The following is a 57,671-nucleotide window of genomic DNA, read 5'->3' as shown; positions in this document are numbered from 1 at the left end:
GCGGATACGTACTCGGAGGAGGCTGGGGGCTGTCCTGCCGTTATCTTGGACTTGGTTGTGATAATCTGGAGGAGATTGAAATAGTAGATTACGAAGGAACAGTGCTGAAAGCAAATTGCTTTATAAACCCTGATCTTTTTTGGGCATGTCGTGGTGCAGGAGGAGGAAATTATGGAGTAGTTGTATCTATGTGTTTTCGGCTTCCCAGACCAGTAAATAAAGTTACTCTGATTGAAATTGATTATCGAAAGGTCAGTTCAGAAGAACAGGAAAAATTCCTTCAAACCTGGCAGGAATGGCTTAATACAGCCGATGAAAGGATGACATTGATTTCACGGATCTATAATTCAGTTCATGATGAACTGGCTATGCTGGTCAGAGGAATCTTCTATGGTGAGCCAGATGAGGCAAAGGAAATGCTGGCAGATTTTCTGGAGCTTAAAGAAGCAGTATATAATTTTGAATATCTGACTTTTCTGGAGGCAGTAACAATTATTGGAGGTGTATATCCTCCTTTTGAAAAGTTTCAGGCGGTCAGTCGTTTTGCAGTAAGAAATCTTTCCTCTAGTGAGATATCAGAGCTCACCGGATTGATCAAAGAGCGTCCTCAGGGCTCTGTTTTTACAGGACTATCCTTGTATGCCCTGGGTGGAAGAGTGGCAGAGACAGGCACTAATGATACGGCATTTTATTATCGGAGGGCAAAGTATATTCTATGGCTGGAGACGATTTGGGAAGAGAATCGATATGCCAGGGAAAACAGGGAGTGGATCGATGATCAATTTCCATATCTTGAATCGGCAACTACAGGGTCTTATATCAACTTCCCTTATGGAAGACTCCCTGATTATCGAATGGAATACTATGGAGAGCACGCAGACTCACTGATTAAAATAAAACTAAAATATGATCCTAAAAATATCTTTTCGTTTCCTCAGGGGCTGATAGAAACCAAAAATCATTTCTCTCCAATTGCTTCTGATTTATCCGAGAAAGATGAGAAAGAGCTGCCAGAGCAATCAGATGACGCAATTTACAGAGGTTTTCGTTATATTTCCTAAGATTTTTATTGTAATAAAAATAAATTAAATAGAGACAGGTACCTGATGAAAAATCTGGTGCCCGTCTCTGTTTTTAAAGAGGACCATTTCTCTCACTTTAGAAGTGGAAGTGTTACAGCTGGTAGTCATCAGATAAATGTTGTAATTAGAAACGGGTGATGTTAAAATATGGTTAATTGTATACTTAGGACAAATGGAGAAAATGGGGGATAAAATGAAATCATCAGAGGATAGGATAACTGAACTGGAACAAAGGGTAGCTCATTTAGAAGATATCATAAAAAAATCAGAAATTGAAAAATTAGAAACAGTAAAACTGCAAACAGAAAAAAATATATTAACACAAAATGAAGCAATCAGGAAGAAATCTGTTGAATTAATGAAAAATCAACAGAAAGAAGAGAAGAAACGAACCAGTAAGGATAAGGAAGCATTGGTTGGAAAATATCTTATAGGTGCATTGGCAGCAATGCTTATTTTTGTAGGTGCAATTTCTTTTATCGGATTAGTATGGAACCGAATGACACCGGAACTAAAATTGTCGATAATAGCATTGGCCGGCATCGCACTGACTGCTCTGGGTTTTTGGCTCATAAGGACAAAGAAGAACCCGATAACATCGATTATTCTTGGAACAGGAGCCGGTCTGTCGTTCATTGCCATATTATCGGCTAATATGGCATTTCATCTGATCGGTAATAATATGTCCATACTTCTGGCTGGTATATGGGCAGTGTTCTTCATACTGTCTTCCCGGTATACTAATCTGTTCTTTACAACGATAATAGCATATATAGGTAGTTACATTGCATTGATGTTAGGACTGGTACTTATGCAGGGAGATATGGAATTATTGGTAATGATAATATTTACATCGAGTATTTCCGCAGTAATGCTATACAAAACATTTAAAAGCAATAAAAGGGAATTCATGACCAGTATAATTCTATCAATAGTAAGCTATGCAACCATATTAATCCGATGCTGTATGGACGGAGCATTTGGATCAGAACAACTATTGAACAGCTATACCTTGCAGACCGCCGTAATTATTATCATATATATGCTCTTAAATCTATTTTATAAGACGATTAATAATACAGATATCATTCCCGTCTATCTTGTGGGCAGTGTAATCACAACCATATTGACAGTTTTATATATAAGTAACTTAAGTGGCAATTATCTGAATATGAAAGGGGTCACTTGCTACCTGCTATTTTTTATGGCTAATCTGATACAGTTCATATTAAATAATGTATTTTATAAAGGAATAGAAAAGTGGTTGACGAGATACTATACAGTCATATTGGTCATCACTTCTCTGGCAATCAATATAGAATTATATAAAGTACCGACAGGTATCATTCTGATAGGATTATTACTGATTGTGAGCGAGAAAGTCTTTAAGGGGGAAAACCAATCCTTCTTAATAGGGCTGATCATTTTAGCGGATTCCCTTTTCCTGATCAGTGGTGATTCAGATAATTTAATATGCTCCGTTTATGGAATAATTCAGTTGGGAGTGCTGGTATATGTATTATGGAAAAGCAGCAGTTTAAAAAAATATGCCCAGATCAACGCCTTAAAAACGATGGGTATCATAGTAATCATTCTTAATGGCTTTGGAATACCTTCCAATATCATAAACTATATGAATGTACCATACATAAGTAGATATGCGGACGATGCTGCCGGCTATTTTGTTGCTGTCAGTGCTATCATTGCTTTATTAAAAATCGGTTATTTCAAAAATTGGAAGAGTGAACAGTTTAAATTCTTTGGTATAAACAATACGTTGGAAGAGGATAAAGAAATGGAGAGGTTACTTTATTTATTCTCGACGGTATTATATTTTTATGGACTGCAGAGAATAGGATCCGGGGACGGGGTAGTTCTGCAACTGATATTTACATTGGCCACAATTGCAATTGCCCTGATACAAAGCGGAATGATTCTTTCTGGTGGGGGCAGAAAAAAGCCATTCACAGGGATATGGATTGTCATGAAATATTTAATGTTAACCTGGACAATACTCTGGTCATTTTCAGATTTAGGCATAGTATCAGTAGCATATAGCATAGTCGGACTGATAGTGGCAATCGGAAGCATATCTGCAGGATTCAAGCTGAGAAATAAGAGCATTAGGCAGTATGGGTTAGTGTTAACTATCATAATGGTGGCAAAGTTCATATTAGTGGATCTGAATCAGGAAAATTCAATTACCAGAGTTCTTGCATTGATAGCAGGAGGAGGTCTCTGCTTTTTGATCAGCTTTATTTATAATAAATTAAGTCAGAATTATTCGTGATAATTTAAGAAAGGATGGTATTAATGGCAATACCCTCAATTATTGCTCCTGCCAGCATGAAAACGATCCCTGTCATTAATACCATCTTTTCTCCTTTTGTCAGACGAATATCCCTGACTTTACGTGTTACAGTTTTTTTACCGTTCGTCAGTATTACAGCAATGTGTGCAATGGAACAGGTAATGAGTAATTGTCCCATCATCTCCCAAAGACCTGCTTTATGGGCAATATCAAAGGTGCGGATAATCCTGTCAAGAAGAGGAACTGCTGGACCTGCCATGGAAAATGACCATGTTCCTAACACAATTCCGTTCTGAAAAATCAGCATAAAGAAGGCAAGATACCCTACAGAAAGATAGTTTGTTTCTGATTCCTTTTTTTGACCAAAAAGACTTCCTAAAACGATAACCAAAACAGAAAGCATATTATAAAAAAATATCTGAAATATGAGAATAAGAGTATTGTTAGAAGTGTTCCAGCTCTGCAAGGGATTTTTATTTTTTAGAAATCCCTCGGGAAGTATGAAATAACTAATCACTGTAGTTCCAAAAAATAAAATCAGAAAAAACATCAAAGAAAAAAGAATCCGTTCTTGTAGACTGTTACTGCTCAATTTTTTCCTTATATAGCTCAAAATTTCTTCGCCTCCTTACGATTCTTGGAGTGATTTATTACAGTTGCCTTTCTTTTCATTCTTCTTCCTCCTCATAGATAAAGATTTCTTCCGGTCAAAAAATTACCTCATCATTAAACTTATGGAAAGTAAGTTTTCTATAAGTAAAATAGCATAAAAATTTTATTATATCAAGCAGACTTTCCATATTGCGGCTAATTATGAAAATTGGGAGCTGCCAGCTTTAGATGTCATATATTGTTTTTTACGCATATGTATATTATAATGTTGCCTAAGAATCATATGAGTGGTCAATTTGATGGCCAAATTATGCTTATATGGGATTCTCGGATGAAATGGAAGAGTTTCAGCTTTATGTGTAATATTGAGGATTTTGGAGGATCAAAGAATGATGAATTGGGTGATTGAAAAATTAGGACTTAAATCTGACTCACAGATGGATGAAGAGTATCTGGAATGCATTCGTGAGCTCGTAGAAAATAAAAAGGTACTTTCCATGAGAAATTATGTGCAGCATAAAAAAGTTGATTGTCTGGAACATTGCATACATGTATCTTATTACAGCTACTTGCTTAGCAGAAAGTTGGGATTGGATTGGCGGGCTGCTGCCAGAGGTGGATTATTGCATGATTTTTTTCTCTATGACTGGCATGATAAAGAAAGAGAAAACAGAAAGGGATGGCATGGCCTTACCCATCCTCAGATTGCCCTGGATAATGCAAAACTCTATTTTAATATGAATGACATAGAGAAAGATATTATTAGCAAACATATGTGGCCCCTCACTTTAAGATTTCCAAGGTATAAAGAATCCTATGTTGTTGTTCTTGCAGATAAGTACTGTGCTTTTATTGAAATCTGTGATCTGGGAAGGCGGAGCAATATAGAAAGGCTGCAGAGATTATTATTGAACCAGGCTTTTTAACATAAGATAAAAATGAAGTGATTTCCAATGTAGAAATTCTTTTTTTGCAGATACTAAAAATGTAATCTTAATATATTAAAAATATATTTGATTATATAAATAATATTTACAGGAAAGGAGCTTACTATGTCTGGAAATTATTTAGCAATTGTAAATGTACCAGTTCAGGAATGGGGCGAATTGTATAGCGAAGAAGAAGCAATGAATATAGGTACCATTTTCCATGATTTAAACAAACCATTTTTTGCAGCAGAATCTGTGTTGACTAGTATAAATCCCATTGCTTCCAGTGAGGGAAATGCAGGCAAGACGAAGGAACAGTCTGACAGGGAACAGCTGATGACAAAGATCACTCAAATCAGCTTCTTTCTGGATGATCTGACACTTTATTTAGACACCCATGAAAAAGATATACAGGCAATTCAGTTGTATCGTGAAAAGATAAAAGAATGTGATCAACTTAAAAAGCAATTTGCACAGGAATTTTATCCATTGACAAGACCTTGCATTCCTTTCTGCATAAGTGATAGCGAAATCAGTTTCTGCTGGCAGGAAGGACCGATGCCTTGGGAAGGAGCGTGTGTGTAAATGTGGATTTATGAAAAACGGCTCCAGTATCCGGTGAAGATAACAAAGACCTGTCCGAAGACAGCGCAACTTATTATCAGCCAGTATGGAGGTCCGGATGGAGAATTGTCTGCATCCATGCGGTATTTGTCACAACGTTATACTATGCCTGTCAAAGAAGTAGGCGGTCTTCTTACGGATATTGGCACGGAGGAATTGGCGCATATGGAAATAATCTGTGCCATGGTATATCAGCTAACAAAGAATTTGACTATTGAACAGGCAAAAGAAGCCGGGTTTGATGCATATTATATCGATCATACCACTGCTCTTTGGCCTCAGGCTGCATCATCCCTGCCATTTACAGCGATCGAATTCCAGTCTAAAGGAGATGCAATCACTGACTTAACAGAAGATCTGGCAGCGGAACAAAAGGCAAGGACAGTATACGACAACCTGCTTCGAATGATTCCAGATCCTGAAGTTCAAGAACCACTAAAATTCCTTCGATCCAGAGAAGTCGTACACTTTCAGAGATTTGGAGAAGCCTTGGAGAAGACAAAGGATAAGTTGGACAGCAAGAACTTTTATTACTTCAATCCAGAATTTGATAAAGAAATGTTCCACGGTAAATTATAGCTTTTAATTCTCTGTTGGAGTAAAAATCTGGTGGGGAATTAGATCTGTATTGTTAATCACCTTAATATGTGTTACACTGAAGTCAAATATAAAGAAAAGAGGGTTAGGAATGTTCATAGTTAAGATGAGAATTCGCCATTTAGTTTAATGATTAACTAAATAAAAATAAGGATTAGCCTATGAATTAGGTTTATTTTTGATACCTTATTTTGAAATCTTGTAATGAACATTCATATACTTTTAATTGTATCCTATTATGGACATTAAACAACTACCGGGTGTGGTTTTAATGTTCAACTATTAATATATAGATTTAAGGGTTGCAGATGAAGTCAGGTTCATTTGCAACCCTTTTTATGCAATAAAAATTGGGGTTTTAGTCAAGAGACTTCAGACCAAGTCTGTTTATTATAAAGAGAGATAAGGTAAAGCGATATCAAGGAGGAGCATTTATGTATTATATATTCATATAATCCTTTCTGTTTAAATCGCAGGAATTTTTCTGCGAATATGGGAATGAAAACGTGCGATTTCTGACAGGAGGAAATAAAAATGGAATTATTAATAAAAGCAAAAAATATTGGTGTAGAATATACAGGACGGGATGTTTTAAATATTGATGAATTGGAACTATACGATTATGATCGTATTGGACTCGTTGGAGCAAATGGTGCAGGAAAAAGTACTTTACTAAAAGTCCTTTTGGGAAACTTAATTCTGCCTGAATGCAGTATAACTCGTTTTGGGCGATTTACCTATATCCCTCAGTTAGATGAAATTGAGTCGAAAGAGGTATCAGATTTTGCACTTATGGGTAAATTGGGTATTACTAAGCAGGAGTTAAAGAATATGAGTGGCGGGGAAGAAACCAGGGTTAAGATAGCACAGGCTCTTTCGGATCAGGTACATGGTATTTTTGCAGATGAACCTACCAGTCACTTAGACCGGGAAGGAATTGATTTTCTAATCGGACAGTTAAAATATTTTTCAGGTGCATTGTTAATTATCAGCCATGACCGTTATTTTCTGGATAAAGTAGTAGATAAAATATGGGAACTAAAAGATGGTAAGATCAATGAATACTGGGGAAATTATTCTGACTATATGTACCAGAAAGAGGAGGAACGCAAAATGCAGGCTGTGAAATATGACCGTTTTGTATCAGAACGTGATCGACTAGAACAGGCAGCCGCGGAAAAAAGAAAGCAAGCAAGTAAAATAGATCAGAAAGCAAAAAGTGCTGCCAGGAAAAACAGTACGGAAAGGGGGGGACGACTGGCACATCAGAAAACAATAGGAAGTAAGCAAAAGAAATTGTATGGTGCAGCTAAATCTATAGAACATAAGATTACTGCTCTGGGTGACATAAAAGCACCTGAAAGTATTTCGACCATCCGTTTCAGACAGAGCAAGGTATTGGAACTTCATAATCCATATCCAATCAGTGGGGCAGAAATCTGTAAAAGATTTGGTGATAAAATATTGTTAGAAAATGCCTCCTTTCATATTCCTCTTGGAGCAAAGGTAGCGTTGACCGGAGGGAATGGAGCAGGTAAGACAACCTTGATCCAAATGATATTAAACAGGGAAGCCGGTATTACCATTTCTCCCAAGGCTAAAATCGGCTATTTTGCCCAAAGTGGATACAAATATAATTTCAACCAGGAAATTATGGAATTTATGATAGAGGACTGTGATTATAATGTATCAGAAATTCGTTCTGTACTGGCCTCTATGGGCTTTGAACAAAGGGATATCTGCAAAAAATTATCTGTTCTAAGTGGTGGTGAGATTATCAAATTGTTACTGGCTAAAATGCTACTGGGCAAATATAATATTTTATTCATGGATGAACCGAGTAACTTCCTCGACCTCTCCAGTTTAGAAGCTTTGGAAACATTGATGAAAGGGTATGCCGGGACGATTGTGTTCATCACTCATGACAAACGACTTCTTGACAATGTTGCTGATGTGGTCTATGAGATCAAAGACAAGAAATTAAATGTGATCAAAGATAGTTTATCTTAAGTAAATGAAGTTAAAGAGCCGTCAGTCAATATTACATTTTAACTGACGGCTCTGGAAAGGATTGATTGACAATGAAGGGACCAGATAAGAACAGACTCTATCCCAGGGAAGAGATAAAAACTTTATGTTATATCCGCAATTTGCCTAAAAAGCCAAATGTTGAAATAGGTGAGTATACTTACTATAGTGATAATAAAGAATCACCTGAGAACTTTTATAGCCACATTCATCATCATTATGAATTTCTGGGCGATAAATTAATAATAGGAAAATTTTGTGGGATAGCAGAAGGTATTACATTTATAATGAATGGTGCAAACCACAGGATGGATGGAATTACAACGTATCCTTTCAATATCTTTGGCGGGGGCTGGGAAAAGGTGACCCCGACAATAGAACAGTTGCCATTCAAGGGTGATACAGTGATTGGTAATGATGTCTGGATAGGACAAAATGTAACAATCATGCCGGGAGTTAAGATTGGAGATGGGGCGATTATTGCTGCTAATTCAACTGTAGTAAAGAATGTTGAGCCTTATACAATTTATGGCGGTAACCCGGCTCAATTCATAAAAAAACGGTTTGATAAAGAAAAAGTTCAGTTTCTGCAAAATCTTCAATGGTGGAACTGGGATGAGGAAAAGATATTTGATCATCTTGAATTACTGACATCAGAAAATGGTCTGGAACAATTAATAACAAGTTGGTCCTTATCATCATAATATGATACAGAAAAGCTAATTTGTAAAGGTGGTTTAATCTGTAATGACTCATAATAATTTTAATACCAATATGGGAAGTGTTAGTATTGTTGATCATGCAAGTGGTGATGTAAATGGGGACAGAATCGCAGATAATATATATCTTACCGGCATAACATCATCTGATACCCCGGTTGTCCAGAATATAAGACTTATAATACAAAACAGTGAGAATGATATTTATTATAGTATCCCTCTGAAGGAGAATATAGGGTATGATCCTAAATTATTTCTGGGAGATTTTACAGGAGATGGAATTGATGATATATTAATCAGTATTGCAACGGGAGGCAGTGGCGGAACATATTATTACTATATTTATTCATTTGCCCATAACAGCCTGCGTCTGCTATTTGACTCTGATATATATAATGAACAGTATAAATATAATGTTACTTATCAAGATAATTATAAAGTGGAAGTTCTAAGTATTGCCAATAATACAAAATATATTATTGATTTAACCCTCAGGGATGCCGATTATTTGAATGAAGTATATGATAACAATGGGGAACTGTATGATCCCATTGAAGGTTGGGTAAATCCTATAAGTGGTTTATATCCAATAGATTTTGATTCAGATAATGTATATGAATTATTGGCATTTCAAAGAATTGCCGGAAGATATAATGCAGATTCCCTGGGTTATGTTCAAAATACTCTGAAATGGGATAATAATATGTTCGATTTAGACAGGCAGGAAGTAGCTATATTCGGTTCACAAGGGTCGAACAACGAATAAGAGAGAAAAAATTGTTTGTACAGGAGAAATGAAAATGAAACAGAACAAATATGATGATAAGATATTCTTTGAAAAATACAGTAAGATGGATCGCTCAACAAAAGGGCTTGCCGGTGCGGGAGAATGGAAAACTCTTGAATCAATGCTGCCCGAATTTAAAGATAAACGTGTATTGGATCTAGGCTGCGGGTTCGGCTGGCATTGTCAATATGCAATGGAGCACGGTGCGAAAACTGTTACAGGAGTTGATATATCTCAGAAAATGCTTATGACAGCCAGGGAAAAAACAAATCATAAAATTTGTTATATACAAATGCCCATTGAAGATATCTCTTTTGATGAAAATACCTTTGATATAGTAATGAGTTCTCTTGCTTTTCACTATATTGAATCCTTCCAGCTGATTGCAGATAAAGTCTTTCACTGCCTTGCAGATGGCGGGGACTTTATTTTCTCTGTAGAACATCCGGTTTTTACTGCTTATGGCAGTCAGGATTGGTATTATGACGAATATGGAAATATTCTTCATTTTCCAGTGGATAATTATTTTTTTGAAGGAAAAAGGGATGCCAACTTTCTTGGGGAAAAAGTAATCAAATATCACAAAACACTTACAACTTATCTGAATGGTTTGATACAGGGTGGCTTTGAAGTAACCGGTGTAGTAGAACCCCAGCCATCAGAAGATTTGATCCGCACTGTAGAAGGAATGGAACATGAACTTCGCAGACCCATGATGCTGATTATTTCAGCTAAGAAAAAATAGTGATTAATCTCTGTAAATGAGAGTCAATGTTTTTATCTACAATAAAAACACATGTAAGGAATAAGTCAAATAATTAAGAATAAAGAAAGAGCAGGACCAATTTAAATGGATCCTGCTCTTTTTGGTATTGTATATTTCTAGGAATGTATAGATATATGATAGAGGATACAAGAAAATTTTAATAAAATAAGTATGCATCATGTTACAATTTGTCATATATAAGGGAATGAATTAGTGAATTACATGGTTCACTTATTAACAGTGGGAAATTTATATAAGATAAGCAGTCACTGACAAGAAAGGAGGTATAATTAAGTAATAACCTGCCTGGCAAAAGCCAGAAATCAGCTATATCAAAAAGTAAAAATTGGAGGTAAGATGTATGAAAAAGAGGTTTTTTAGTGTGTTTTTAGTTATGGCATTATTCTTTATGGGCCTGACTAAAGTGAATGTGCAGGCAGCAGAAAGTGTAGTTACTTTTTATAAGGACTCTAATAATACGGGGATATCTGTGGCACTGAATGTAGGAAATTACACAGCAGCCCAGTTAAGCGCAGCAGGATTTCCAAATGACATTATGTCTTCACTGACAGTACCTAATGGGTATCTTGTAGAAGTTTATGAACATGATAATTTTGAAGGGAGAAAATGGACATTTACCCAAAGTTCAAGTTTTGTAGGAAATGACTGCAACGATAAGATGTCATCGGTTAAGATTCTGGCAGCAGTATTCTATCGTGACAGGGATTATCGTGGAGACTCAATAGCATTACAACCGGGGGACTATAGATTGGAACAATTAAATGCAGCGGGAATCCCAAATGATTGGGTGTCTTCAATAAGAATCCCCAATGGCTGGACTGTAGAAGTCTATGAGAATAATAATTTTAATGGTACAAAATGGACATTTACTGCAAGCTCGACTTTTGTAGGGAATGATTGCAATGATAAGATGTCATCTGTCAGGATTAAAACCAGTTCTACGCCTGTTGGAGATTGGAGTAATTTTCAGGCTCCGACTGTGGTATTCATAGACAATGCAAAGGGGCACGAAGGTTCAAATATCTTCAGAACTGCAATTCCTAATGTAGAGCAGATGATGAAAGATACTTGCCTGGATATCTGTAAAAAGCTTTATAATAATAATAGTGAAGCGAGAAATAATTTTACAAAGCTTAATTTACTCTTAGAAAACAGTCCTGGTGTTGCATGGAAATATGGTGATGCACCTGAGATTTACATAGGTATCAGTGCACAGTATATTGCAGACTTCTATCATCGTAATGGCAATAATAATGAACTTCTGTTAAAAGAGGTCTCAGGCATATTGGCTCATGAAGGAACTCATGGCTATCAATATGCTCCTAAGAACTGTGGAACTTACCAACCGGGAACTGATTTTTTTGGGTTTATTGAAGGAACCGCAGATTATGTAAGAAATGTTACCAGGGGCTTTACACCTGAAAGGTATCCTAGGAAGGGCGGACACTGGACGGATGGATATAATACGACAGGATTCTTTATTGAATGGATTGTAAATAATAAAAAACCTACTTTTGCAATTGAACTTAATAGAACAGCCTCGGACTATTCAACCTGGAGCTGGGATACAGCCTGCAGAAATATTACAGGTGAAGGCGTTCAGGCATTGTGGAATCAGTATCAGCAATCACTTCAATAAATTAGTTAATAGGAACGAATCGATGAAATACTAACTGACAGAACAGTGGAAGGAGAACATAGAATCCTTCCACTGTTTTTATATTATAGGAATTACTGTTCCATATGAAAAATCAAGATTTTATAGCCCAACGTAATTTTGCGCAGCGGGCACGACTATTGGAATTACATTCGGATGGGGATGGGCGGATAGGTTCGGGAGCTATTTCCCTATAGATTCCTTCCCGGTAAAAATGCTTAAATGATTTTTTAACAAGACGATCTTCTCCTGAATGAAAAGTAAGGATAGCAACGCGCCCGCCCGAAGCTAAGGTGGCTGGAAGCTTCTCTAAAAAATCATACAATACTTCAAATTCATTATTCACATCAATCCGCAGTGCCTGAAAGCATCGCTGACAGGACTTTTTAATGGCATCGTTTCTATCTCCTTGTGGAATGAATTTAAGGGCATCTGTGATAACTTGCTGAAGCTTTGTTGTTGTTACTATATCGTTTCCTTTTTTGAATTCTAAGATAATGGCACGGGAGATTTCAGCAGAATATGGTTCATCTGCATTTTCAAGCAGCATACCCTGTAATTCCTCCTGAGAAATAGTTTTTAAACGCTGTGCTGCGGATATCCCTCTATCCGGATTCAACCGCAAGTCTAATGGTCCTTCGCTCTTATAGGTAAATCCACGTTCAGGATTGTCAATCTGCATGGAAGATACACCTAAATCTGCCAAAATGAAATTAAGTGGCCCTGTTTCTAAAGCGACCTGATCTATTTGGGAAAAATTCATTTGCTTGATTGTTAAAATTTCAGGACCGTATCCTAAGTGCTCTAAACGCTCCCTGGTACGTGGTAATTCAATTGGATCTACATCCAGTGAATACAGGTGTCCTTTTGAGTCTAAACATTTAAGAATCTCTAAAGTGTGCCCGCCATAACCTAATGTTGCATCTAATCCAGTTTGCCCGGGAGTAATCTGGAGGATTTCCAGTATTTCATTTACGCAGATAGAGCGATGCATACCAGCAGGCGTACTGCCTTTTTGAATCACCTTTGCCACGGCATCGGCATATTTTTCTGGCTGCAATTCTTTATATTTTTCATGAAAAGCTTTTGGATGAGTACCTTTATATCGAATACGCCGTTGATGTTTTGGTTCCTGATTATCCATTATGTGACTGTACCTCCATATTTTTTGTATTTTTAATATTGTTACAAATGATATGATATCAAATGCAATTCATAAAAGCAAATTTGTATATTTTGTTGGGTTTTGAGTAAAATGTAAATATCATGATATTTCTATTATTAAAAAAAGCAGATTGTGAAGACCTATTAAGGAGAAATGAAATAATATGAAAGAAAATAAATTTATATGCCCAATTTGCAATAGTAGTGATATGACTTTACGTCATGAAGTAAATTTTGTTTACTCATATAAAATTGATATAGATGAGCCGGGGTTAAAAAATTCAGAAGTATTTCTATCATATGAGTATGATAAACGTGAGAATAAATATAGCCGTGAATATATTGAATGTAATCGATGCGGAACCCAGTATCCCAACACCTTTCTTAACGGAATACTAGGCAATTAAGATATATGATCAGGTATAAGAAATATGTATTCTTACAGGATTATGGTGACAAAAAGTATTGCCATTATAGAAATATAGGCGGCAATACTTTTTTTATGATTCTGGTATCAACTTTTCATAAACTTAACATTTCTCTAAGTGACAATAAGTAATATTTATAGTATAATTTTCTTAACATAATAGTCATAATTAGACACAATGAGACAAAAATTCTGCTTTATGCAGAAATCAGAAAGGGAGGAAAATGTATGATATTTAAAAAAATTAGTACTAAGATGCTAGTAATTTTATTATCTGTTATTATTTTATCAATGATTACCTTATCCTTTGTCAGTTATTGGAGCAGTAGAGCAATTATTCAGAATCAAATCAGCGAAAATATGGATTCTGAATTAAATGCACAGATAAATAGTATCCAATTAAAGCTTCAAAAAATTGATACCATGGCCTCCCAGATTGCCAAAAGTGTGGAAAACACCTATAGTACAACGAAACTTGATCAATATGAAAAAATGTTAGAGAGCATGATATTTGATAGTGACCTGGTACTTGGAAGTGGTATTTGGTTTGAGCCTTACGTATATGATTCAAATGAAAAATATGTGGGGCCGTATGTATATAAAGAAGGGGACAAAGCTGTTACTACGTATGATTACAGTAATGCAGAGTATGATTATTTTTCTTATGACTGGTATAAAAATGCTATGACAGATTCCAGGGAGCCGGTATTTTCTACTCTTTATTATGATGAAACTTTAAAAGCTACCATGTCCTCCTGTACTGCACCAATGTATGACGCAAATGATAAATTTATTGGTGTTATAACGATTGATACTGAAATAACTCTAATACAGGATTTAATCAACAATATTAAAGTAGGTGATAAGGGCAGGGCAACATTGCTTACGAAAGATGGATTTTATATCACTAATGAAGATTCTGCGAAGGTATTAGCAGAAAAGATTACGGATAGTGGGAATAAATCTATAGCAGCCCTTGGCAGTGAAATCCTGAATAATGATAAAGGAGAAGGGCATTTTACGGAAGGAAATCAGGAATATGAAGTTTATTACAGCAGTGTTGAAGATTTAGGATGGAAAGTGTTAATACAGATACCAAAAGAAGAAGTTGACAGACCGGTTAACAACCTGTTTGTCAGACTGATGATAATATCCGGCATTGCTCTCCTCTTGTCAGCAGCAGTTATTATTTTACTGGTTAGAAACCTTACAAAAGGTATAAATAAGGCAAATCAATTTGCCCTGAATTTATCCAATGGAGACTTTACCACAGCAGAAATTAACATCAAATCAAAAGATGAGCTTGGGCAGTTGGGGAATTCCTTAAATAAGATGCTGGAGGAGAATAGAACTGTTATAAAATCCATATCTGCAGATTCTAAGAAAATTATTCAATCAGGGGAAGAACTGACAGAAACTTCAGAACAGCTGACTACCAATTTTGCAAAGATTAAAACTGCAATTAATGGCATTAATGAATCTATGATGAGTTCCAGTGCAACAACAGAAGAATTAAATGCATCGGTAGAGGAAGTGAATTCCTCAATCAATATTCTAAGCCAGGAAACCAATAAGAGTTATGAAATGGCGCTGGGAATTAAGGAAAGGGCAGAAGAGGTTGAAAAAATAAGTGAAATATCCTTTAAAGAGGCTACAAATCTAGCTGCTTCAAATGAAGTACTATTGAGAAAAAGTATGGAAGACGCAAAGATTGTAGAATCCATTGATACTATGGCAGAAGTAATTTCACAGATCGCAGAGCAGGTTAATTTATTATCTTTAAATGCTTCCATTGAAGCAGCCAGAGCAGGAGAACATGGAAAAGGATTTGCAGTTGTTGCAAAAGAAATAGGAAGCCTTGCATTCCAGACCACTTCTGCTATACAGGAGATTAAGCAGACCAATACCAAAGTACTGGAAGCTTTTCAAAATATTACAAATAACTCCAACCAGTTACTATTCTTTATTAAAGACAGGGTGACTCCGGATTATAAGAATTTTGTCCGGGTAGCAAACCAGTACGGACAGGATGCAAAAGATATACAGTCCACGGTAAGTAAAATTGCGGATATGACAAACAGCATTGACAAGATCATAGGAGAGGTTTCAGGGGCAATTCAGGATATTGCAATCTCCTCTCAAAATACGGCGTTAAACAGTGGTGAAATACTTAATAATGTGGATGTAGTTTATGGGCTGGCGAATAATATAGCCCAGTTGATTGACAAGGAAAAAGAAATATCAGATGATTTGGATGGTATGGTAAAGAAATTTAATATTTAGATATTATATCAGAGTGTTGAATGTATCTGTAAATGTATTAAAAGGGTTATTGCATGACAAATGATTGTTGCAATGACCCTTTATTATGTTTTTTTATAAAGCAAAGACAAAAATGGAATTGTTTGTTATAATCATAAGTGAATAAATCAAAGTAGTATCCGGAGTAATAGTTTAGTGAATAAAAAAGTATCTTGAGTGAGAGTATGACATATATATTTGTTTTATCATGGATGAAAAGACTTATATTACATGCTGGGATAATTGTTGTTAGAGGAAATGAATTGTATGGAATGGATAAGGGAAGGCTTGAAGCTTTTAGCAATAAAATATAATGATCAAAATAAACTGGACTTTGAAAAATATAATAGTTTACTTGTGTTAGGCAGAATCAGGATTATCTCTATGGCTACTATTGTTATGGCATTCTATTTTATGTATTTTGATTACATGGCAGTGAGAAATGGAGCAGATAAGGTTTATACAAAGACACTGATTACAGCACATATGATAAGTGTAGCCGCATCCATTCTATTTCTGCTGTTTTATAAAAGGATTATCAGAGAAGATAACAAAAAGAATTATAAAGTAATAACAACTATTCCTAAAATATATGTATTTCTATATGTGTTGGTAGGAGTGATTTCTTCTGTTAACAGCCAGCGGTTTACCGGAAATATCAATTCATATATTATTTTATCCTTAATTGCTGCAATAGGATTTACATTAAAACCATGGTTCATGTTATGTACTCTGGCAGCAAACCATATGATTTTCCTAAGGGGGATAGGGATATTATGTAAAGACATAAACATGCTTAGTACAAAGCAGATAAATTCAACGGCAATGATAGGAGTAGCATTAATACTTTCCATTTCTTTTTATAAATTTCGAATGAATGATTTTATATATAAAAGAAAGCTAAAAGAAAGTGAAGAAAACTTTAAAAAACTGTTTTATGTAAATCCATTTCCTGTCTTTATTACAAGGTTTGAGGATGGTAAGCTTATAAAAGCCAGTGAGAGGGCATACAGCCTGATGGGAATCCGGGAAGAGGAGACAGATGATCTGAGCAGTATTGATTTATATATGAGAGATGAAAACAGAGATTCCCTTACAGAGAAACTGAAAAAGAACGACAGTACCTATAATCATATTGTTGAATATGACATTAATGGTAAAAGTATATGGGCAACAGCAAACCATGAATTAATTGATTATCATGGTGAAAAATGCATATTAACCGGTATCATGGATATTACAGAAATCAGAAAGGCAGAAGAAGAACTTTCCCAATTTGCCTCTACAGATGTACTTACCGGGATAATGAATCGTAGAATAGGCCTGGAAAAAATACAGGAACTAATAAATGAATCAAAATACAGAGATATGGAATTCGTCCTTTGCTTTTTGGATATCAACGATTTGAAATATGTAAACGATACTTATGGACACAGAGAAGGAGATAGTTATATTAAAACCTTTTGCAGCCTGGTAAAGGAAGAAATTCATGAAGATGATGTGTTTTTCCGAATGGGAGGAGACGAATTCATCATAGTGTTTATGGATAAAACAATATCCGAGGCAGAAATTATCTGGAAAAGGCTTATGGCAAGCTTTCACAGGATAAATAAACAGGAATATATGCCTTATATGATAACAGCAAGCCATGGATTATTTTATTACAGGTCAGGTATGGAGTTCGATCTGGAACAGATTATTGATATTGCTGATAAGCAAATGTATAAGGAAAAGCTCTGGTATAAGAATAATTCTCGATAAACTTATGGAGAATAGAGAATTCCAAGGAAAAGGGTATGTTGTGGAATTTTCTATTCTCCTTAAGTCTATTTCTATTCTGAAAATAATGATTCATAATCAGAACGGCTCTTAAGCCGTCCTTGTTCTGTCAGTTTAAGGACTTCATTTTCGATTGTTATATTTCCTTCTTTTAACAGGATCTTTATAATTTTATCTATTAAAGCCTGCTCCCAATGGAAATGGATCGGTAATGTATGAATTCCGGCTTCTTCAATTTCATTTTCGTTGCCCTCGTGATTATATAAATGAAATAAAAGAGTCTTTTTCCCAAAATCTAATTTTTGTCTGTTCCGTCTTCTTAAAGAACTGACCAATCCTCTACGGGGAGCCGTTATAAATACTATTAAAAAGACAAGCCCTGTCATGACTGCCATACTGCCAGATATGGAGACATCAAATATTGCTGCAAGATAATATCCTGAAATACCATTTACTGCCCCTATTAATCCACTAAGGAAAAGCATACGTTTCAAATCATCTGTTAATAAATAGGCAGTAACAGGAGGACCAATCATAAAGGCAACCACTAATACGGAGCCGACTGCTTCAAAAGCCCCCACGGTTGTCAGGGATACGACCATCATCAGACCATAGTGGATGAGAGATGGGGAAAAACCAAGAACAGCAGCCAGCATGGGATCAAAAGTCACTACTTTTAATTCTTTGAAAAAAATGATAATAAAAGCCAGATTAATGATCAAAAGTACCGTTGCACTATAAATTGCCTTGGCACCAATATCATGGCCAAATATCACCATACGGTTAAATGGTGCAAATGCAAGTTCTCCCAACAGGACGGAATCTGTATCCAGATGGACGGACCCGGCATATCTTGTAATCAGGATAATAGCTATGGAAAACAAAAGAGGGAATACGATACCAATAGAGGCATCCTCCGATAGCAGTCTTGTGCGGTTCAGGGTTTCTGTAAGCCATACTGTTATAAGGCCCATTAATGTTGCGCCTGTAATCAGGAATGGAGAGGATAAATCATGAGTCAGGAAAAAGGCAAGGACAATTCCAAGGAGTATAGTATGGGTAATGGAGTCGGACATCATGGACATTTTCCTTAGAACCAGAAAAACTCCGGGTAATGAGCAGGCTATGGCAACGATTACTGCAATTAACTGAATTTCAAATTGTGGGGACATTTGTATCGCCTCCTTCGGTTTTTAGAAACAGTTTTAAATTTTTTCTGTGCATCATTTTTTGTACGATACCTCTTCCCGGTGCAAAAAGTACGCTGACTATAACAATACCGCTGATAAAAACAACAGTTGCCGGTCCGGTCGGTAATTTTTCTGCAAGAGAACTTGCGGCAGTCCCTCCAATACCAGATATTGCCCCGAAGAGAGCAGATAGCATTACCATGATCCAGAGTCGGTTGGTCCATTGTCTTGCTGCAACTGCAGGCGCAATCAGCATGGCACTCATAAGAATGACTCCTACGGTCTGCAAGCCTATAATAATTGTCATAACAATCATAAGAGATAATAAAAGGTTTAATTTATAGGTAGGAAATCCAAGGCTTTTTGCATATTCAGGATCAAAAATATAAAGTTTAAATTCTTTCCAGAACAAAACTACAAATGTAAGAAGTATCACACCGCAGATTAACATAAAATATACATCTTTTTTCAGAAGAGTAGATGCCTGCCCAAAGATAAAACGTTTTAATCCAGCCTGATTGGAATCGGGAATTTTCTGTACATATGTCAAAAGCACCAGCCCGCATCCAAAAAATACAGACATTACAAGTGCCAGAGCGCTGTCAAATTTAATTCGTGTGTGTTTAACAATACTGATGATAAATAAAGTGGCCATCAAACCGGATATGAGAGCACCAAGCAGAAGGATCTGGGTGTCTTTGCTTCCTGTCAGTACAAAAGCCATAACGACACCCGGCAGAGCTGCATGGGATACTCCATCACCTAATAAACTTTGTTTACGCAGTACCGCAAAGCTTCCAAGGACTCCGCTGATCAGTCCCAGAATCATGGAACCTAAGGCTACGGTCTGAAAGGTATAATCTTTAAATATATAGATAAGATTCTCCATAAAAAATCCTCCTTTCTTAAACTGCACTTTTTAATAGATTACCGGTGCTGTGATAAGCTTTCTTTAAATTCTGCTCATGAAAAACTTCTTCTACCGGACCGCTTGCGATTACTTTTATATTAATCAGGGTAACCCAGTCGAAATACTCAGATACAGTCTGTAAGTCATGGTGTACCACCACTACGGTTTTTCCTGATTCCTTTAATTCTTTCAGCAATGCAATAATTGCTTTTTCCGTCTGGACATCAACTCCTTTAAATGGTTCATCCATAAAGTAAATATCTGCTGTCTGCATTAAGGCTCTCGCTAAAAAAACTCTTTGCTGCTGTCCGCCGGATAACTGGCTGATTTGACGGAGAGCATAATCTTCCATACCAACTTTTTTCAAGTTTTCCATAGCATTATCCTTATCTTTTTTACCGGGACGTTTTATGAATCCCAGTTTTCCATAACAGCCCATAAGTACAATATCCAGTACAGTTGCGGGGAAATCCCAGTCCACACTTCCACTTTGAGGAACATAGGCAACTTTATTTTTCAGTTTACGGAGACTGTTATCCGCCTCATGAAAAAAACGGACTGTTCCTGAAACCGGGACTAAAAGTCCAAGCATGGCTTTTATTAAAGTAGTTTTACCTGCTCCATTCGGACCGATGACTGCCATCAGCTTACCCTGGGGAATATTTAGATCAATATCCCACAATACAGGTTTTAGGTCATAAGCGACAGTTAAATCTTCTATTTGAACTGCATAATCTACTCTCTTTAATTCCATAAAAAACACCTCCTTTTTATATATTCAAACGGACTGCTATTTTAAAGCGTCCACAATTGTATCAATATTGGATTTTACGGTCAGGATATAAGTATTAGCGTCAGAGTCTTCACTGCCTAAAGAGTCAGAATAAAGCTGCCCGCCTATAGCTACATCAAATCCATTGGCTTTTACTGCAGCCTGTAGAGCCTCTATAGTTTTTGGAGGCACAGAGGATTCTACGAAAATAGCTTTTATTTTCTTTTCCGTAATGAAACTGGCTAAATTACTGACATCCCCGGTTCCAGCCTCTGCATCAGTACTGATACCCTGTAATCCTCTTACTTCAAAGCCATAAGCTCTGCCAAAATAACTAAAAGCATCATGAGCTGTGATTAAAATCCTTTGTTCTTTTGGAAGTTCTGACACTCTGTTTTTCATATATGCATCTAAATCATCTAATTCTATGAGATATGATTTCAGGTTCTCTGCATAATCCTTCTCATGGCCGGGATCGGCTTCCGATAATTTATCCGCCACGATCTGTGCAGCATCTTTCCAAAGAGAAACATCGAACCAGATATGAGGGTCGTGTACAGAGGTATCCTCTGCCCAGGATAACAGATCTTCTTCCTGAATCCCATCTTCTATACATATAACGGTACTTCCACGGTCTGTGAGGGATTCAAAAATTTCACCCATTTTGCCTTCAAGATGCAGGCCGTTATAAACTACAATGTCAGCTTCCTGCATACGTGTAACATCCCCGGCACTTGCCTGGTAAAGATGGGGATCGATTCCCGGTCCCATAAGACCGTTCACTGCAACATGTTCCTGACCGATAACTTCAGCCAGGTCTGCCAGCATGGTGGTAGTCGCTACAATATTTAAGGTGTCGGAATCCTTTACAGAAACTGCATTCTGGCAGCCCGTTAAAATTAAGGACAGAATCAAACCTAAACCAATTAAATTTATAAATTTTCTAAACATAAAAAACCTCCATTCATTTAATATTAAAATTATAATGTTAAATTTCAGATACAAAAATCTGACAGGCAGCTTTGTAACTGATCTGAATTATTTTTTCTTCCAGAGATAGGGTAAAGGGACCTTCATAAGCCCCAATGGAAATTACTGTAACCTGACTCCCGATTTCAATTCCCTGATCCTGTAAATAGTCCAGGAAGTCTTTTTCTTCAAGAACCTGTCTTATCTGTGAAGTTTCTCCAACTTTCAAGTCGGCAATGGAAATTAGTGAAACTTCTTCCATTTGTCCGTCCGATTTTGGTATTACACTGCCATGAGGGCAGTAAGCAGGGTAATTTAAGAACCGATCAAGGCGGTCTGTAAGCCGGGCAGGGGAAATGTGTTCTAAGAGTTCTGCATCTTCATGTGCTTCGCTCCAGGTGTATCCTAAGTGCCGAATGAAAAAAACTTCCCATAAGCGGTGTCCCCGCAAGAGTGAAAATGCAATCTTTAGTCCCTCCTTAGTAAGTTGGGATCCTTTGTAAGGTGTAATGGTAAGTAGTCCTTCCTTACCTAATTTATTCAGCATTTCAGTTACAGATGCGGGCGTTATCCCCAGAACCTGTGCCATTTGTTTATTACTTACCAGATGATTGGAACCACCCAGTTTATATAGTTCTTTTAAATAATCTTCTTTGTTTGGTGTCATATAATACCTCCTAATTTAGGTAAGCCTAATTTTATTTTATTATATGCCTAAATTATAAAAAGTGCAACTGATTCTTATTAATATTGGATTATTTTTTAATTTTAGAGTGTAATAAGTTAGATGGCACTAAGAAAGTTTCATTAACCTAATATATTAATTGAATAAAAAAATGTTACACAGGGCATTAGAAACTTACAAATCAACACCGATGTTTATGATCGCAGCTCATAATTAAAAATATATTGACCACCCTGGTCACTTGGAGTATAATAGCAAGTGACCAGGGTGGTCATTGTTTTGTTTCCATATAGAGAAGAGGTGAATGGTCATTTATCAGAAATTTTTTAATTTAGAGAAAGAGAAACAGGAACGTATTATTAACGCGGCTCTTAAAGAATTTACAAAGAATGGTTATGAAAAGGCTTCTACAAATGAGATCATTAAGGAAGCTGAAATATCAAAAGGATCATTATTTCAATATTTTAACAACAAGAAGGAATTGTATTTATTTTTACTTGATTATGTAGTTGAGATCATTAATAAAATTTACGATGAGATAAATTTCAATGAAACAGATTATTTTAACAGAACGAAAGAAATAGGATTTATAAAATTTGAAATTATGAAAAGATTTCCCCAGGCATTTGATTTTCTTAAAACAATCGCCAATGAGGATAGCAGGGATGTAAAATCTGAAATCCAAAAAATAAGGAAGCTGGCAATAGAAGAAGGGTTTGGAAAAGGATACCAAAATATTGATTGGACAAAATTCCGTGATGATATGGATATTAACAAAATGAAAGATATTATCAGCTGGACATTTTTAAGTTTCTCCCAGCAGCAAATAAGCAAAATAAATTCTTTTGAGGTCATGGACAGAGAAGTGCTTAAAGAATGGGATGAATATTTTGATATTTTGAAACGGTGTTTTTATAAAAAGGAGGAGAAATAAATGTTTATTGAAGGTTTAAACCTGGAGAAAAGTTATGGTGCCGGCGAAGTGAAAACGGAAGTATTAAAGGGAATTGAACTAAAACTTAATAAAGGTGAGATTGGTGTTATCCTTGGGCCCTCAGGTTCAGGCAAGTCCACATTAATGAATATCATCGGAGGAGTGGACCGGGCGGACGGGGGCAGCGTATCTATTGATGGGATTGAAATAACCCGGCTTAGTGACGATCAATTGACCGAATACCGTCGGGAAAGTGTTGGTTTCATATTTCAATTTTACAATCTTGTTCCCAATTTGACGGTTTCTGAAAATATTGAAGTTTGTTCTAATATCAGCAAGTCGCCCCTTAAAATCGATGAAGTATTAGAAGCGGTAGGGCTTCTTGATAAAAAGAATCGTTTTCCAAGAGAATTAAGCGGAGGCGAGCAGCAAAGAGTATCTATTGCCAGAGCAATCGTTAAGAATCCTAAATTGTTACTTTGCGATGAACCAACGGGTGCACTTGATTTTCAGACTTCCAGAAGCATACTTAAGCTCTTGCAGCAGGTGAATAAAAAATATGGAACAACCATTTTGATGATAACCCATAATGGAGCTATTGGAGCTATGGCAAACAGGGTCTTCAAACTCAGGAGCGGGCAGATTGTGGAAGAAACGATGAATCAAACTATAGTTCCAGCGGAAAGGATTGAGTGGTAATGGCTTTAAATAAAAGAGTTTGGCGGATATTAAAGGAAAATAAACTACGGTACATTGGGATTCTTATACTGATCATCCTTGGAAGTTATACCTTTATTGCAGCTGTGGGAATTTCTCAAAATCTCGATAGGTTGATTACCACCTTTACAGAGGGGAATATACAGGAAGATCTTTCTTTTAAAGGGGATAAGAATATTACCAATATTCCGGAATTAGAGAAAGAGGCAAATGCAATCATCGAAGGATCAAAAAGCTTTGATGCTGTATTAAATGATTCACTTACTTTGAGGCTCCTTGGTAAAACAGAAAAGATCAATATTCCTTCTGTCATAGAGGGGAGAAATCTTTCTCAACGGGGGGAAATATTACTGGATCCTGCCTTTGCCAAAGCGAATGGTTACAAAGTAGGAAGCAGTATCAGTGGGGCAGGTAAAACTTTTCAGATTGTGGGCCTTGTATCTCTGCCCCATTATATATATCCATTAAAAAATGTAAATGATATCATGGTATCTCCCGATAATTTTGGAGTTGGTGTTATAAGCTCTGAAGATTTTCAGGATATAGATAATGCTTCCGTTATTTATTCCGTGAAATTTAATGATAGAACCCAGAGCCTTAATAAACAGGCGGCACAATTTCGTAAGGATTTACATGAAGAAGGGATAACAGAATCGGAGTGGGTTGATATTATGAGCAACAAACGTGCAAGAATGCCCTGGGCTTCCATAACCGGTCTGAAAACTATGAGCATACCGCTGCCAGCCGCAATGTTCCTTCTGTGCTGTTTTATTGTCGGTATTATGATATGGCGCATGATACGTCATGAATCAGTGATTATTGGGACACTTTACGCCCAGGGATATCGCCGGCGTGAGTTAATGGGACAGTATATGGCTATTCCTTTGCTGCTTGCTATTACAGGGGGAGTGACAGGAAGTATGCTGGCGCTGCCGTCCATCCCACCATCGGTTATGGCTATGGTTTCTTATTACAATATCCCTGTCACAGGAATTCAATTAAATATCCTGAATGTCTTTATGGGAATCATGATGCCTATACTATTCTTAGGTTTAAGCAGTTATCTGGTTATACGTTCAGAATTAAAACGTTCACCAGCGGAGCTTATGAAGGGGGATAAGCAAAAAACCAAGGTTAATTTCTTAGAACGTGGACTTAAGCTGGAAAGATTCAGATTCAGTACAAAATTCAAGCTTCGTGAGCAGCTTAGAAGTATCTCACGGCTTATGTTTCTCTTCTTAGGTGTTACCAGCGCATCTGTCCTCATGCTCTTTGGCTTCACGATCATGAGTTCTTTTGATCATGCATTCAATACCACGGACACCTATCAGTTTGAATACGAATACGCTTTCAAAGATCTACAGTATGGTGAGGCGCCAAAAGGGGCAGAGGTTTTCAGCGCTGGAAGGTTCTATCCCGAAAATAATGAGAAAATTGAATTCTATATCAGTGGTGTAGAGCCGGATTCTACGATTCTGACCCTTAAGGATAGCAAAGGAAATCTGCTTCCAAATGACCGGACCAACATTACAAAACCTTTGGCAGACCGGTTAGGCATTAAAGCAGGTGATGACGTAAGTTTCATAAACAAGGAGGATGGGAAGGCATACACTTTTCATATTGACGCGGTTGCTGATTCTTCCATGGAACAATTTATCTTTATGCCGATAGATAAACTGAATGCACAGCTGAAACTTCCAGAGAACAGCTACATGGGATTATGGAGTACAATTAAGCTGGATATTTCCGATGAACTGCTTTCAGGAACAAAGAAGTTAAGTGAGATTCCAAATGCCATGGATGAAATGTTAGGGACGATGGTTTCCATGGTAGTGATGATGACAATTATCTCCTGCGTTGTGGCTCTGATCATTCTTTATCTTGTGACCTCATTAATTATTGAAGAGAATAAGAATACTATCTCACTTTTCAAGATATTTGGCTACAAGCGTAGTGAAATCAGGTCTCTGATACTAAATAGTTCAACTTTTGTCATCGTGGCCGGGTATCTGATCAGCATTCCTTTTGTGGCAGTGTCATTTGGTGCAATGTATGGTTATCTTGGTTCTACGATAAATCTGGTACTGCCGACGGTGATCAGTCCATTTTATGTAGTTCTCTGTTTTGTGGTCATTATGCTGACCTATCAGCTTAGTAAGCTGATGTGCGCAAAGAAAGTGAACGGAGTCACTCCAAGCGAGGCTTTAAAAGTTGGTACGGAATAAATTTAGATAGTTTAATAAAGTAAAGAAGAGGCTTTTGCAAAAATATAAGATTCTCTGTATATAAGAAGAAACTTTATATTTCATAGATAATTTGTGCGATGTATGTGCGAAAAGCGGCAAGATGGAGAATGCCGCTGTCTTTCGCGCGATGGAGCACAAATTTCGAGAAATATAAAGTTCTTCTAAATTCCAGAAAAATATATTTTGCAAAAGCCCCTTTTTTAATTCAAAGATAAAGAGGACAGCCATTTGTAATTATCTGTTTCTTGATAAATCATTAAATGTATGATTTAATGGGGGAATAGATGGATTTAAAGTTGTATCGGGTTATTCAGGAGCAGGATGACTGGGATATATAATGATATTTATTACTTAAGGATGGTTAAGATGATTCAAAAAGCACGAAAGAAAAAATCAATGGAAATTTGTTTAAATGATTTACTCTATGCCGTTTCTTATGCATTGGACTGTGTAGAACATGAATTGATAGGTGCAACAATATATCACGCAAAAAGAGTTGCATATCTGTCCGTTCAGACAGGACGTGTTCTGGGACTGAATGAGCAGGAACTTTTAAACCTGGCGGCTTGTGCGGTTCTTCACGATAATGCTTTGACGGAATATATTCAGTCTGAATATTTAAATGGTACAGATGTTGTATCATATAAAGAGCAAATTACGTTAGGTGCACATTGCAGTATGGGGGAAGATAATATTTCACAAATGCCGTTTTACTCTCAGGTGAAAGATGTAATTCTTTATCACCATGAAAGGGCAGATGGAAATGGTCCGTTCGGCAGAATAACAGAGCAGACACCTTTGCTTGCCAGATTAATCCACCTGGCAGATAATATTGATGTGGAATTTGATTTGAACAGTGTTTCACGTTTAAAATATGAAAAAGTATGTAATTATCTTACAAAGAACATAGGAATTTTATTTGACGAGATAGTCGCAAAAGCATTTATAGGGGCTTTTCCCCTGGAGAAAATGCAGCAACTGCAAGGAGAAAATATTGAGCCTCTTTTACATAATTGCCTGCCGGTCATAAAGATAAAATACACCGATAAAGAATTGATCGGATTGTCAACTATTTTTGCAAAAATTACAGATTATAAATCCAGGCTTACGTCAAAGCATTCTCTTGAGATTGCCAGAAAGGCAAAAAAAATGGGAAGATTTTATGGATATGGCAAAGAAGAACAGGCAAAATTGTATTTTGCCGGTGCTCTTCATGATATTGGAAAACTTATCGTGGATACGGATATTTTAGAAAAGCCGGGTAAACTAACGGAAGAAGAATATCTTCACGTCCAGAATCATGCATATGCTACCTATCAGATACTTCATTCCATTGAAGGGCTGGAAGATATTACTTCCTGGGCTTCAATGCACCATGAAAAGCTGGATGGCAGCGGTTATCCTTTTGGAAAAACAGTAGAAGAACTGGGACACAATGAAAGACTGATGGCATGTCTTGACATATATCAGGCCTTAGTCGAGGCACGGTCTTACAAAAATGGCATGCCCCATAAAAAGGCGATGAAGATTCTTTATAAAATGGCAGCAGATGGAAAATTAGATGAAAGAATAGTCTATGATATTGATGAATGCTTTGGGCAATATACAATAAATTTGACTGCTGGATCTATACAATGACTCTGTTCCGGCCTTTCTTTTTTGCCTGGTATAACTTTTTGTCCACCAATTCCAGGGCTTTATTAACCGTATTGATACCGTTTCTTTTATAGAGTGTAGCTACACCAAAACTGCAAGTTATTTTCAGATACTGGGATTTTATATAAAAACTCTGGGCTTCTATCCCACTACGGATTCGATTGGCAATTCTGACGGCAGCAGCTTTGTTGGTTTTAGGAAGACAGATAAAAATTTCATCTCCTCCGTATCTTGCGATCCATCCACTTTTTTCACCGAGATGGTGGCGGAATATTCCGGCGATTTCTTTTAATACATAATCACCTGCAATATGCCCGTATTTATCATTGATTCTTTTGAAATAATCAATATCTGCATAAATGACAGAGACGGGTTCGTTATTTTGGAAAGTCCGGGCTAAATCCACTGGAAACTGTTTATCAATATATCTGCGGTTATAGAGATTGGTCAGAGAATCTGTCATAGCCAATTTCTGAATATGATTAAGTATAACTTCCTGTTTCGTAAATATGGGAGAGGTTATATTTTCATGTCTTTTTATATATTGTATCAATTCCAGATAGCAGGAATGATTACCAATTGATATTGGTATGGTGATGGTAACATTTATCAAATGGTCATTTTCGCTGATAGACAGCACCACATTATAACAGCCGGAGAAAGAGGCAGGAGTTTCATGGGGTATCCTGGAATCCTCGCTGCTGTATAATATCTCATTAGTATTTCCGTCCAGAATTCGGAGGATGGAATAAAATTTTTGGAGCATCTGTATGGATGCGACAGCCTGATTCAAATTTTCAAAATTCATTTTTATCTGGAACCTTCCGGTTTATTTTATCAGGAGTAACTGTGGGAACGGGGCAATGTTTGTGCAGATAGGCTGCAAAATCAGACATGGGACTGGTTCTTTCAAACTTTAGAGGGATTTTATATTTAGCACAATAGCCATAAATCAGGGAATCCAGCATGGCCCAATGCAAAGCAATAAAAGTCTTATTTCGTTTTCTGTATTCACTGATGATTTCGTAGTTCTGTTGGTTTTTTAAGTATCCGGCAACAATCAGAAAGTCAATGGCTTGATCCGCCAATTCTAATGCCTGCTCCTTGGTTTGTACCAACCCTATGACATGAATTCCCACAGAGTTTAGATAGTTGGATAATTCTTTTGCTTGATCTATCAAGCGGTCTGATATAATCAGTACCCTTATTCGGGCAATATGTAAATCATTACTAATCATCTGTTTTTTCCTTTCTCTGAAATTTATCATTATGCATAAGGCGATAGCTTCTCCTATGTCTTATAAGAATATATTGTAGTATACTTCTAGATTATTTTCAACCCTAATTGTATTCTTTAAGATTGCTATAAAGGAGGCTTGGAGTATTATGCTTAACAGAAAAGAATTGGGTGCTGCCATAAAGAAGGCCCGAATGGAAAATAAAATAACACAGGAAAAACTGGCAGAAATGCTGGATATTTCACCAGTACATATCAAACAGCTTGAGGCAGGTACTAGAATGCCATCCGTTGAGCTCCTTTATAATCTTGCGATTACGTTAAACATCTCGGTGGATGACGTTTTCTTTCAAAGAAAACCCAGCGATGCGGAATTATTGGGTAAAATTGAACGAATCCTAAGTATATGTACACAACATGATTTACGGGTAGTTTATGCTACCGCCAGTGCTTTAAAAGATAAGGATATACAATAGATATAATCATTCAATTTATAAGGAGCTAAAACCTTTTCTAAATTATAAGTAAAGAATATGGCAAGGATTGCAGGAGACATACAAAAGTAATCCTTAAAAATAGAAGGCTGCGTCTATCACTAATATGGATAGACGTAGCCTTCTACTTCTTCGGCTGGTGTGATCTTTGTTACAAAGATTTGGGGATCATCGTATTCAATGTCATTATACTGACATTTTACAATATGGAGAGTACCTTCTACTTTCACCCATGAATCTGTTTTGAGCTCCGAAGCTTTGTCATATTTGCAGAGCAGCCCGGTAGGGGCTAAATCTGCGACACAGCAGGACATCGCCAGACGGGCAGGTACAAATTCATCTTCTTTGAAGCTGTCCACGTCTTTAAAAACAAAACCTGTCATTGTAATTTTGTATCCTTCAAATCTGGGCATGTTTACATATATCTCGGAAAGCCACATGCCAAAGGTATCGTCTGATACTGTGATTGTTTTATTTTCTTCATCCAGACCGGGCAGAATAGCAGAATATTCTTCCTCCGGCACCTCATATTCTTCCTCCAGTGCATCATATTCTTCTTCAGGAATAGAAGTATCTATGGAATTAGAAGGATCGTCTGCAGAGCCAGTATTGCTTGTGACACCAGTCAATGCATTTCCGCCCACATAATTAGAAGAAAGATCAGCAGTGCTTAGAGGACCATGGGGGAGCAATAGAAATAGAACAGGAATCGTAAGTACAAAGCAATGGGCAGAACGTATCTTATGCTGTGGTCGGAACAGTCTAAAAAGCCCTGTACAGGCCCATATGGCCATTACCACTCCGGTGAAGTAAAGATAGGGTTTCATTCTGGGAGTGACATAGTTAAGATATTTCCCACTGCTTACCAAATAATACATTAGCCCTCCAAAAGCCAGGTAGCAGATGAATTCTAAAAAAACCTGAGGATTAAACGTTTTTGCCTGCATATTATATCCCTCCTAAACTGGAAAACAAAAAGACCAAGATAAAGCATATAATAAATGCCCTCAATAATAATTTAACGATAAAACCTTTTGAGAATCCAGAAGAGAGCATCATTACATTTTTAATATCCATCATCGGACCAAAGACTAAGAATCCCATGATAGCGCCTATGGGAAATTGATTAGAGAAGCTGCGGGCAATCACGGCATCCGATGATGAGCATAGGGAGAGGACAAAAGCCATCACCATCATAATAAAGATGGAAAGTGCTAAATTTGCGCTGCTTTGGGATGAAGTAAAGATTCCTGTCCCAATTGTCTGAAAGATGGAAGAAATAAAGGTTCCAATCACAAGATATTTTCCGACACTGAAGAATTCCGCTTGTGAATGACGTAAAAACAATCCTATCTTTCCAGTGAAAGTGGTGACTGATTCAGCATCTTCATAACAACCGCAGCTGCACATAAGCCTGTCAAGAGCGCCCCCCGTTAATACATGGCTTTGGGCTGAAGAATTTGCAAAGGTAAGACCGATAAGAACAGAAACTATAATACCAAAGCAAATACGATTAATCACAATTGCCATGTTGCCGCCAAAGGCGTAATAAGTGGATAAAATTACTACCGGATTGATTACCGGTGTAGCTGTCATAAAGGTAATGGCAACCGGGAGTGGTATTCCTTTTTTTACTAGACTTCTAAAAATAGGGATGGATGCACAGTCACAGACAGGAAGGCAAAAGCCGCCTAAAATTGCCACCAGCATTCCTAAACCAATTGATTTGGGAAATCTGCGTTCAATTGTTTCTTTCGGAATAAAAATCTGAATTGCAGAGGAGAGCAGTACACCAATCAATAAAAATGGAACGGCCTGAAGTATGATGCCTAAAAATACGTTGATAATGGTATTGGTTGGGATTTTCAGTGCATCCATAGCCGGTTTGACAATAAAGTACAAAGCAATTATCAGGACAGTCACCTGAAAAAATACATTGACAGGGTGTCCTTTTCCTGAAAAAAGCTGTTTATATAAATCATTGTAGGCCCGGGCTTCATACAGGTTGATACCAGGATTTATTCCACCCATGACCCGGCGGATCCGCTTATAAGCAGTCTTTGAGCGAGCACCCCGGATCACGGCAAAATCGCTGTTTGCAATTTGTTCAGGCAGAGCACTGCCCGTTCTGCCAAGTATATTTTCTATCTTTTCAGCATCAGCAATGTGAAGAACTTTTTGAATTTTACACAGCCTGTGCAAAGGGGAATTGAGAAACAACAATTGTAACTGAGAAAAAGGAACAACACCATTCCATTCAATCCAGATTTCATCAGGTTCATGTTCTTGTATATTTTGAAGGATTTCATCTATTATTTGCTTTTGCTGCTGTTCTAAAGTCTTTTTAGGAAAGGAAATCTTATGACAATTATTATGCCGGCCATGGAAGTCCTCTTCTCCGCTTTCAAACTGGATTACGAGAATGCTTATTTCTTTCCAGTCTTTTTTATTTAGCAGGTTGTTTAGAAATGTTGTTTTTCCTCCATCTAAAAAACCGGTTACAACATATACAGGTATTTTCATAATATCACTTCCCATTAAAAAGGCCAATCAATTCCTGTTGGTTCAGGTTCCGGCCTATGATGCAGATCATATCACCATGGACAGCAGATCTGGTGATCTGTATGTCTCCCGGGAGATATTGAAGGTTTATATATCCATTTGTACCTTGAACGATACCCTTTACTCTCAGAATCGTTCCATGAGCTTTCTGTTCCATATTTAAAATCACGGTCTTTAAATCTTCCATATTAAATGTCCGGGTTGTCTGGATGGTAATCGTATCAAAAATATCTTTTGCCGAATGATTATGCCCACATTTGTTCTCATGGTCATGATGGCTGCAGTGACAACCCTCCTCATGGTCATGAGAACCGTGATGGCCACAGTGACAGTCTTCTTTATGCTCATGAAGCTCATGATGATACCTGTGTTCATGGGAGAGAACCTTATGTTTTCCATATGTAGAATGCATCATATCGGGATACAGAATCTCATCCGATGTGATCTGGTCCCAAGGCTTTGAAAGGATAAGAGCGTGATCATTGAGACTTTTCACCAGTTCGTATGCGTCCTTTACCTTGTCAGGGAAATTTTCAGTTCGGCTTAATAAAATAGTATCGGCATTTTGAATCTGATCTTCAAAAAATTCTCCAAAATTATCAAGATACATTTTACAGCGTTTTACATCCGCAACTGTGAGCCGTAACTTTACTTTTGCAAGAGGTTCAATAGATGGATCCAGACAAGCTTTCATAATGTCTGAAAGTTTACCTACACCAGAAGGTTCTATAATGATTTTATCTGGCTGGAAGCGCTTTAGGAGTTCTTTCAGCGCTTTTACGAAATCACCTGATAAACTGCAGCAAATACATCCAGAATTTATTTCTTTCACCTGGATACCGCTGGATTTTAGTATGGCAGCATCGACGCTTATCTCACCAAAGTCATTTTCAATCAGGACAACCTTATCTTTTATAAAAGCTTCTTTCAGCAGCTTTTGAATCAATGTAGTCTTTCCGGCTCCTAAAAAGCCTGAAATTATATATATTTCGGTATTCATTAAAATCCTCCTTAGATGTTAATATTTTAAATAGATTTATTTTATATTATTTTTTGTATCTTCAAGTTTTATATATGATATGACAACAGGTATTATTCTTAGTTATTATGGCGTGCAATGCGGATACTTGCTTCCAGCTTTTTGCCTATGAGAACCAGAAGGAGAACAGCAACGGAAACAAGGGCTGTAAATCCACCTGGAGCTACATTAAGATAATATGAGATAAACAATCCCAGCATGATATCTATTACACTAAAGACAATTGAGAATATCAAAGTAAGTTTAAATCCCTTTCCAAGCTGAAGAGCTGTGGCAACGGGAAGTGCAATCATTGAACTAAGCACCAGCACACCTACAATTCTTATTGAGACAGATATTGCAGAAGCCACAAGAATGGAGAAAACATAATTGATCAGTTTCACTTTTACCCCGGCTACTTTAGCAGCTTCCTCATCATATGCGATATAAACCATTTGATGGTAAAGAAGAATAAGTGTCAAAACAGAAATTACACTTAAGATCAACACCATGACCATATCGAATTTTGTTACGGTCAGGATACTTCCAAACATAAAAGAATCCGCATTTGCATTAAGTTTTCCAGAACTGATGATAGTAATGGCAGTACCTACACTTAAGGAAAGAACAATGGTAAGGATCAGATCAGTGTACTTCTTAAAATAGCTCCGTAAAAATTCGATCAGGGCACCACAAATAGAGGTAAAGATAAATGCACCAAGTATAGGATTCTGCTTATATAAAAGCCCCATTGTGATTCCGGCAAGGGAAGCATGAGATAAGGTATCCCCTATCATGGAGTAGCGGCGGAGGACCAGAAAGATGCCGATGCATGGACATAAAATGGAAATAAATATAGAAACAAAAATGGCATTCTGCATAAAAGTATAATTAAACATTGCTATCGTCCTTTCTGTTGTTTTTTAAATATTCATTTGTATACTGCTCGGGAGTACAAAGATGGCCCTGCCCGGCTGTCAGATGATAAATCAATGTGGAATTGGAAATGGCGGCCTCCAGATTGTGCTCAACAGAAACGATGGTAATTCCTTTTTTTCGATTGATTTCTTTGAGGAATCCATAAATTTCTTTTTGACTGTTAACATCCACTCCCGTAGAGGGTTCATCCAGAATCAGCAGATCAGGATCTCCCATCAGTGCCCTTGCAATCAGTATCTTTTGAGTCTGACCACCGGACAGACTGCCCATCAATGACGCCGTAAAGTCTGACATTCCCACTTGTTCAAGGCTTCCCAGTATCACCTTTTTATTTTTGATTTTCAATAATTTACGATAGGAATTCAGTGTTTCATAAACCGTAATGGGAAAATTAGAATTGGAAAAATCATTTTTTTGGGGAACATATCCAATTCTGTTGGAGTGAGATATAAGATCCCCTTTTGTAGGTTTTATAAATTTTAGTATCAGCCGCATCAGAGTGGTTTTCCCACTTCCATTTTCACCTACTACCGAAATATATTCACCATCTTTTATATCAAGATCAATGCCATTCAACACATATGGTGGCAATCCTGTATAAGAAAAGAATAAGTTGTCTGCCTTAATCATAAAAACACCCTTTCTGGCTATAAATTAAAAATATTATTATCGCAAATGCATTTCATTTGCACTTGACAAATATATCCTTATGCACTATCATATATTATACATGTAAATGGGAATCGTTTGCAAGTAGAAATTTGGAGGTTGATGAAAATGTTAAAAATGCTAAGAAAATGGGTTATCCTATCATTCTGTCTGGTTGCTGCCATAAGTTTTTATGGATGCAGTAACAAAAATAGTCAGGAAGTTAATACAGCAGACAAGCAGGAAGTTAATACAGAAGACAAGGAAGTTAATACAGATGAAAAGAAGGTCAAAGTATCAGTAAGCTTCAATGCACTGAAGGAGTTTGCAGAGGCTGTGGGGAAGGATAAAGTAGAGGTTCAGACGATTATATCTGACGGAATCGAACCTCATGATTTTGAACCCAAAGCACAAGATCTTGCCAAATTAAGTGAAGCAGAGATTTTTGTATATAATGGACTGGGAATGGAAGCCTGGGCTGATGAAGCAGTTAAAGCTGCAAATAATGAAAAACTGATTGTTATAGAAGCGTCTGAAGGGGCTGATGTCATCACGAATGAAGAACATGAAGAGGAAGAGCATGAAGAAGAGGATGAACATGAAGAAGAGGAACATGATCACGGTAAATATGATCCTCATCTATGGTTGAGCTTAAAAGGAGCCCAGACTGAAGTAATCAATATTAAGGAAGCGTTGGTCAAGGCGGATCCTGACAATAAAGACTATTATGAGAAAAACTGTAATGATTATATTTCACAGTTAGAGAACCTTTATAATGAATATAATGAGAAATTCCAGTCCCTAAAGAAAAAGACTTTTGTAACGGGACATGCTGCTTTTGCTTATCTCTGCCGTGATTTTGGTCTGGAACAAAATAGTGTGGAAGATGTTTTCGCAGAAGGGGAACCAAGTGCAAAGCAGCTTACCGAACTGGTAGAATTCTGTAAAGAGAATGAAGTAAAGACTATTTTTGCCGAGGAAATGGCAAGTCCTGAAGTTTCTAAGACACTGGCAAATGAAATCGGGGCAGGAGTGGAGACAATCTATACCATGGAGAACAACGAGGATGATATGACATATCTGGAACGAATGACCGCTAATCTGACTAAGATTTATGAGAGTTTGGCAAAGTAAATGCTTTATGTATATTAAGGTTTAAAATCCCAAATACAAACATATGATAAATTAATTACTAGGAATTCAATATGGTGTATGTTTGATGAGGGCTTCACTCAATATAAAAAATATTAATATAAGAAAGCTTTTTAAACATAAGAATAAAGAAAAAATTGTTATTTTAATGTTTTCTATTATATTAATATATTTATTAGCTTCATTATATTTTATAGATCATTTCTTTTTTAATACAATAATAAATGAAGTAGATGTTTCATTAAAGACACACGCTGATGCAGAGCAGATGATGAAAAAATATATAAAAAGCTATGAACTGCGTCTGATAGAGAGAAATGACAGGACTGAAAAAATAACAGGACAAGAAATAGGAATGAGATATAATGAACAAAATAATATCAACAGAATTTATCATATGCAAAAATCTTATCAATGGATAAAATCCTTGTTCAAGAAGCAAAAATATTATCAAAAAGAGTTATTTACTTATGAGGAAGAACTTTTAGAAAAGAAATTAGATCAGTTAAATTGTTTAAATAACAATACGGTAAAACCAAGAAATGTAGGTTTTAGGTATTCGAACGGTTCTTATGAGATAGTAAAAGAAGTATATGGAAATAAAATAATCAAAGACAAATTAAAGAAGAATATAAAGTTGTATATATTAAAAGGAAAAATGGAATTGGATTTCGATGAAAATCATTGTTATGAAAATCCGGACTATACTTTAGATTCTGAAAAAACTCATAAAACCCAAAATTCATTAAATAAATATGTATCCGCAAATATTACTTACATATTTGGAGATGAAAAAGAAATATTAGATGGAAAAATAATAAGCAGATGGATTGGTGTTGATGAAAATTTAGAGGTGGTACTAAGTAAAGCGGCAGTGAAAAATTATATTAAAGGGTTAAGTAAAAAATATGATACTGTTGGAATCACAAGAAATTTTAAAACATCTACGGGTAAAATAATAGAAGTTACAGGTGGACTTTACGGTTGGAAAATGAATCAGGATGTAGAAACAATATCATTACTGGAAGATATAGAACATGGTAAAGTCCTTGAAAAAGAACCTGTATATATCCAAAAAGCTTTATCCAGAGGAGAAGACGAAATAGGCAGCACTTATGTAGAAATTAATATTACAAGGCAGCATTTATGGTTCTATAAAGATGGAAAACTGATTACAAGAGGACCTGTGGTAACAGGAAATCCAGGCAGGGGAAATTCTACTGTAGTTGGAACTTATATGCTCAATTATAAGCAAAGAGGTGTAATGCTGATCGGACCCAATTACCAGGTGAAAGTAAACTATTGGATGCCTTTCTATGGAAATATAGGGATCCATGATGCCCTTTGGAGACGTTCTTTTGGAGGAGAAATTTATAAAAGAAATGGAACTCACGGATGTGTGAATGCTCCATTATATTTAGCAAAAACAATATTTGAGAACATAGAAGAAGGAATCCCTATTATATGTTATGAAGAATGATATGTAATAAGAAAGAGCTGCTGCAAAATATAGTTTTCTGGGAAATTTATATTTTGTAACAGCTCTTTCTTTTATCTTGATATTTAGTCTGGTTGAGAATAATCGTTTTAATATCTAAGAAATTATCGTTTTCTGTTGATTAATTCTTCAAGTCTGAGGTAAGCATCTTTTTTTGTAGCAAAATAGTAGATCCCCAAAAGGATTTAAATTTTTCGGTAAGTTATTATAAAATTCCTATAAAATATACAGTTTGACAAAATTGCAACAAAGTGATATTGTAAAAATTGGGTTAGCCACAGCTAACTTAGATGAGTATCTTGGTAAAGGGGTGTAATATGAGCATTCTATCAAAGGAAAAAGGATTATATGATTCAGAAATCGAGATTATATCACAATCAGATGATTGCTCCATATATAGAATGAAAACGGATGGTGGGGACGGCATAATGACCAGTTACCAGGTTTTTCTGGGAGTTGAATTGATATATAATGATTTTCATATGGGTAATTGTTTACATAATAAACGTCCCTGCAAGGATATTATGGAGATCAACCATTGCAGGCAGGGAAGATTTGAATGTGACTTCAATAATGGTACCTGTGTATATTTGGAAGAAGGGGATTTGTCTGTAAATATGTTGAGTAACATGACGAAAAATTCTTGTTTTCCACTGGAGCATTATTATGGTGTTTCTGTTGTGATTGATCTGGAAGAGGCTTCTAAATCAATTTCAAGAGTACTAAATGACATTTCCATAGATCTTTATGTACTGAGGGATAAGCTTTGTGCCAATGACCAGTGTTTTATTATGAGAGCAACGGACTCAGTAAAACATATTTTTTTGGAACTTTACAAAGTTCCGGATAAAATCAAACGGGGATATTTTAAATTAAAGGTGCTGGAACTATTATTATTTCTCAGTGCTGCAGATGTGTCAGAGGAACAGCGTCAGTATTTTCCTAAAAATCAAGTAAATACTGTAAAGTTGATCAAGGAATATCTGACAGACAATTTAGAGCATCACGATACTTTAGAGGAACTTTCTGCCCGCTTTAACATTCCTCTTACCACTATGAAACTTTGCTTTAAAGGGGTGTATGGGACTTCAATCTATGCTTTTATGCGCGCTTATCGTATGCAGGCGGCTGCAGTTTTGTTAAGGCAGAGTACAGATAATATATCTGTGATTGCAGGCAGGGTCGGATATGCCAACTCCAGCAAATTTGCCTCTTCCTTCAAAGCAATTATGGGGATGTCACCTTTGGAATACCGGAAGGGCCATCGCTTGAATGAAGCATTGGAAATCTATAAGTAAAAAGTTTTTGTCTCCATGGAGCGAAATAAAACTCTATGGAGTAGAGAAAATCCAATACATAAATTAAAATAGACATTGGTTAGCTTTGGCTAACCAATGTCTATTTCTGAAAGGGGTAATTGTTGTAGGGAAATACAAAGAAAGAGCAATTATATTTTATAAAGGAAGGTGATTTATTATGAAACAAAAAAGTTCTGTGGCAGCAAAGCCGAAAACGGGCATGGCAAGGCTGATGGAGCTTGCGGCTACGAAAAAGCCTCTTATGATCGCTTCAGTGATTCTGTCGGGGCTGGCATCTGTTGCTTCGTTTATCCCTCATATTGCCATATACTTTGTGGTGAGAGAGATCATGGGGATATTCCCTGAGTTTGGAAATCTTGATCTGGAAAGAACGGTGGGGTTTGGGTGGCTGGCCTTTGGCGGCATCCTGCTTAATATATTATTGTACTTTGCAGCTTTGATGTGCTCACATCTGGCGGCTTTCGGAACGCTATACGAACTAAAAGTAAATTTTGCGTCCCATCTTGCAAAAGTACCGTTAGGGTTTCATGTACTGGTTGGCAGTGGAAAGCTGCGTAAGATCATGGATGAGAATATCGAGAAGATTGAAGGCTTCATTGCCCACCAGTTACCTGATATGGTGGCCTCCTTTGTGGCACCGGTAGTTATGTTCGCCATCCTATTGGTCATAGACTGGCGTTTTGGACTTGCGGCTGCCGCAGGTATCATCCTTGCCTTAGCAATCCAGATAAAAGCTTATGGTAATGATGGAGCTAAAAACATGATGGAGAATTACCAGAGTGCACTGGAGGATATGAATAACGCCTCTGTGGAATATATCAGGGGAATTACCGTCGTGAAAGCTTTTAAGCAAACGGTGTATTCTTTTCGCAGGATGCACTCTGCCATCAAGGAATACACCAAAATGGTCATTCCCTATACTTTGAGCTGGGAAAATTATATGTCGGCTTTTACTACTATCATCAACAATATTTATCTGTGTCTGATACCAGTAGGAATCCTGGTTGGTCTTAATACATCTGATTACAACAGATTTGCCGTAACATTTATCTTTTACCTTATTTTTGTGCCTTCCATTGCAACCATTCTGATGAAGATCATGTATGTTTCCACCGGAGGTATGCAGATCATCGGAGGAGTAGAGCGTATGGATGAAATCTTACATACGGCACCCCTGCCACAGCCTGAGGATCCGAAAGAAACCTCAGGTCATGAGATCGTATTTAAAGAAGTATCTTTCTCTTACGCAGGTCAGGAAGCCGAGGCACTTTCGTCTGTATCTTTCCGGGCAGAGGAAAATCAGATAACGGCCATTGTTGGTCCTTCGGGGGGAGGCAAAAGTACCATTGCACATCTCATACCCCGCTTCTTTGATGTAACCGAGGGGGCTATCTGGATTGGCGGCGTTGATGTGCGCCATATGAAAAGCGAATATCTGATGGAAAAGGTCAGCTTTGTATTTCAGGATGTATTCCTCTTTAAGCAAAGTATTATGGACAATATCCGGCTGGGTAACCAGAGTGCTACCGATGAACAGGTAATTGCTGCAGCAAAGGCTGCACAGTGCCATGAGTTTATTGAAAAGCTGCCTGAGAAATATCATACGGTCATAGGAACAAAAGGGGTACATCTTTCCGGTGGTGAGCAACAGCGGATTGCAATAGCCAGAGCAATCGTAAAGAACGCACCTATCGTACTTTTAGATGAGGCAACTGCATTTTCTGATCCAGAGAACGAACATCTGATTCAGCAGGCCTTTAAAAAGCTCATGCAAGGTAAGACGGTAATCATGATCGCTCACCGATTGTCCACCATACGCAGTGCAAATAAAATTGTAGTACTGGATAAGGGCCGGCTCATTGAGCAGGGAACCCACGATGAACTGTTGTTGAAACACGGTAAGTATTCTGATATGTGGAATATGTATACGAAAACACTTGACTGGAAGATGGACCGAAAGGGGGGGAAAGCCCATGTATAAACTAAAAGAACTGCTGATGCTTACTGACAAAGGCTATTCGGATTTGAAAAAGGCCATTGCTGCCTGCACGATTACGAATCTGTCACTCATGATGCCTTTTGCAGTGACCATTCAGATTTTTGCTGAGTTGCTAAAACCGCTGATGGGACAAGAGATTACCTGGATAAGGATGTGGTTTCTCCTTGGTTGTGGTGTTATTGCAGCAATACTGGTGTTTCTCGCCAGCAAAAACGATTATAAAAAGACCTATGTTACTTCGTATCTGGAAGCTGAAAATTCAAGGATCAGCGTTGCTGAGCGCATACGTAAGCTGCCTATGAGTTTTTTCAACTCCAAGGATCTTTCGGAACTGACTACAAATATTATGGCTGACTGCTCGACTACAGAGCATGTATTAAGCCATATCATACCACAGCTGAGCGCCAATGCCATTTCCATTACTATTGTATGCATTATGATGGCTGTTTTTGACTGGCGGATGGCCCTTGCTGTATTTATAACCGTGCCCTTTGCACTGCTTATTATCCTATGCAGTAAAAAAATCCAGGCTCGTTTAAGTGAAAAACAGGTGGAGGCGAAACTGAAAGCGTCTGATCAGGTGCAGGAGTATCTGGAAGGGATTAAAGTCATTAAAGCCTGCGGATTGGATGGATCTAAGTTTTCGGCATTGGATAATGCTCTTCATTTAATGATGAAATTGGCAATGAAAATGGAGGTTGTTACCGGATCTTTTGTCACCGGGGCACAGATGATACTACAGGCGGGGGTAGGTCTTACCGTTTTTGTAGGAACCTATCTGCTGACAAAAGGAAAAATTGAACTGATTCCATTGTTGATGTTTTTTGTTATTGTAGTAAGAATCTATGGTCCGGTTCTGGTGGAATTCACCCTTTTGCCAGAATTGTTCTATCACAGGATTGCTACAAAGCGGATGCGTACCCTCATGTCTGCTCCGGTCATGGAAGGCGATATACAAAAACCACTGACCCACTGGAACATCGATTTTAAGAATGTATCCTTCGGTTATAATGGGAGAGATATGCAAGAGGACACGGTAATCAAAAACCTTACAGTATCCATCCCTTCGGACGCCATCACGGCATTGGTAGGGCCTTCAGGCTGTGGGAAAAGTACCATCTCAAGATTAATTGCCAGGTTCTGGGATGTAAATGAAGGCAGTGTAAAAATCGGTGGTGTTGATATAAAGACTCTTGATCCCGAGCACTTAATGAGCTATATGTCCTTTGTATTCCAGGATGTTGTGCTGTTCAACGATACTGTCTATAACAATATTCGCATCGGAAACATGGAAGCTACAAAAGAACAGGTCCTAGAGGCAGCGAAAGCAGCTTGCTGTGACGAGTTTATAAGAGCTTTGCCGGATGGCTATCAGACAATGCTTGGTGAAAATGGCAGTACTCTTTCAGGAGGCGAGCGGCAGCGGATATCTATCGCCCGGGCACTTCTTAAAAATGCACCTATTGTACTCTTAGATGAGGCAACTGCATCTCTTGATCCTGAGAATGAGGCACTCATCCAGCAAGCTATTTCCAGTCTGATTGAAGGGAAAACGGTAATCGTTATCGCCCATCGCTTGAGAACTGTGGCAGGAGCAGATAAGATCATTGTACTTAATGAGGGAAGACTGGTGGAGGAAGGTACCCATGAAGAGCTGATGAACAATAGAGGGCTGTATGAAAGATTATACCGTATTCAACAGGAAAGCCTTGGCTGGAGTGTGTGACCCTGTTCTTTTTTAGTATGATATGAAAAGTGGCAGCATAGATTAAATTATGAATCGTATCAGGAGAGCAGTAATGTCTGATTCTAACATAACAAAGCTGGCTTTTGCAAATTCTTTTAAAAATCTGATGATAAGGAAGGAATTTAATAAAATTTGTGTAAGTGAAATTTCAGCTGATTGCAGTTTGACAAGACAGGCCTTCTATTATCATTTCAAGGATAAGTATGAGCTTATGAATTGGATTTATTATACAGAAAGTGCCTCCTTTATGAAGTACTTTTATAATATAGAATATTGGACGGAGGGATTGGAAGCGTTCAGTGATTATATGCGCCAAAATAAGATATTGTATATTAATGCTTTGAATACAACTGGGCAAAACTCTTTTCAGGAATATTTATATAATTATATCTGTGATATTTTAACTGCTGTCATTATAAAACTTGAAGATACAGAATATGAAAAAGAAAATTGGGAATTTGCCATTGAATTTATTGCCACTGCTTTTATTTCTTTAATCGTACGCTGGGCCAATAAAGGAATGAAAGAAGAATTTATAGAATATTTTCCTAAAATAATCAGTCTGTTTGATGGGAGTATATTTGAGAAAATAGAAATGAGATCAAAGAGGGGTTTTTTTGAGGAGCAAAAGAACCCTGTTGACAGATAAACATTGATGTAAAAAGTTTTTACATATGCTCTTTTTGTCTAATTACTTAATATGGGAAATATGTTATACTACCTTTTAGACAAAATTGAATGAGGCGATATTGATGTATAAAAAGGCCATCTCCACAGGGATAGATCTGGCATATGCCTATCTGGATTCCAATCCGGAAAAGCATATGATAAAACTGCTGAATTTAGTAGATAAATTAGATAGAAAGAAATCTATTGAATCTCAACGTAAAGTATTTCGGGACATAATTAAAGATAAGGATAATAATTGGTACAGATTTATCTTAGGGATGTGGAATGATATTGACTCTGGGATAAGGAAAGCTTTTTTTCACAATATTATATTCAATAGTACATTATTAGCAAAATCAAAACATGATAAATATAGAGAACAATATAATTGTAATATACCATGGGCTATTTTAATGGATCCCACATCAGCCTGTAATCTTAATTGCATTGGATGCTGGGCCGCACAATATGGCAGTAAATTATCCATGAATTTTAATACTCTGGATAGGATTATCAGACAGGGGAAAGAATTGGGGGTATATTTCTATGCATATTCAGGGGGAGAACCCCTGATCCGCAAAAAGGATATTATTAAGCTTTGCGAAAAACACCGGGATTGCATGTTTACTGCGTTTACCAATGGTACTCTCATTGATGAGGAATTTGCGGATGAAATGTTACGGGTGAAGAATTTTATTCCGGGCATTAGTATTGAGGGATTTGAAGAAGAAACTGACTCCAGGAGGGGAGAAGGTACTTATAAAGCAGTTATCCGTGCAATGGAAATATTAAAACGTAAGAAACTGGCGTTTGGGGTATCCTGCTGCTATACAAGAAAAAATGCGGAAATTATAGGGAGCGAAGAATTTATTGATGACATCATATCAAAAGGTGCAAAGTTTGCATGGTTTTTTACCTATATACCGGTAGGTGCAGATGCGGTACCTGAGTTGATGGTAACGGCAGAGCAGCGCGAATTTATGTATAGACAGATACGAAAATTCCGTAAGACGAAACCTCTGTTTACCATGGACTTTTGGAATGATGGAGAGTATGTAGAAGGGTGTATTGCAGGAGGCCGGAGGTATATGCATATTAATGCAGGTGGTGATATTGAACCCTGTGCGTTTATACATTATTCAGACTCAAATATTTATGAAAAAACACTCCTTGAAGCTTTACAGTCTCCATTATTCATGCAATACCACAATCAACAGCCATTTAATAGTAATCATTTAAGACCCTGTCCATTGCTTGATAATCCAGAATGCCTTGTAAAGGTAGTGGAAGCAGCCGGTGCAAAATCCACTGATCTGATAGAACCGGAGGATGTTCATGAACTAAGGTCAAAATGTGTTGATACAGCCAAAGAATGGGCACAGTCTGCAGAACGTATCTGGAGTGAAAGCCATCCTTGTGAGGGGTGTGCCGCCTGTCCTTTCTGCAAGGGGAAGAAATAAGTATCTTATAAAAATTTATAATCTTAGAACTGATAAAAGGGAAGTTGCAGTGAACTTCCCTTTTATCGGTAAGGTTTTCAAAACACCCATAAGAGAGTGGAGTGAATATCAAAATCTAATATCATACTAAATATTTTCCTAAAAAGTTTTCAAATTCTGCTTCATACATCTTTATGAATTCATCAAATTCTAAACTTCTATTCCTTAATAAAACAGCCAGATCATATAAAAATCCAGGAATATCATCTGATTTCAAATCTCCCCGGCTCTTAGCCATTATGGGATTTGCCGGAGTGATATTTCCACCTGTATAAAGAGAATATACATCAGTAACTATAGAATCTACCCGTTTCTTCTTCCCCTGAAAACCAATCTGAGCCATCTGATGCCTTGCACATGAATTGGTACATCCGGAAATATGAATGGCTGGAAGGATATCTTCTGCGAAATCCATTTTTCTAAAATGATTCAGTATATTTTCTAAAAGTTCCTGACTGCTTTGAATTCCTATCTGACAGATTGGAGTTCCAATGCAGCTGACACTTCGGCTTAATTTTGTGGAATTTCGTATTTCTTTCGTTAACACAAGCAATTCTTCTGCCTGGACGGATGTCAGATTTCTTATCACCATACTTTCTTCCATACTAAGGCGAATCTGGGCATCTGGAATCTTATCCAGGAAACAAAGAAGAGAATCCAGATCTTTAGAGGATAGTATTCCACCCTGAGGATGGAGAACCACACTATATAGATTTTTCTGTTTTTGAGAGATTACATCGGGATAGTTACCTGATCCTTTTCTGCCAACATCAGGAATAGTCACTGAATATTCATTACTTAGCTCATAATCCAGTTTCCTGGTTTTCTTTACATATTCCAAATGTTCTTTATAACATTGAAGAAAATTTTCCCTTCCCATACGCTTTACAATAAAGCGCATCCTTGCCTTCCCTTTGTTATGATAATCGCCTTCTGCCTGAAACAGATGGAGCGCAGCTTCAATATGGTAGAAAATATCTTTGGGATCAATCAGGTCATCGTAGGGGACAGAAATATCTCCTCCCGGTCCCAGACTGCCTCCGATATATACTTGAAAATATTTCTGCCCGTTCTTATTTACAGCTACAAAGCCAATATCAGCAATGGATGCATTTGCACTGTCCCTTTCATTATTTGAGAAGGCAGCTTTAAATTTTCTGGGCAGTCTGTAAGTATTCATCTGGGATAGAAAGTATTTATTTACAAGGACAGCATAGGGTGTTACATCAAAGGCTTCCCCTTGCTCTACTCCGGAAAGAGGAGATAAGGATACATTTCTTGGGAAATTTCCTCCGCCTCCCTGGCTGATCAGGGTTCTTTTAAGACTCTTTTCCATGATTTCTATAAGATCATCAAATTCCAGATTGTGAAGCTGTATGGTCTGGCGGGTAGTGAAATGAATAAAATCAAGAGAGTAATCCCTGGTAAAGTCTTGTATTAGTTTCATGGTTTTAAAATCTGATACACCGGATAATATTCTTAAGCGTAACATGAATTTTTGACCGTTTCTCTGTGCATAAACACCCATTCTTCCTGAGGCCGCTTTAAATTCCGAACTGGAAATCTCACCATTTATAAATTTATATCCAATTTGTTTAAATTCAATAATGTCTTTTTTATATATTTCTTTTGCCTGAATAATTCTTTCATTCAGTATTGCTTCTGATATAGTTTCTTTTTTCATAACCATTGTACATCACGTCTTTCTTCATTATTCATTTGAAAATCTGGATAATGACATAATTGCATAATATCCAAGTACAAATGTGACTATGGATATTAAGATAGAAGAAATCCACCAGCGGATATTAGCGTCAGCGGGAATCGCCGGTATTATTTTATCACGGAAGATCTCAGAAGTAGATCCAAGAACAAATCCTATAATCATACAATAGGTCTGGTGGGGAAATTTATTCAATGTCCATTCAATCGGTTTTGTGATAAGGAAAATTCCGATTACTGTAGAAATTCCCAATATACCAATATAAACAACATCAAATTTTGTGATTGCTATAAGCATAGTATCATACATGCCCAGAACCAGGAGCATATGGGAAGTGCTGATTCCTGGCAGCACTAATGCCAGTGCAATAATAATGCCTGTTACTAAGAGCATTAAGAAGTGTGTTACTCCAGTGCCGGAACTCACATCAAAATTACCAACTGGCAGGAATCCGATAGAAATAACAAGGATTAATCCGATTAAAAAATAAATTACGGAAGAAATCCTAAGGGAAGATTCCTTTGTCTTTTTGTATAAAGCAGGGATTCCCCCAATGACAGCACCCAGGAAAAAGAAAGAAACCGGTAGAGGGAATTCTTCCAGAAGCCATTTAATCACAAAAGCCAGAGAACCTATACCAACAAATGAACCGATACAAAATTTCATAAGGAATAGTATATTTCCCTTAATATCTTTTAGAAAATTACTGATGGAAGAAATCAGCTTATCATAAATTCCTAACAAAATGGCCATTGTTCCTCCGCTTACCCCCGGAACGCTCATGGATGAGCCAATGATAAAACCTTTTAACATAATAAGTAAGTTGCTTTTCAATCTGTTATTCATCTGCGTATAAAACATACCTGATAACCAAGTATATTCTACTCCTTTCAATCAATGTTTACTGGAAAAATTATAACATAAGTTATATCATATGTAAAACTATGCTTCTATAGAATTTGCACTAAATCTTACTGTAAATAGTTTGAAATATATCTTGTTTCATTTTAAGAAGGAGTTCTTTAGATATATCAGCAGGATAGTGCATTAAACGTAATAGAACTCCATGGGAGGCAGGTTGCAGAGGGGGTTGTATATATTCAATCTCACTTAATATGAATCCCAAGCGCTCATAAAAAGTAATCCTGCGTTTTGCGTTGACAGTATTGGCAGTTTCTACTTCAATTACTACTGGAAGTTTCGCCTGATCTAAATAATCCCTCATAATCCGTGTTCCAAGTCCTTCTCCCCTGGCGGAAGGATTCACGGCAAAATGTTCGATATAATAAAAATCCTGAAAACTCCATTGAGCTATAAAGGCCTTAATCACCCTATCTTCTTCTATAGTTAATATTTGATACTCAGGAAGACTAAGTAATACGAAAGCCTCCTCATAAGTTCGGAATTCTTCTACAGGAAAAGAAAGCTCCATTAATTTATAAATGGAACAGAAGTCATCTTTATTTAGTATCTTAAATGTATTTTTCAAAATCATAACCTCCTGAAGTTACTTTTATAGCATTATACCACAATATCTATTTCTATATCAGGCATTTGGGAAACTATTAGGTTTTCTGAAGCTGTAAAATAATCAGTACGAAGATAGGAATATACAAAACTATAAAATATAACCTATGGTTAATAAAATTGAATGAAATGTGAAAACGGTTCACTTGTTATATGCCAGGGTCTTTGCTATTCTATATTCAGTAAGATTCGATACACATGTGGCAGAAAAAATAATCAGAAGTAAGCAGGCTTATTCACTTTGTTCTAAGATTGGAGAGATTAGATATGAAAATAAATGAAATAATACGGAAATACAGAAAACAAGGAAATTTAACCCAGGAACAAATTGCAAATTATCTTGGGGTGACGGCGCCGGCAGTAAATAAGTGGGAAAATGGAATATCTTATCCTGATATTACTCTCCTGGCACCATTGGCAAGAATATTGAAAATTGATGTGGATACATTATTGTCATTTAATGAGGAATTAACAGAAGAAGAAATCAATCGCTTATTAAAAGAAGTATCGGATATGGTGAAAAAGGAAGGATATGAAAAGGCATTTGAAAGAGGAGAGGAGCTTATGAAAGAGTATGCAAAATGTGATTCTATGACTCTTTCCTTAGCTCAGATCTTAAATGCATTTCTTACCATTAATGATGTGAAAGAAAGAGACAGATATGAAGAAAAGATATTGCAATGGTATGAATTAATAGCAGATAGTAATAATCAGGAAGTTGCTTCTATGGCAATCGCTTCGTTAGTATCAAAATATACCGAAAAGAAGGAATATGAGAAAGCCCAGCAGCTCCTGAACAGGATTCCACCATTGGGTTATGACAAACAGATAATGCAGGCGGTACTTTTCACAAGCCAGAAGAAAAATGAAGCTGCCTATGAAATTTATGAACAAATGCTCTATAAGAATGTGAATGAGATTTGTAGTGTTATTCAATTGATGTTAAGGGTATTATCTAAGGAAGGGGAGTATGATAAAGCAGAAAGATACGCTGCTATAGGTAAGGAAGTAGCAAAATTATTTGATTTAGGGGCATATATTGAAAATATTCCGGAACTATTTTTAGCTATGGAAAAGAAAGAAATCAAAAGAAGCCTGGATACTTTAGAGAAGATGATTTCAGGAGTGAATACAATGTCCGGTTTTACAGAGTCTGATTTATATTCCCACATGAAGTTTCATAAATCATCCGATTTGGAAATGGTAAGAATTATGTTAAAGAAGGCATTGGAAAGTGATAAAGAGCTTGATTTTCTTAAAGATGAGCCTCGTTTTAAATCAATTGTAAGAGCACTGAGTTAAAGATATATACGGGAAACTTAGTAAATATGATAAAATATACAAATAAGATAAAAGGCAGGTGAAAAAATGGAGACATGGAATTATGTAGTTGAAAAAATTGATGGAGATTATGCACATCTTAGAAGAACTGATGTACCGGAAGATGATTTAAAGCTTGTTGCAAGAGCAATATTACCATCTGAAATCACAGAAGGTACATGCTTAAAGTATGAGCTTTTTGAATATAGCATAATATCTTAATTCTTAAAATGCAATGAAGCATCTCGAGAATGTTAAAAAACAGGACCCTGGCAAATCTTATAATTAAGTATCTGCCAGGGTTTGAAATATTTAATATCTGTATAGATTAATGGTGGTTTTTCTCAGCTGCTTCTGCATCTGCTTTGGTTCTATGCACTGTTCTATATGGATGCTGTGGCGGAGCATAAATAGAGTATAATTTCAGTGGGATACAGCCTGTATTAATGATATTATGCCAGGTACCGGCAGGTATCATAATAGCATAATCATCACAGACTTTTTCCTGAAAATCTAATCGATCCCGTCTGTCACCCATCTTTACAATTCCTTCCCCTTGCTCAAGTCGTAAAAACTGGTCAAGATCAGAATGAATTTCCAAACCGATATCTTCTCCTACATTTATGCTCATTAAAGTCACTTGCAAATGACATCCTGTCCATAGAGTGGTGCGGAAGTAATTATTTTGTAAAGTTAATTCATTTATATCAATAACAAATGGTTTTGCTCCATAGTCCTTAATGACTGGTTTCGTAAAATGATACGTATAGTTTGAGTTATATTTTGGGTTTTTGTAATAATGTTTTTTATTATAGTTATAATCATTATACATTTTAAAAAATCCTTTCATATTCATAATATAGGTAATTGGGAAACACTTTTCTATGGCTATTGATGTTCCCGTGTTCTTGACTGTCTATTACAGTTTAAGAACATGGGACTAATCATAGCCACAATTAATAGTTTCCCAAATATCTATTATAAAATAATAATATGCGGAGATTTTAGTTAGTGTGATTTAATAGCAATGGTATGTGAATAGAAAATAAATAAGAAGCTATTTGTAATTAATTACTCCTTGGGATATAATAAAGTACGTTATTTTACTTATGATCCATAAAAGTTTAAATATGAAATATTTTTAATAAAGGAGCCATCTGCATGAATTTTTACTTCGCACCTATGGAGGGGATTACCAGGTATATTTATAGAAATGCCTATAATACTTTCTTCAATAATAATATAGATAAATATTTTTCACCATTCATTGTTGCAAATCAAACAGATAGTTTTAAGTCCAGAAATATAAATGATATATTGCCCGAAAATAATCAGGGGCTTGTTTTAATCCCTCAAATATTAACAAATAATGCAAAGGATTTTATACATACTTCTAAGAAAATAAAACAGCTTGGGTATAATGAGATTAATTTAAATCTAGGCTGTCCTTCTGGTACAGTTGTTTCCAAATATAGAGGCTCAGGATTTCTTGCAAAGAAAGAAGAGCTGGATATATTTTTGGATGAAATCTTTTCAAGTTCCATTACAGAAATTTCAGTAAAAACCAGAATAGGGAAAGATCAGCCAGAGGAGTTCTATGATTTAATTGAGATATTTAACAAATATCCTATGAAGGAACTTATCATTCACCCCAGAATACAAAAAGATTTTTATAAGAATAAACCAAACCTTAATGTGTTTAGGGATGCCTTAAAATTAAGTAAAAATCCTGTTTGCTATAATGGAGATATTTTTTCAGTGAAAGATTACAATGAGTTCATGGAAAACTTCCCAGGTGTAGGAACTTTAATGTTAGGAAGAGGACTTATTGGAAATCCTGGATTGCTCAATGAAATTAATAATAATGTTAGAATAGATAAGAAGATATTGAAAGAATTTCACGATAAGATTTATGAGGACTATAAAATACTCCTTTCCGGAGATAGAAATGTGTTATTTAAAATGAAGGAATTGTGGTTTTATATGAGTTCTTTATTTACGAATCATGAAAAATATGCAAAGAAGATCAGGAAGTCGGAAAAGTTCCACGATTACGATGAAGCAGTATTAAGCTTATTCAGAGATCAGGATATTCTAAAAGTGGAAGGAGAAATAAGAATATAAGCTAAAATCTTCTCTCATTTCTACTTATATATTACCATAAAATCTCCATATTTTCAAGTCTTGTAATGTGGCCCAACCAGACGTATAATGAGCTACTACTTTGGAAGGAGTGATATTATGGATGGGGATATTTTTGAATTGATGCAGCAAAAAAAGCAAGAAAATGAAATTATAGCATTAATATCCTGTAATGATCAAACAGAACAATTTGGTCTTACTTTAACCCAGGAAGAAGCTAAGGAGCTTATTATCAGTAGGAATGACAGTTTAAAATTGTATCAGAGAGTGGAATTCAGTAGTGGTATATTAGAAAAACTAATTTACAATTTTTGTGATTCCATGTATATCAATCAGGATAATTATGCAGATACATTAGCAACACTTCAGGATATTTTCTATATGTTTAAGAATGAAGCAGAAGACAAATTAACAGATGATGAATTAATGGCATTTATGAAAGAACAGTTTGAAAGTGTTTGTGCAGGAGATACCGATTATCTTGCAGAGACTTGTCTGGAAAGATTTGCACAGGCAATTCGGGCAGGTTATACCGGGTTTATTGAAACGGAAGGTTATAATGAATATGAAAAATTTTCTGAGGAACAAAGATGGGATAAAGATTTATATATGCAGGTACTGAAAGAATTATTCTGGAGATGATTTAGTGGAGGGCATATGGAATATAGTATGGAAGAACTTTTACCGCTTGTTGAAGAACTTACCAGGAAATACACATCAAATGAAAGCAGCTCTGTCACATATGAAACAGCCAGAGTGCTTATGGGTGCTGTTTTGTATTGCATAGAAGAGTGCTACAATAATGGTGGGAATGGATTAGCAGCAAATGAGAAAATGGATGCCCAGACTGCATATAGGCGGGGGTATGATCTGATCGTTGAAAAAGTATATAAAGCAAAAGAGATATATGAAAGTATATTAGAGGATTTTTGTGATTTTCAATGTAGAATATGCAGGGATACTATTATAACAGCAATTCCTAAGTTTTTTGTAATGTATGATCCTAAATTCAATCCTCAGAATCATATTCTTACACTCGATTATCCCACTGTAATACCAATCAATGCCCTGTGCGGCGTAAATGCCATTTATCAATATTTATGCAATATTAAAATAGAGTGGGAATTTTTAAATGCATTTCATAGGATTGATGTTAAAAATCTACTTGAAAGAATTGTTGACGATTACCAAAATCTATACTGTGACAATATCAGCAATGAAGTACTATTAACTGCGCTAGGATGCATGATAGTGGAAAAGCCGGTGGGGAAATTAGAACTTCAAAAGAATGATATTAATTTTATACAGAGCTATTTTGAGAATGATAGGAAAGAAAAAGCAGAAGAAAAAATTCGAAAGCTGATTTCTGATCTGTTTGGAATAGGTTATCATGGAAACAGGGAAATGGAAACATACTTTTTAAATATTAGTAATGATTACGCTGTAAGAATTATAAATGGCATACAAAACCATTCTTTGAACAGAGTATTTCATTTATGTGATATTGTCGGTTACAATGAATAAAATATATGAAAATAAAATCTATTTATGGTAATATAGAGACAGGTCGTAAAACAGATCAGTAAAAAATAATTGTCATAAAGAGAAAGGGGCAGAAATTATGTTAGAAGCAGGAATAAAAGCACCGGAATTTATTTTAAATGATAAAGACGGGAATGAAATAAAACGATCCGATTATATGGGTAAGAAAATAGTACTTTACTTTTATCCTAAGGATGATACTCCAGGTTGTACAAAACAAGCATGTGCATTTGCAAGCAGCTTTGAAGAATTTAAAAAGAAAGATATTGTAGTGATTGGTGTAAGTAAAGATAGTATAAAATCTCATCAAAAGTTTGCAGATAAGTATAATCTCCCTTTTATACTGGCATCGGATCCAGAATTGGTTGCAATCAAAGCATATGATGTCTGGCAGGAAAAGAAGCTGTATGGGAAGGCTTATATGGGGGTTGCCAGAGCAACGTATATCATAGATGAAAATGGTGTTATTGAAAAGGTGTTCCCTAAGGCCAAACCGGATACGAATGTAGCTGAAATATTAGAGTATTTAGGCTAGGGAATAAAAAGATATCTTTCCAGGTACGAAAGAATAAGGAGGATAAAGGAATATTATGAAAATAGTTATGTATGGTTCTGAAATATGTCCGGATTGTATAAAAGACAAAGAAATATTAATGAACTGCAATGATATAGAATTAGATTACAGGAATATAACAAAAGATACAAAAACATTAAAAGAATTTTTAAGTTATCGTGACCATGAGGCAATGTTTACGCCGATTATAGATAATGGGAAAATTGGGATTCCATTTTTCATACTAGAGGATGGAAGAAAAACATTTGAAATCTATGACTATATTAATATGAAAAAACCTGATGTAGAACAGACTGCAAATGCTTGTTCCATTGATGGGAAAGGGAATTGTTAATAATTAAAAAGGGACTTTTGCAAAATATATTTTTCTGGAATTTAGAAGAACTTTATATTTCTCGAAATTTGTGCTCCATCGTGCGAAAGACAGCGGCATTCTCTATCTTGCCGCTTTTCGCACATACATCGCACAAATTATCTATGAAATATAAAGTTCTTCTTATATACAGAGAATCTTATCTTTTTGCAAAAGCCCTTTTTTAATATCGTATCCTGTTTTTAGTCTTCAACCATATTATTATAAGTTTTCCTAAAAGTAGAGTGATATATGATAATTCCGATTATAAGTCCTATGAGTGAAGGGATAACCCAGCCCAGACCTATGTTGTAATAAGGCAGATACTTAGATGCCATAGAGATGAGTCCGTCCAGATGAAGGGAATTCTTAACAGGATCAGGAAGGGCTTTTATAAAATCGAAGATAGCTGCCAATATGGTAAAAATAGTAACGGATTGATAAATGCAGCGGGCTCCCTTAAAAAATTTATGAAACAGACTAAGTAATATTAATGTGATTGCAAGAGGATATAAAAACATCAGGACTGGAATGGAGAAAGAAATAATATTATTCAGTCCAAAGTTTGCAATACCAAATGATAAAACACAAAAGGCAATGGCATAGTATTTATACCCGAAGGAATTTGGAAAAAGTTCTGTAAAAGTTTCGCTGCAAGATGTGATTAATCCAATTGCCGTCTTCATACAGGCAAAAATCATAGTGACAGCAAGAATAATTGAACCAACGTTCCCAAAATAATGTTTTGATATTATGGATAAAGCTTCACCACCATTTGAAGAAATGTCATAAAGACCACGGCTTTGTGCTCCTATCAATGTAAGGGAAATATATATTAAAGCCATAATGGACATACTGAAAAATCCTGATTTTACAGTGTCAGCAGCAACTGTATTTGGATTTTCAACTCCTAAATTACGAATCACTTTGATAATGACAATCCCAAAAGCCAAAGATGCCAATGCATCCATTGTATTATAACCCTCTAAAAAACCTTTAAAGAGGCCGTTACTAACGAATCCGTCTGCAACGGGTATCTGGGACACAGAACCGATGGGATTTATAAGGGCTGTAATAACTAATATACCCAAAGAAACTAAAAAAATGGGATTTAAAATTTTTCCTACCCAGGTCAAAATATTGGATGGTCTGAGAGAGAACCATAAAACTGCAGCGAAGAATAAAAAAGAAAAAATTGCGAGACTTATCTTAGTGGTATTTCCAGACAGCATTGGTGCGATGCCCACTTCAAAAGATACGGTTGCAGTTCTTGGTATGGCAAAAAAAGGACCAATTGTTAAATACAGCACACATGTTAAAAAGACACTATATTTAGGATGTACCCTGCTTCCCATTTCATAAAGACCATCACTGTGGGAGATACCCATTGCAACAATACCAAGTAATGGCAAACCTACACCTGTAATTAAAAAACCCATTGTTGCCGGCCATACATTTGCTCCTGCCATTTGTCCCATAAAAACAGGAAAAATTAAATTTCCTGCACCAAAGAACAAGCCAAATAGCATGGAAGCTAAATAAATATAATCTTTTAAAAGTAATTTTTTCTGCATCCGAAATCCTCCAGTAAATAATATTAGTATTCTATCTAAAAGGTTACTTTAACCGTTTTTCGTGAAATACTATTTTATTATACGATATCCTTTCAAAATGTTAAGCGACGATATATAATATATGTATTACATTTTCTAATACATTCAATTACTTAATTGCATAAATATATTTATCTCAGGTAATTGGGAAACTAATAAATATTTTGGAGTTTCCCAATTACCTGAGTATCATATATGCGTGGAAGGAGAAAGGGACATAATATGGATATAAAAAAACTGGAAATACTTTTAAAGGTTTTAGAAATCGGAAGCTTTTCACAGGCCTGCGAGAATTTAGGATATACTCAATCCGGACTGACTCATATGATGAATAGTTTAGAGAAAGAAGTGGGATTCCCAATTCTTAAACGTGGTCATTATGGTATACGGCTGACAACCAATGGTGAGCGGATCATGCCTGCTGTCAAAGAGATCATAGCGGCAGATAAAAAGCTGACTTGTGAGATCAATCAAATAAATGCTGAGGAGAATGGAACGATACGTATAAGCGCATTTACAAGTATTGCCGTTCAATGGCTTCCGTCAATAGTTATGGGATTTACAAAGGAGTATCCTAATATTAATGTAGAAATATTTAATGGAGGAGTTGCCGATACTTATAATTTACTGGAAAGCGGTAAGGTTCATATGACATTTGGAAGCTATCAGGCAAATTCTAATTTTAAATGGATATCATTAAAATATGATCCCATGCTGGCTATTCTCCCAGGTGATTATGATACGGAAGGGAAAGACTATTTCCCGGTAACAGAATATGAAGGGAAGCAATTTCTAATGCCTTCCTATGGTTTTAGTATCGATATTATGCGGGTCATAAACGGTAATAATGTAAAACCACAGATTAAAGAAACCTCCCTTGACGATCCGGCTATTATTGCTATGGTAGAAGGAGGCTGGGGAGTAAGTATGCTCTCGGAACTTGTTCTAAAGGGGAATAGCAGCAATATTGTTGCTCTGCCCTTAGCACCTGCAGCAGTTCGTGAACTTGGAATTGCTTTGAGAAAAGATGCAGAGATATCCTCGATCATTAAAAAGTTTATAGCATATTCCCAAAAAATCGTAGGAAATCTCTAAGAAAACTGCACTTGAAGTGATCGTGAAAAAAGTTACCTTAAGGTTAGATTCTTAAGATAACTTCTTATCAGGGGATTTATTGATAAAAGTTTATTTACATAACTCTCCGACCACTTGATTAATTACCTTGCCATCTGCTTTTCCTTTTAACTCTGCCATGACAAGTTTCATGATCTGACCTTTATTTTTAGTAGCTACTGCCTCCGGGAACTTGTCTGCAATATAGATTTTAACATCTTCTTCAGACATCATGGCAGGTGCATACTCCTTAATAATCTCAAAAGTTGCCTGATAACCTTGTCTTAAATCTCCACGTTCCTCCGGACAAGTATCAATTTGCTCTTTTACAGTTTTCATTTCTTTTAAGATAACACGGTCTACCAATTCTTCTGTAATGTTATCGCGGCAGCCTTCATCGATTGCAACTTTTTTGACCCCAGACACCAAAGAAGAAATTGCATCTTTACGTACCTTGTCTTTCGCTTTCATAGCGGCTATCATATCTTTTTGTAATTGCTCCATTTGCATGGATACCACCTCCAAAATTTTTAATAAAATACATTTACATCACCAAATAGTATACTGTATTTCTTTAAGATTATCAATCTCTTGTACTAACTCAACTTGTTTAAGACAATTTAAAACCTATTTTATCCATAATATGTATGATATAATACTCGCGAAGGGAATTTTGCTTGCTTGCAAGGGCAAAATTGCTCGCGGGACCATAAACGTTTTTTGTTTATGGTATAATATGAACACTTAGTGAGAATATATGCCTATCCACTTAATGAGGTGTTTTCGAATTTAGTAGATATGGTATAATACTCGCGAAGGGAATTTTGCTTGCTTGCAAGGGCAAAATTGTCCGCGGGATCATAAACTTTTTTTGTTTATGGTATAATAAAAATTTATAAATAAAACGGAGTGTTATGATGAAACATACAAAAAAAGGTATAGGAATATTACAATATAACTCACCTGCAACACTGACATTTGCATTAATATCGCTGGTTGCACTTATATTAGGATATGCAACACAGGGAGTTACAACAAGTATGTTCTTCTGCGCATATAAATCTTCCTGGGCGAGTCCATTTACTTATATCAGATTGTTTG

54 protein-coding genes (2 of these 54 cut by a window edge) are annotated in these 57,671 nt (G+C 36.3%); 34 read left to right on the top strand and 20 right to left on the bottom strand.

Annotation, left to right across the window (positions count from 1 at the left end):
• Together EDD66_RS16030 and EDD66_RS16025 are read left to right on the top strand one after the other, a co-directional pair.
• Positions 1-1,061, top strand: partial view of an FAD-binding oxidoreductase gene (locus EDD66_RS16030; protein ID WP_123610595.1) — the 3' portion only. Its footprint begins 394 nt before the window's first position; the window shows 1,061 of its 1,455 coding nt (coding positions 395-1,455); its start codon lies off the left edge, out of view; the stop codon is at positions 1,059-1,061.
• 214 nt (positions 1,062-1,275) lie between these two features.
• Positions 1,276-3,372 carry a DUF2339 domain-containing protein gene (locus EDD66_RS16025; protein WP_170164396.1) on the top strand — a complete coding sequence of 699 codons (2,097 nt, stop codon included), beginning with the start codon at positions 1,276-1,278 and terminating at the stop codon, positions 3,370-3,372.
• Positions 3,373-3,376: 4 nt separating this feature from the next.
• Here the strand turns inward: EDD66_RS16025 and EDD66_RS16020 are convergent, their stop codons facing one another.
• Positions 3,377-4,006 carry a hypothetical protein gene (locus EDD66_RS16020; protein ID WP_123610593.1) on the bottom strand — a complete coding sequence of 210 codons (630 nt, stop codon included), beginning with the start codon at positions 4,004-4,006 and terminating at the stop codon, positions 3,377-3,379.
• A 388-nt stretch (positions 4,007-4,394) separates the two neighbouring features.
• On the opposite strand from EDD66_RS16020, the gene EDD66_RS16015 reads away from it, so the two are divergent.
• The 8 genes from EDD66_RS16015 (at position 4,395) to EDD66_RS15980 (ending at position 12,115) form a co-directional block, all read left to right on the top strand.
• On the top strand, positions 4,395-4,931 hold the full coding sequence (locus tag EDD66_RS16015; protein ID WP_123610592.1) for an HD domain-containing protein: 537 nt from the start codon (positions 4,395-4,397) through the stop codon (positions 4,929-4,931).
• Positions 4,932-5,057: 126 nt separating this feature from the next.
• The gene (locus EDD66_RS18605) at positions 5,058-5,519 is read left to right on the top strand and encodes a spore coat protein CotJB (protein ID WP_123610591.1); all 462 of its coding nucleotides are present in this window, start codon (positions 5,058-5,060) and stop codon (positions 5,517-5,519) included.
• Complete coding sequence (locus EDD66_RS16005) at positions 5,520-6,137, top strand: manganese catalase family protein (RefSeq protein ID WP_123610590.1); 618 nt, start codon at positions 5,520-5,522, stop codon at positions 6,135-6,137.
• A 552-nt stretch (positions 6,138-6,689) separates the two neighbouring features.
• A complete protein-coding gene (locus EDD66_RS16000; RefSeq protein WP_123610589.1) occupies positions 6,690-8,165 on the top strand; it encodes an Msr family ABC-F type ribosomal protection protein in 1,476 nt (491 codons plus the stop codon).
• 71 nt (positions 8,166-8,236) lie between these two features.
• On the top strand, positions 8,237-8,887 hold the full coding sequence (locus EDD66_RS15995; RefSeq protein WP_123610588.1) for a Vat family streptogramin A O-acetyltransferase: 651 nt from the start codon (positions 8,237-8,239) through the stop codon (positions 8,885-8,887).
• A 43-nt stretch (positions 8,888-8,930) separates the two neighbouring features.
• Positions 8,931-9,668 (top strand): VCBS repeat-containing protein, encoded by a 738-nt coding sequence (locus tag EDD66_RS15990; RefSeq protein ID WP_123610587.1) that lies wholly within the window; start codon positions 8,931-8,933, stop codon positions 9,666-9,668.
• Between the two features lie 34 nt (positions 9,669-9,702).
• Positions 9,703-10,434 (top strand): class I SAM-dependent methyltransferase, encoded by a 732-nt coding sequence (locus EDD66_RS15985; protein WP_123610586.1) that lies wholly within the window; start codon positions 9,703-9,705, stop codon positions 10,432-10,434.
• A 382-nt stretch (positions 10,435-10,816) separates the two neighbouring features.
• Entirely contained in the window at positions 10,817-12,115 is a 1,299-nt protein-coding gene (locus tag EDD66_RS15980) for a basic secretory protein-like protein (protein ID WP_123610585.1), read from the top strand.
• Positions 12,116-12,227: 112 nt separating this feature from the next.
• Here EDD66_RS15980 and rsmH read toward each other — a convergent pair whose 3' ends face one another.
• Positions 12,228-13,277 carry a 16S rRNA (cytosine(1402)-N(4))-methyltransferase RsmH gene (gene rsmH, locus EDD66_RS15975; protein WP_123610584.1) on the bottom strand — a complete coding sequence of 350 codons (1,050 nt, stop codon included), beginning with the start codon at positions 13,275-13,277 and terminating at the stop codon, positions 12,228-12,230.
• A 184-nt stretch (positions 13,278-13,461) separates the two neighbouring features.
• Here rsmH and EDD66_RS15970 point away from each other — a divergent pair, with 184 nt between their 5' ends.
• From EDD66_RS15970 to EDD66_RS15960, 3 genes are all read left to right on the top strand, one after another.
• Complete coding sequence (locus EDD66_RS15970) at positions 13,462-13,704, top strand: hypothetical protein (RefSeq protein WP_123610583.1); 243 nt, start codon at positions 13,462-13,464, stop codon at positions 13,702-13,704.
• 248 nt (positions 13,705-13,952) lie between these two features.
• Positions 13,953-16,007, top strand: coding sequence for a methyl-accepting chemotaxis protein (locus EDD66_RS15965; protein ID WP_123610582.1), 2,055 nt, complete (start codon positions 13,953-13,955; stop codon positions 16,005-16,007).
• Positions 16,008-16,292: 285 nt separating this feature from the next.
• Positions 16,293-17,786, top strand: coding sequence for a sensor domain-containing diguanylate cyclase (locus EDD66_RS15960; RefSeq protein ID WP_170164395.1), 1,494 nt, complete (start codon positions 16,293-16,295; stop codon positions 17,784-17,786).
• A 71-nt stretch (positions 17,787-17,857) separates the two neighbouring features.
• Here EDD66_RS15960 and EDD66_RS15955 read toward each other — a convergent pair whose 3' ends face one another.
• The 5 genes from EDD66_RS15955 to EDD66_RS15935 are packed head-to-tail and all read right to left on the bottom strand — an operon-like array spanning position 17,858 to position 22,312.
• Positions 17,858-18,976 (bottom strand): metal ABC transporter permease, encoded by a 1,119-nt coding sequence (locus EDD66_RS15955; protein ID WP_123610580.1) that lies wholly within the window; start codon positions 18,974-18,976, stop codon positions 17,858-17,860.
• Positions 18,960-19,883, bottom strand: coding sequence for a metal ABC transporter permease (locus tag EDD66_RS15950; RefSeq protein WP_123610579.1), 924 nt, complete (start codon positions 19,881-19,883; stop codon positions 18,960-18,962). The genes EDD66_RS15955 and EDD66_RS15950 overlap by 17 nt, the downstream gene beginning before the upstream one ends.
• Before the next feature lie 16 nt (positions 19,884-19,899).
• Entirely contained in the window at positions 19,900-20,658 is a 759-nt protein-coding gene (locus EDD66_RS15945) for a metal ABC transporter ATP-binding protein (RefSeq protein ID WP_123610578.1), read from the bottom strand.
• 36 nt (positions 20,659-20,694) lie between these two features.
• Complete coding sequence (locus EDD66_RS15940) at positions 20,695-21,627, bottom strand: metal ABC transporter solute-binding protein, Zn/Mn family (RefSeq protein WP_123610577.1); 933 nt, start codon at positions 21,625-21,627, stop codon at positions 20,695-20,697.
• Positions 21,628-21,664: 37 nt separating this feature from the next.
• Positions 21,665-22,312 carry a metal-dependent transcriptional regulator gene (locus tag EDD66_RS15935; RefSeq protein WP_123610576.1) on the bottom strand — a complete coding sequence of 216 codons (648 nt, stop codon included), beginning with the start codon at positions 22,310-22,312 and terminating at the stop codon, positions 21,665-21,667.
• Positions 22,313-22,634: 322 nt separating this feature from the next.
• On the opposite strand from EDD66_RS15935, the gene EDD66_RS15930 reads away from it, so the two are divergent.
• The 4 genes from EDD66_RS15930 to EDD66_RS15915 all read left to right on the top strand — a co-directional run bounded on the left by EDD66_RS15930 (position 22,635) and on the right by EDD66_RS15915 (position 27,865).
• The gene (locus EDD66_RS15930; RefSeq protein ID WP_123610575.1) at positions 22,635-23,264 is read left to right on the top strand and encodes a TetR/AcrR family transcriptional regulator; all 630 of its coding nucleotides are present in this window, start codon (positions 22,635-22,637) and stop codon (positions 23,262-23,264) included.
• Positions 23,265-23,963: an ABC transporter ATP-binding protein gene (locus tag EDD66_RS15925; protein WP_123610574.1), complete on the top strand. Its 699-nt coding sequence runs from the start codon at positions 23,265-23,267 to the stop codon at positions 23,961-23,963.
• Entirely contained in the window at positions 23,963-26,206 is a 2,244-nt protein-coding gene (locus tag EDD66_RS15920) for an ABC transporter permease (protein WP_123610573.1), read from the top strand. The genes EDD66_RS15925 and EDD66_RS15920 overlap by 1 nt, the downstream gene beginning before the upstream one ends.
• A gap of 387 nt (positions 26,207-26,593) precedes the next feature.
• Positions 26,594-27,865 (top strand): HD-GYP domain-containing protein, encoded by a 1,272-nt coding sequence (locus EDD66_RS15915; RefSeq protein WP_170164394.1) that lies wholly within the window; start codon positions 26,594-26,596, stop codon positions 27,863-27,865.
• Here the strand turns inward: EDD66_RS15915 and EDD66_RS15910 are convergent.
• On the bottom strand, positions 27,855-28,691 hold the full coding sequence (locus EDD66_RS15910) for a GGDEF domain-containing protein (protein ID WP_123610571.1): 837 nt from the start codon (positions 28,689-28,691) through the stop codon (positions 27,855-27,857). The genes EDD66_RS15915 and EDD66_RS15910 overlap by 11 nt on opposite strands.
• Entirely contained in the window at positions 28,681-29,121 is a 441-nt protein-coding gene (locus tag EDD66_RS15905) for a response regulator (protein WP_170164393.1), read from the bottom strand. The genes EDD66_RS15910 and EDD66_RS15905 overlap by 11 nt, the downstream gene beginning before the upstream one ends.
• A 148-nt stretch (positions 29,122-29,269) precedes the next feature.
• On the opposite strand from EDD66_RS15905, the gene EDD66_RS15900 reads away from it, so the two are divergent.
• Entirely contained in the window at positions 29,270-29,596 is a 327-nt protein-coding gene (locus EDD66_RS15900; protein WP_123610569.1) for a helix-turn-helix domain-containing protein, read from the top strand.
• A gap of 119 nt (positions 29,597-29,715) precedes the next feature.
• Here the strand turns inward: EDD66_RS15900 and EDD66_RS15895 are convergent, their stop codons facing one another.
• The 5 genes from EDD66_RS15895 to EDD66_RS15875 form a co-directional block, all read right to left on the bottom strand.
• Positions 29,716-30,561: a TIGR03943 family putative permease subunit gene (locus EDD66_RS15895; protein WP_123610568.1), complete on the bottom strand. Its 846-nt coding sequence runs from the start codon at positions 30,559-30,561 to the stop codon at positions 29,716-29,718.
• A 1-nt stretch (position 30,562) separates the two neighbouring features.
• Positions 30,563-32,137 (bottom strand): permease, encoded by a 1,575-nt coding sequence (locus tag EDD66_RS15890; RefSeq protein ID WP_123610567.1) that lies wholly within the window; start codon positions 32,135-32,137, stop codon positions 30,563-30,565.
• Between the two features lie 4 nt (positions 32,138-32,141).
• On the bottom strand, positions 32,142-33,176 hold the full coding sequence (locus tag EDD66_RS15885; protein WP_123610566.1) for a CobW family GTP-binding protein: 1,035 nt from the start codon (positions 33,174-33,176) through the stop codon (positions 32,142-32,144).
• Positions 33,177-33,274: 98 nt separating this feature from the next.
• Positions 33,275-34,093 carry a metal ABC transporter permease gene (locus tag EDD66_RS15880; protein ID WP_123610565.1) on the bottom strand — a complete coding sequence of 273 codons (819 nt, stop codon included), beginning with the start codon at positions 34,091-34,093 and terminating at the stop codon, positions 33,275-33,277.
• Positions 34,086-34,763 carry a metal ABC transporter ATP-binding protein gene (locus EDD66_RS15875; RefSeq protein WP_123610564.1) on the bottom strand — a complete coding sequence of 226 codons (678 nt, stop codon included), beginning with the start codon at positions 34,761-34,763 and terminating at the stop codon, positions 34,086-34,088. Before EDD66_RS15875 ends, EDD66_RS15880 begins: the two co-directional genes overlap by 8 nt.
• A gap of 147 nt (positions 34,764-34,910) precedes the next feature.
• Here EDD66_RS15875 and EDD66_RS15870 point away from each other — a divergent pair, with 147 nt between their 5' ends.
• The 7 genes from EDD66_RS15870 (at position 34,911) to EDD66_RS15840 (ending at position 44,625) form a co-directional block, all read left to right on the top strand.
• Positions 34,911-35,915: a metal ABC transporter substrate-binding protein gene (locus EDD66_RS15870; RefSeq protein ID WP_330511376.1), complete on the top strand. Its 1,005-nt coding sequence runs from the start codon at positions 34,911-34,913 to the stop codon at positions 35,913-35,915.
• Between the two features lie 85 nt (positions 35,916-36,000).
• Complete coding sequence (locus EDD66_RS15865) at positions 36,001-37,413, top strand: L,D-transpeptidase family protein (RefSeq protein ID WP_243115394.1); 1,413 nt, start codon at positions 36,001-36,003, stop codon at positions 37,411-37,413.
• Between the two features lie 335 nt (positions 37,414-37,748).
• A complete protein-coding gene (locus EDD66_RS15860) occupies positions 37,749-38,729 on the top strand; it encodes a helix-turn-helix domain-containing protein (RefSeq protein WP_123610563.1) in 981 nt (326 codons plus the stop codon).
• A gap of 178 nt (positions 38,730-38,907) precedes the next feature.
• Positions 38,908-40,731: an ABC transporter ATP-binding protein gene (locus EDD66_RS15855; RefSeq protein ID WP_123610562.1), complete on the top strand. Its 1,824-nt coding sequence runs from the start codon at positions 38,908-38,910 to the stop codon at positions 40,729-40,731.
• Entirely contained in the window at positions 40,724-42,475 is a 1,752-nt protein-coding gene (locus tag EDD66_RS15850; RefSeq protein ID WP_123610561.1) for an ABC transporter ATP-binding protein, read from the top strand. The genes EDD66_RS15855 and EDD66_RS15850 overlap by 8 nt, the downstream gene beginning before the upstream one ends.
• Before the next feature lie 73 nt (positions 42,476-42,548).
• On the top strand, positions 42,549-43,145 hold the full coding sequence (locus EDD66_RS15845; protein WP_123610560.1) for a TetR/AcrR family transcriptional regulator C-terminal domain-containing protein: 597 nt from the start codon (positions 42,549-42,551) through the stop codon (positions 43,143-43,145).
• Between the two features lie 103 nt (positions 43,146-43,248).
• On the top strand, positions 43,249-44,625 hold the full coding sequence (locus tag EDD66_RS15840; RefSeq protein ID WP_123610559.1) for a radical SAM protein: 1,377 nt from the start codon (positions 43,249-43,251) through the stop codon (positions 44,623-44,625).
• Positions 44,626-44,746: 121 nt separating this feature from the next.
• Here the strand turns inward: EDD66_RS15840 and EDD66_RS15835 are convergent, their stop codons facing one another.
• From EDD66_RS15835 to EDD66_RS15825, 3 genes are all read right to left on the bottom strand, one after another.
• Positions 44,747-46,354 carry a nitrite/sulfite reductase gene (locus tag EDD66_RS15835; RefSeq protein ID WP_123610558.1) on the bottom strand — a complete coding sequence of 536 codons (1,608 nt, stop codon included), beginning with the start codon at positions 46,352-46,354 and terminating at the stop codon, positions 44,747-44,749.
• Positions 46,355-46,375: 21 nt separating this feature from the next.
• Positions 46,376-47,221: a DUF368 domain-containing protein gene (locus EDD66_RS15830; protein WP_243115393.1), complete on the bottom strand. Its 846-nt coding sequence runs from the start codon at positions 47,219-47,221 to the stop codon at positions 46,376-46,378.
• A 130-nt stretch (positions 47,222-47,351) separates the two neighbouring features.
• Positions 47,352-47,876 carry a GNAT family N-acetyltransferase gene (locus EDD66_RS15825; RefSeq protein ID WP_170164392.1) on the bottom strand — a complete coding sequence of 175 codons (525 nt, stop codon included), beginning with the start codon at positions 47,874-47,876 and terminating at the stop codon, positions 47,352-47,354.
• A 305-nt stretch (positions 47,877-48,181) separates the two neighbouring features.
• Between EDD66_RS15825 and EDD66_RS15820 the strand changes: the two genes are divergently transcribed.
• Complete coding sequence (locus tag EDD66_RS15820; RefSeq protein WP_123610556.1) at positions 48,182-49,216, top strand: helix-turn-helix domain-containing protein; 1,035 nt, start codon at positions 48,182-48,184, stop codon at positions 49,214-49,216.
• A 66-nt stretch (positions 49,217-49,282) separates the two neighbouring features.
• Positions 49,283-49,456 (top strand): chorismate--pyruvate lyase, encoded by a 174-nt coding sequence (locus tag EDD66_RS15815; RefSeq protein ID WP_123610555.1) that lies wholly within the window; start codon positions 49,283-49,285, stop codon positions 49,454-49,456.
• Between the two features lie 106 nt (positions 49,457-49,562).
• On the opposite strand, the gene EDD66_RS15810 is transcribed toward EDD66_RS15815, so the two are convergent.
• Positions 49,563-50,066 (bottom strand): cupin domain-containing protein, encoded by a 504-nt coding sequence (locus EDD66_RS15810; RefSeq protein ID WP_243115392.1) that lies wholly within the window; start codon positions 50,064-50,066, stop codon positions 49,563-49,565.
• 329 nt (positions 50,067-50,395) lie between these two features.
• On the opposite strand from EDD66_RS15810, the gene EDD66_RS15805 reads away from it, so the two are divergent.
• The 5 genes from EDD66_RS15805 (at position 50,396) to EDD66_RS15785 (ending at position 53,826) form a co-directional block, all read left to right on the top strand.
• Positions 50,396-51,358 (top strand): tRNA dihydrouridine synthase, encoded by a 963-nt coding sequence (locus tag EDD66_RS15805; RefSeq protein WP_123610553.1) that lies wholly within the window; start codon positions 50,396-50,398, stop codon positions 51,356-51,358.
• Positions 51,359-51,475: 117 nt separating this feature from the next.
• Positions 51,476-52,018 carry a DUF6323 family protein gene (locus EDD66_RS15800; RefSeq protein WP_123610552.1) on the top strand — a complete coding sequence of 181 codons (543 nt, stop codon included), beginning with the start codon at positions 51,476-51,478 and terminating at the stop codon, positions 52,016-52,018.
• A 15-nt stretch (positions 52,019-52,033) separates the two neighbouring features.
• Positions 52,034-52,900 carry a DUF6179 domain-containing protein gene (locus EDD66_RS15795; RefSeq protein ID WP_123610551.1) on the top strand — a complete coding sequence of 289 codons (867 nt, stop codon included), beginning with the start codon at positions 52,034-52,036 and terminating at the stop codon, positions 52,898-52,900.
• A 97-nt stretch (positions 52,901-52,997) separates the two neighbouring features.
• Entirely contained in the window at positions 52,998-53,453 is a 456-nt protein-coding gene (bcp, locus tag EDD66_RS15790) for a thioredoxin-dependent thiol peroxidase (protein WP_123610550.1), read from the top strand.
• A 55-nt stretch (positions 53,454-53,508) separates the two neighbouring features.
• Positions 53,509-53,826, top strand: a complete 318-nt coding sequence (locus tag EDD66_RS15785; RefSeq protein WP_123610549.1) for a glutaredoxin — start codon at positions 53,509-53,511, stop codon at positions 53,824-53,826.
• 221 nt (positions 53,827-54,047) lie between these two features.
• Here EDD66_RS15785 and brnQ read toward each other — a convergent pair whose 3' ends face one another.
• The gene (gene brnQ / locus EDD66_RS15780) at positions 54,048-55,418 is read right to left on the bottom strand and encodes a branched-chain amino acid transport system II carrier protein (protein ID WP_123610548.1); all 1,371 of its coding nucleotides are present in this window, start codon (positions 55,416-55,418) and stop codon (positions 54,048-54,050) included.
• Positions 55,419-55,679: 261 nt separating this feature from the next.
• Between brnQ and EDD66_RS15775 the strand changes: the two genes are divergently transcribed.
• The gene (locus EDD66_RS15775) at positions 55,680-56,552 is read left to right on the top strand and encodes a LysR family transcriptional regulator (protein ID WP_170164391.1); all 873 of its coding nucleotides are present in this window, start codon (positions 55,680-55,682) and stop codon (positions 56,550-56,552) included.
• A 90-nt stretch (positions 56,553-56,642) separates the two neighbouring features.
• On the opposite strand, the gene EDD66_RS15770 is transcribed toward EDD66_RS15775, so the two are convergent.
• The gene (locus tag EDD66_RS15770; protein WP_123610546.1) at positions 56,643-57,080 is read right to left on the bottom strand and encodes a GatB/YqeY domain-containing protein; all 438 of its coding nucleotides are present in this window, start codon (positions 57,078-57,080) and stop codon (positions 56,643-56,645) included.
• Between the two features lie 407 nt (positions 57,081-57,487).
• Here EDD66_RS15770 and EDD66_RS15765 point away from each other — a divergent pair, with 407 nt between their 5' ends.
• On the top strand, positions 57,488-57,671 hold the 5' portion of the coding sequence (locus EDD66_RS15765) for a rhomboid family intramembrane serine protease (protein WP_123610545.1). 395 nt of this gene lie beyond the right edge of the window; only the first 184 of its 579 coding nucleotides appear in the window; it begins with the start codon at positions 57,488-57,490; its stop codon lies beyond the right edge, outside the window.

Source organism: Mobilisporobacter senegalensis (assembly GCF_003752155.1).
In the GTDB taxonomy this organism is placed as follows: domain Bacteria; phylum Bacillota; class Clostridia; order Lachnospirales; family Lachnospiraceae; genus Mobilisporobacter; species Mobilisporobacter senegalensis.
Note: the sequence above shows the minus strand (reverse complement) of the source record. Positions and strands in the feature narration are given on the sequence as shown.

What these genes read in the sequence shown, in the direction of transcription:
- EDD66_RS16025 (WP_170164396.1), top strand. Translation starts at nt 1,276, where the DNA reads ATGAAATCATCAGAGGATAGGATAACTGAACTGGAACAAAGGGTAGCT.
- EDD66_RS16015 (WP_123610592.1), top strand. Translation starts at nt 4,395, where the DNA reads ATGATGAATTGGGTGATTGAAAAATTAGGACTTAAATCTGACTCACAG.
- EDD66_RS18605 (WP_123610591.1), top strand. Translation starts at nt 5,058, where the DNA reads ATGTCTGGAAATTATTTAGCAATTGTAAATGTACCAGTTCAGGAATGG.
- EDD66_RS16005 (WP_123610590.1), top strand. Translation starts at nt 5,520, where the DNA reads ATGTGGATTTATGAAAAACGGCTCCAGTATCCGGTGAAGATAACAAAG.
- EDD66_RS16000 (WP_123610589.1), top strand. Translation starts at nt 6,690, where the DNA reads ATGGAATTATTAATAAAAGCAAAAAATATTGGTGTAGAATATACAGGA.
- EDD66_RS15995 (WP_123610588.1), top strand. Translation starts at nt 8,237, where the DNA reads ATGAAGGGACCAGATAAGAACAGACTCTATCCCAGGGAAGAGATAAAA.
- EDD66_RS15990 (WP_123610587.1), top strand. Translation starts at nt 8,931, where the DNA reads ATGACTCATAATAATTTTAATACCAATATGGGAAGTGTTAGTATTGTT.
- EDD66_RS15985 (WP_123610586.1), top strand. Translation starts at nt 9,703, where the DNA reads ATGAAACAGAACAAATATGATGATAAGATATTCTTTGAAAAATACAGT.
- EDD66_RS15980 (WP_123610585.1), top strand. Translation starts at nt 10,817, where the DNA reads ATGAAAAAGAGGTTTTTTAGTGTGTTTTTAGTTATGGCATTATTCTTT.
- rsmH (WP_123610584.1), bottom strand. Translation starts at nt 13,277, where the DNA reads ATGGATAATCAGGAACCAAAACATCAACGGCGTATTCGATATAAAGGT.
- EDD66_RS15970 (WP_123610583.1), top strand. Translation starts at nt 13,462, where the DNA reads ATGAAAGAAAATAAATTTATATGCCCAATTTGCAATAGTAGTGATATG.
- EDD66_RS15965 (WP_123610582.1), top strand. Translation starts at nt 13,953, where the DNA reads ATGATATTTAAAAAAATTAGTACTAAGATGCTAGTAATTTTATTATCT.
- EDD66_RS15960 (WP_170164395.1), top strand. Translation starts at nt 16,293, where the DNA reads ATGGAATGGATAAGGGAAGGCTTGAAGCTTTTAGCAATAAAATATAAT.
- EDD66_RS15955 (WP_123610580.1), bottom strand. Translation starts at nt 18,976, where the DNA reads ATGTCCCCACAATTTGAAATTCAGTTAATTGCAGTAATCGTTGCCATA.
- EDD66_RS15950 (WP_123610579.1), bottom strand. Translation starts at nt 19,883, where the DNA reads ATGGAGAATCTTATCTATATATTTAAAGATTATACCTTTCAGACCGTA.
- EDD66_RS15945 (WP_123610578.1), bottom strand. Translation starts at nt 20,658, where the DNA reads ATGGAATTAAAGAGAGTAGATTATGCAGTTCAAATAGAAGATTTAACT.
- EDD66_RS15940 (WP_123610577.1), bottom strand. Translation starts at nt 21,627, where the DNA reads ATGTTTAGAAAATTTATAAATTTAATTGGTTTAGGTTTGATTCTGTCC.
- EDD66_RS15935 (WP_123610576.1), bottom strand. Translation starts at nt 22,312, where the DNA reads ATGACACCAAACAAAGAAGATTATTTAAAAGAACTATATAAACTGGGT.
- EDD66_RS15930 (WP_123610575.1), top strand. Translation starts at nt 22,635, where the DNA reads ATGGTCATTTATCAGAAATTTTTTAATTTAGAGAAAGAGAAACAGGAA.
- EDD66_RS15925 (WP_123610574.1), top strand. Translation starts at nt 23,265, where the DNA reads ATGTTTATTGAAGGTTTAAACCTGGAGAAAAGTTATGGTGCCGGCGAA.
- EDD66_RS15920 (WP_123610573.1), top strand. Translation starts at nt 23,963, where the DNA reads ATGGCTTTAAATAAAAGAGTTTGGCGGATATTAAAGGAAAATAAACTA.
- EDD66_RS15915 (WP_170164394.1), top strand. Translation starts at nt 26,594, where the DNA reads ATGATTCAAAAAGCACGAAAGAAAAAATCAATGGAAATTTGTTTAAAT.
- EDD66_RS15910 (WP_123610571.1), bottom strand. Translation starts at nt 28,691, where the DNA reads ATGAATTTTGAAAATTTGAATCAGGCTGTCGCATCCATACAGATGCTC.
- EDD66_RS15905 (WP_170164393.1), bottom strand. Translation starts at nt 29,121, where the DNA reads ATGATTAGTAATGATTTACATATTGCCCGAATAAGGGTACTGATTATA.
- EDD66_RS15900 (WP_123610569.1), top strand. Translation starts at nt 29,270, where the DNA reads ATGCTTAACAGAAAAGAATTGGGTGCTGCCATAAAGAAGGCCCGAATG.
- EDD66_RS15895 (WP_123610568.1), bottom strand. Translation starts at nt 30,561, where the DNA reads ATGCAGGCAAAAACGTTTAATCCTCAGGTTTTTTTAGAATTCATCTGC.
- EDD66_RS15890 (WP_123610567.1), bottom strand. Translation starts at nt 32,137, where the DNA reads ATGAAAATACCTGTATATGTTGTAACCGGTTTTTTAGATGGAGGAAAA.
- EDD66_RS15885 (WP_123610566.1), bottom strand. Translation starts at nt 33,176, where the DNA reads ATGAATACCGAAATATATATAATTTCAGGCTTTTTAGGAGCCGGAAAG.
- EDD66_RS15880 (WP_123610565.1), bottom strand. Translation starts at nt 34,093, where the DNA reads ATGTTTAATTATACTTTTATGCAGAATGCCATTTTTGTTTCTATATTT.
- EDD66_RS15875 (WP_123610564.1), bottom strand. Translation starts at nt 34,763, where the DNA reads ATGATTAAGGCAGACAACTTATTCTTTTCTTATACAGGATTGCCACCA.
- EDD66_RS15870 (WP_330511376.1), top strand. Translation starts at nt 34,911, where the DNA reads ATGTTAAAAATGCTAAGAAAATGGGTTATCCTATCATTCTGTCTGGTT.
- EDD66_RS15865 (WP_243115394.1), top strand. Translation starts at nt 36,001, where the DNA reads ATGAGGGCTTCACTCAATATAAAAAATATTAATATAAGAAAGCTTTTT.
- EDD66_RS15860 (WP_123610563.1), top strand. Translation starts at nt 37,749, where the DNA reads ATGAGCATTCTATCAAAGGAAAAAGGATTATATGATTCAGAAATCGAG.
- EDD66_RS15855 (WP_123610562.1), top strand. Translation starts at nt 38,908, where the DNA reads ATGAAACAAAAAAGTTCTGTGGCAGCAAAGCCGAAAACGGGCATGGCA.
- EDD66_RS15850 (WP_123610561.1), top strand. Translation starts at nt 40,724, where the DNA reads ATGTATAAACTAAAAGAACTGCTGATGCTTACTGACAAAGGCTATTCG.
- EDD66_RS15845 (WP_123610560.1), top strand. Translation starts at nt 42,549, where the DNA reads ATGTCTGATTCTAACATAACAAAGCTGGCTTTTGCAAATTCTTTTAAA.
- EDD66_RS15840 (WP_123610559.1), top strand. Translation starts at nt 43,249, where the DNA reads ATGTATAAAAAGGCCATCTCCACAGGGATAGATCTGGCATATGCCTAT.
- EDD66_RS15835 (WP_123610558.1), bottom strand. Translation starts at nt 46,354, where the DNA reads ATGGTTATGAAAAAAGAAACTATATCAGAAGCAATACTGAATGAAAGA.
- EDD66_RS15820 (WP_123610556.1), top strand. Translation starts at nt 48,182, where the DNA reads ATGAAAATAAATGAAATAATACGGAAATACAGAAAACAAGGAAATTTA.
- EDD66_RS15815 (WP_123610555.1), top strand. Translation starts at nt 49,283, where the DNA reads ATGGAGACATGGAATTATGTAGTTGAAAAAATTGATGGAGATTATGCA.
- EDD66_RS15810 (WP_243115392.1), bottom strand. Translation starts at nt 50,066, where the DNA reads ATGTATAATGATTATAACTATAATAAAAAACATTATTACAAAAACCCA.
- EDD66_RS15805 (WP_123610553.1), top strand. Translation starts at nt 50,396, where the DNA reads ATGAATTTTTACTTCGCACCTATGGAGGGGATTACCAGGTATATTTAT.
- EDD66_RS15800 (WP_123610552.1), top strand. Translation starts at nt 51,476, where the DNA reads ATGGATGGGGATATTTTTGAATTGATGCAGCAAAAAAAGCAAGAAAAT.
- EDD66_RS15795 (WP_123610551.1), top strand. Translation starts at nt 52,034, where the DNA reads ATGGAATATAGTATGGAAGAACTTTTACCGCTTGTTGAAGAACTTACC.
- bcp (WP_123610550.1), top strand. Translation starts at nt 52,998, where the DNA reads ATGTTAGAAGCAGGAATAAAAGCACCGGAATTTATTTTAAATGATAAA.
- EDD66_RS15785 (WP_123610549.1), top strand. Translation starts at nt 53,509, where the DNA reads ATGAAAATAGTTATGTATGGTTCTGAAATATGTCCGGATTGTATAAAA.
- brnQ (WP_123610548.1), bottom strand. Translation starts at nt 55,418, where the DNA reads ATGCAGAAAAAATTACTTTTAAAAGATTATATTTATTTAGCTTCCATG.
- EDD66_RS15775 (WP_170164391.1), top strand. Translation starts at nt 55,680, where the DNA reads ATGGATATAAAAAAACTGGAAATACTTTTAAAGGTTTTAGAAATCGGA.
- EDD66_RS15770 (WP_123610546.1), bottom strand. Translation starts at nt 57,080, where the DNA reads ATGCAAATGGAGCAATTACAAAAAGATATGATAGCCGCTATGAAAGCG.